Below are 57,671 nucleotides of genomic sequence, written 5' to 3' on the forward strand. Positions count from 1 at the left end.
GCGTCTCGCTCCCTATCTCCTTAATGAGCCCGCACTCCTTCCTGTTTCGGAGTGGGAGCGTCTCGCTCCCTAGCTCCTTAATTAGCCCGCACTCCTTCCTGTTTCGGAGTGGGAGCGTCTCGCTCCCTAGCTCCTTAATTAGCCCGCACTCCTTCCTGTTTCGGAGTGGGAGCGTCTCGCTCCCTAGCTCCTTAATTAGTTTGCGTAGGGTGGGCAGGAGGATAAGCGAAATCATTCAACTTTTATCAACCAACCCTGCCCACCTTCATGCAATATTTTAATGGATTACCCGGACTTGATATTCCCCATTCCCTATTCCCCATTCCCCATTACCCATTACCCATTACCCATTACCCATTCCCCATTCCCCATTCCCCATTCCCCATTCCCCATTCCCTAACTAATGAACCCCATTATCCTCCTGCAAAACCTCTCCCTGTTCCAAAGCCTGAGCTTAGACGAACTAATTTTAATCTCCCAAGAGTTAGTCCAAGAACAGTATTTAGAACATGAAATCATCCTTCCCGCCGGTAAGGTGATGAACGCTTGTTATATTGTCGGGTCGGGAACCGTCATTTCTTCTAAGCGCTCTGGAGACCAGTTAATCCCGATTAAAGAAATTGCTTCCGGTTCCGGTTTTGGCTATCTTGACTTATTTGATGACTCACCCTCCCAACTACAATTTACGGCCAAAACCGACTGTCAACTGTTCAAAATTGATAAAAAACGGTTAATGAGTCTAGGCTACCAGCGCCCCCAGATTTTGATCTCCATTTGCCGCGATTTTAGTCAAACCTTGCAGCAAGTGGTATATCAACAATGGATACAAGATATTCATCGCCAATAGAGATTTCGTTCCATTTAAGCTCAACTTTGGCAACTGAATATGAGCATTCTTGCTTCCATTTCAAAACCTAATAGAGATTTCGATCCATTTAAGCATTAGGCGCTCCGGTCGTGGTGGATGTGCAGCCCGTTTCAAAACCTAATAGAGATTTCGATCCATTTAAGCTGGAGAAGTGGTCTGGCTCCAGTCCCTCCGCTTTAGTTTCAAAACCTAATAGAGATTTCGATCCATTTAAGCAAGGGCAAGGGTGAGACCGTCCGAACCATGGAAGTTGTTTCAAAACCTAATAGAGATTTCGATCCATTTAAGCGGCTGGCTGTAGAACCCTTATTAGTCCTAGCTTTGACCCACACTTTCCGACGCTGACCCAAAAAGAGAGGTAGATCGGATCGCTCAAGTCCTCTAAAATCGCTGAAACCCTTACACCGTAAGGCCCGACGCTGGTTTTATGTCTAGGAGCGCTATAAGTCAATCAGGGCAAAGGTTTTAGGCTATCTCGAAATCACTTCAACTTAACCCCCCCCAGTGTCGGAAATGAGAGTCTTCGTATTTAGTTGTCAAGGTTGATGAATAGATGATCTCTATTAGGAATCGCCGGTCGTTCTCACCGGCAGATTGCGGCTGCCGAAGCTACACCGCCATATCCCCCGAAACCGGGGAACATCCGAAGATGTTATAGTGATTATACCAACAAAACCCTAATTTTAACTCCCCTTCATGATCTGTAAAGTTAGTGAATTTAAGGCCAATTTTACAGCCGATCAAATCGCCACCATCCGGGAATATCAGGAAGGATTGCGGCGGCTGTGGAATTTTGCTCTAGGTGCGCTCATCAACGCCGACGAAAACTGGCACTATGACAAACATTCTAAAACCTACGCCCCCAAATGTACCCTAGACCATCACCGAGTCTACGATCGCCTCTCCAAGACCTGGGTCAACTGCTCTCCATTAGTTGACAGTCGCTCACGCTGGATCATTGCCTCCTGCCAAGCCTATCCCACCGCCACCACTAAAGCCGGTCATGAGAGAATGGGCGATAAGGATCACGTCTTCACCCGTGCCGAGATTAAAGCCTCTGGATGGTTTGGCGGCTATGGCTACTCTTGCCCCATTCAACGCGACCACAACCCCGGACTAATCAGCAATTCAGCCATGAAGGACTCCAAACGAGGCTTAGGCATCCTTGCCAGGGCTAGAGATTTACAAGACCGGTCAATTATTACCCCCGACCTCCTCAAAGATTTAGACCGGCAACTGATCCTCAACGTGCAACAAAAATATCGCATGGGATTACTCGAACAACTAGGGGGCGCTTGGGATAAATATGTAAAAGATCGCTACAGTAAAGAATCCCTACGTCGAGGAAAGCCGAAATTTAAGGGAACGAATACCCCTGTAACCACCATTCGCCACCCCAACCCCAATGCCGGAGCCAAAAAACCCCAATCAGCCGATGCTGTCCGCACTGTAGGAGAAAATCGGCTAAAAATCCCCGGTTTTGGCGATGTTCACCTCCCCGGACTTGACCAGCGCTGGGGAAAGAGTCGGGTAAAAGTGATGCAAATTGTCGAGAAAGCATCTGGTTTTTTTGTCCAACTCACCCGCGAAGAACCGCCCCGACGGGTGCGAAATGTGGAGCCGAGAGGCTATGCAGGGGTTGATTGGGGATGGAAAGAAGAGAACTATTGCTCCGTAACTTGGGTGAATGAAGAGGGAAAAACCCGCAGTCAACAAATCAGTAAACCCCGATTTTATCGAGACTCCCAAGAAAAACTGAAGAAGGCACAGCAACACCTGGATGAGAAACTTTACCGTCGGCTGATTCTGTGGATACATCACCCGGAAACGAATCTATTGGATTATGTCTCGAAAGCAGATGCGGACATCCTTAAAACTTGCCGCACGGTTGAGGATTTGTGCGCTCATATTGGTGTTGACTTAAACGCCAGCACGATTCAGCGCCTACGGTGGAAACAGTGCGGAGACTCCCAAGGGGTGAAAAACTGCAAGCAGAAAATCAAGCGCATCCACGAAAAGACGAAACGCAGACGGCGATCGCATCAATACCGGATTGCTTCCTATTTAACCACCTATTCCTCCGGTATCGCCGTTGAGCATGGCTTACAGAATAAGGTAGGGAAGGCAAAAGCCAAAGCCAAAGAGGACGGGAGTGGATTTGAGAAAAACCAAGCGGCGGCTGTAGCGGGACAAAATAAGAGTAATCTGGATGCGGCGATCGGTCAACAAATCGACTTAATCGACAAGAAAGCCCAAGAATTCGGTAAAAAGATGCAGCGCCTAAAACCTGCGTCTGACTTGCCCTTATCTCGGATTTGTTGCCAATGCCTAGCCTACGATCCAGACATGGACATCAGTAAGCCTGTCTATCAGTGTACCCATTGCGGGTATGAAGGCGATCGGGATATCAACTCTTCCGAACTCATCGCCAAACTCGGACGCGAACCCAACCTCCAAAAAACCATCAAACAAAACATCAAGAAAACCCGCAAAAAATAGGAGAGAAAAAAAGTCCCCCTTCTCCCGTGAGAGAAGGGGGTAGGGGGAAGAGGGCAAACGCCACCTATGATAACTTCATCGCCAACTCAGCCAACTTTTGCCCCAAAGCCTTAACCGAATCCTGTTGCCGTTCATCCTTCAGTTGATCCTCACCATCAAACTGCTCAAAGGCATTCGGAATTGTCTTCTGATCCGGCAAAACAATCACGCCAATATTTTCCAAAATTGCCCGTAAATGAACCAATCCCCTCAAACCTCCTACGCCTCCCGGAGAAATACTCATAATTCCAGCCACCTTACCCCGAAAACAACTGAGCGCTAAAGGCGGTTCATCCGCTTCCGAACGGGACAACCAATCAATCGTATTTTTCAATAATCCCGTAATCGAGCTATTGTATTCCGGAGACGCAATTAACAACCCTTGGTGAGTCTTAAACAGCGCCTTCAAAGCCAAAACCGACTCTGGGAAGCCCTCCTTCTCTTCTAAATCCTGGTCATAAATCGGCATCGGGTAATCCCGTAAATCAATAAACGTGACTTCTGCACCCGCTTCTGTCGCTCCTTGAGCCGCAATTTTAACCAGTTTTTTATGAAAAGATTCCTGGCGAGCGCTACCCGCAAAAGCGAGAATTTTAGTTGAATTAGACATGATTTATTCAGTAAAAAAACGAGTGGTTAACTTTATTGAGGGAGAGGGCATTTTTCCCCGTGGGATAGGAAGATAAGCAGAGGACATTAACAGAAACTAAGCTAAATCAAACAGCAGAAATTCCGCAGAATCTTCAGCTTGTAAATTTAAGGTTTCCGTATGGGCGATCGCCGCCCCATCTCCAGTTTCCAATACTGTACCATTAACTGACAGTTTTCCCCGCACCATTTGTATCCATCCATAACGCTCTGGGGCAAACTCATAAGCTAACGCCACCCCTGGATCTAACACCGAAGCAAACAACTTAGCATCTTGATGAATCACCACCGAACCCTGCTCACCATCCGGGGAAACCAACAACCGTAGTTGATTTTGTTTCGATTCTGGACTAAAATATTGTTGTTGATAACCCGGATTTAACCCCTTTTGATTCGGTAAAATCCAGATTTGCAAAAAATGCCCCCAATCTTCCTGAGAAGGATTATACTCACTATGGGTAACCCCCGTTCCTGCACTCATAATTTGCACATCTCCCGGACGAATTACCGACCCATTGCCCATGCTATCCTGATGTTCTAAAGCGCCATCAATGACATAGGAAATAATTTCCATATCTCGGTGGGGATGGGTTCCAAAACCCGAACCGCCCTGAATTCGGTCTTCATTAATCACCAAAAGATGGCGAAATCCTTGGTAATTGGGATCGTAATAATTGGCAAAAGAAAAGCTATGATTAGACTTTAACCAGCCATGATTGGCTTGACCTCGTTCAGAGGATTTCCGAACCGTAATTTGGGGTGTTTTTGAAGGTGCATAAACCATAATCTAAACGCTCAACTCAACCATTAATCATCAGTTTAGTCCAGCCTAACTGAGTCTGTAAAGACGGCACTTCAAAGTGCCCTAGTACCCAAAAAGTAACAATGCACAGTCCAATTGAGTCCTCAACCCGTCTAACCTGTGCCGTAGAAACCACCATTAAAGTGATTGGGGGACGCTGGAAAGTGTTAATTCTGCGCGAACTCTTCTCTGGAGTCAAGCGCTTTGGAGAACTGCAACGGGCCATTTCTGGAGTCACACAGAAAATGCTCACCCAACAACTGCGAGAAATGGAAGAAGATGGACTAATTCAGCGCGTGGTTTATGCCCAAGTGCCGCCGAAAGTTGAGTATTCTTTAACCCCTACAGGAGAGAGTTTAGAGCCGGTTTTAACGGCTATGCATGATTGGGCAATTGAGTATATGGACATCAAGGATGGATAATTACAGTGCTTTGCGCTGTAATGAAGTGCAGTAGTAAAAGATCCCCCTCTAACCCCCTGCTTAATAAGTGGGGGAATAAGAAAGTCCCCTTTTTTAAGGGGGATTTAGGGGGATCAAAGTGTACCGGATAGCAGAGAAAACAGCTGTAGGTAATGGGTAATGGGAAAACCATAAAATCTTCATAAATTTTCTAAGACTGCCAGAACTGACTTGGGCAATAACTTCTCCTTAAACCAGACAATGGGAATCGGACAATCTGAAATTTTAACTCCAGCTTTTTCTAAATTCAAACGGTCAGAAATAGCCAAAATAACAGCCTTGTCATCAATAAATTTAACCTGATAAAACTTTTTCTGTAAATAGCTCGGTCGCCAATAGCCCACAATCTCTAATAAAACCGATCGCCCATCGGGATGAACAAAGCGAAAATCCGGGATCATTACACTACCGGGAACCGGGATTAAATCCACCTCTCGCTCTAAGATCCAATCGGTTTTCTGTTTTTCCCAGCGCTCGGCAAAAGCCGATTCAATCATACTATCATAGGGTTTTCCGGGGGGATAATGGCTGACTAACTGACATTGGGAATCTAAAGAAAACTTACCTTGTTTAGGCGCACCCGTATAGAAATCACGGGTTTGTAAATTCGCTTCGATGCTCCATTTGGTCACATGCAACAGAGCCGGAATCAACTTAGCCAAAGCCAGTCCATAGCGGGTACTTACCTTCAGTAAACTAGACGGCCCATCAATAGTAATCGTAAACCCATGGTCGGCATCTCCTTCAATGTATGCCATCAATTGAAACAGTTTGAGATAGCGAAATAAAAGCTTATATTCTCCGGGAACATTGCGATGGGCATTAATTTTAATATGGGTGGCGCGATAAAAGATGCCTTGAACTTGGGAGAGATTATAGCGATGGAGCAGCGCTTCCGGTTCAGGGGGGTCAAATTGGGTGAAGATGCGATTTTCGATCAGATCACAATAGAGTCCTTGACGCAATTCATCAATGACTACTTCACGCTTGAGTTCTTGGCTCAAACTGTGGGCCACTTGGGTTAGGGTGTTTTCTGTCCAGTCGTGTCCCGGCCGACCTTGGGCCGCTGCGGCAAAGATGCGCTGTCTGAGTAGGGGGGGGTCAAGGGGGCTGATGATTTCAAAGGTAGAAAAGGAGCTTTTCAAGAGATGAGCGAGTCCGCGCTTGATGCGAAAATCGGGACTTTCGCCTTCAAATTCCTGTAAGCTGCGATCGAGGTCTTTTTGCGGTTGTCCGATATGGTCTTGAAAACAGGCAATTAAATCGGTGGCTATTCCTATCCAATAGCGGTCGAGTTTGAGTCTTTTAGGAATAATAGTTTCGCCGCTATAGCGATAAATCAGTAATTCGCTCGGTAGCATGATCAATTAAAAATTAAAAATTAAAAATTAAAAATTAAACATCTTATTCCCTATTCCCTAGTGAAAGAATCCAATTCACAGCATCGGCTAAGTCGGTGGCGATATAGTCGGGTTGGGTATGGTGTTGATAGTCTCCGGAGAGTACCCGCGAACCATAACCAGTTTGGACTAAAATTCCTTGACATCCGGCATTGTGGGCCATGTCTACATCGGTGGCTTTATCGCCGACAACAAAACTAGAACTGAGGTCTAAGTCATATTCCCAAGCGGCTGCGACTAACATGCCGGTGTTGGGTTTGCGCCAGGTACTCCATCGGGCAAATTCTGGGTCAATACCGCCTTCTGGAGGGCTGAGATAGGGACAGACGAAGAGGGCATCTAAGACGGCTCCAGCTTGGGTTTTTAGGAGGCTACGGAGGCGCTGATGGAGGGCATCTATATGATCTATTCCATAGTACGATCGCGCCGGCCCCGATTGATTGGTCACCAGGCAACAGAAGAGGTTTTGGTCATTTAAGCGGCGCACCGCTTGAGCGACACCGGGAATGAGGTTGAGGTCTTCTACTCGATGGATATAACCGACTTCTTGGTTGAGGACTCCATCGCGGTCTAGAAATACGGCGGGTTTAGTCATGGGAGAGGGGATAGACTTGTTAATTCACTTTACCAAGGTGTACCAATCATGGTAAACGCCGCCCAAATAACATTTGAGAAACCATTTAACCCAACCCTCGGCGATCGCCCCCTGGCGTTTGCAGAAGGTAAAATAGATACAGCACACCAGGAGCCAGATATGACACTCAATGAACTCTTGCCAGCCATTGATCAACTCAACCCCACTGACAAACAAAAACTATTCGAGCTTCTCGATCGCGAACTGCACCCAACCCCCCCTACACCAGCCCCAGAACTCCAACCCGAAAACTTTCAAAACGAGGGCCAGTGGCTTATCGCCGTCTTTGAGCGACACTTCAGTGCGATCGAACCGGGCGAAATTCCCATAGAGCCACGGGAACCCATCCGAGTTGATGAAACCCTGTTTAACGAACCATGAAAATCATTCTCGATACCAACGTCATTTCAGAACTCATTCAGCCCATGGGTTCTAATATGATCCGCGAATGGTTAGTCAGCCAAAACGGTGTATCACTGTACACAACCAGCATTACCCAAGCCGAGATTCTTTACGGTATTCAAATACTCCCAGAAGGACAGCGACGACAAAAATTACTCCATGGAGCATCGATCGTCTTTGAACATTACTTGCTAGAGCGAATTTTAGCATTCGATCAAAAAGCTGCTGAACTTTATTCCCACATAGCAGCTAACCGCAAACAACTCGGCCGCCCCATCTCGCAATTTGATGCACAAATTGCAGCCATTTGCCGAGTTCACCAGGCAACATTAGCAACCCGCAACATCCGCGACTTTGTGGATTGTGGAATTGATTTGGTTAATCCGTGGGAAGCAAAGCGATGAATTTCTCCTCCATTCTTCCCTATTCCCTAGCGCGAAGCGCCTGCCCTCTCCCTTCGGCTTCCCCAGAGCAGGGTCTGCGGGAGCGTCGCTCTGAGCGAAGTCGAAGGGGGGCTGCCAGATGAGGGCAAACGATAGGGAGCTAACTGCCGAGAATTTTCTCCAGTACCATTTGGGGGGTAATATCTGCTATCTTGCCCGTAGGGGAAGAAATACTGATATATTTGTCACTGGCAGGAAGAAGTTTCTGCGGGTCAGTGGGGCCAAAGAGGGCGATGGTAAAGGTTTTTACCGCTACAGACAAGTGCATGGGGGCGCTATCGGTACAGAGCATTAAGTTGGCATTGGCAATCATGGCGGCTAGTTTACCAATGTCTGGGGGTGAGGTGACTTTTAAGTTGGGACAAACTTGTATCAGTTGGCTCACCAGGGCTTCGTCTTCGGGGCCTTTCAGCACGACTAGGGGTAAGTCTGGCTGTTGCTGGTTGAGGGTTTGGACAATGGCTTGCCATTTGGCGACAGGATAGATTTTATCAATGCCTTTGGTTTGGGCTAGTTGGCTCGACCCTCCATGAATTAAAACATAACCACCTTCACCGATACCGAGTTTTTTCTGCTCTTGCTCGGCCCATTCGATGTCTTTTTTGGGGACGTTGAGGGAGAGGTCGGGACAGGGGCCGGTGATGTTGAGACCTTGGAGCAGGTCATAGTACATATGAGCGGCGTATTGCTCGGTTTTGAGGGGAATGGGGTTGGAGAGGAAGAAAGACCCCGGCCCTTGGTAACTGATGCGGGTGGGGATACCGGTGAGCCAGAGAAGCAGACCGACGGCCCAGCGTTGACCGAGGGAGAGGGCGACTTCGTATTCGCGATCGCGTAAAATACCCAATAAATTCCCCCAGTCTGCCGGAGAGTTGCGGTCTTTGAAGTCAAAGGCAAACACATCATTGACGGACTGACTGACGCGATAAGCTCCCTTTGAGCGGGGTTCGACAATGACATCGATTTCAGCTTTGGGATAGGATTGTTTCAGGCGATCGAGTGTCGGGAAAAACAAGATTTGATCGCCAATGCCACCAGGAACAAGGGCTACTACTTTCATGACCTTCTCTAGAATGTATGAACGATTGCATTGTATAGCGCTTTCTGGTGGTATTGGGTAATGAATCATGAATAATGAATAATTAATAACTCCTGTGATGGGGTGGGTTTACAAAGGTTATCGTTAGGTGTCATCCTCCGTTGGTTAACCCGCTCCTACAAACCCATTGTTAATTGTTAATGACCATGACTCGGCAACCCCACGATCAATTCGCCAAAGCTTACCTCAAAGAACTGCTCGAACCCCTAGGAACCGTAGAAGTTAGCCGGGAAATTCCAGGAGAAACCCTACAAATTGACCTCTTTTTCGATCCCTCTCCAGAACCTCCCAGCAACCCTCCACCCTTGGGTTTACTCGGTCAACTTGCCTCTACCCCTTGCCTCTGGGAACCCTTTCGCAACTGTCCCAGTAAACGAGAGATTAGTAATTGTGTACTCAAACTCCTGTACATCCATGGAGAATTCTACCGCAAGGCAAAGCGAGACCCAAAACCCATGGAGACTCAAACCTTACCTACTCTATGGATTTTAACCCCTACCGTATCTGAAAAAGTCTTAGAACTCTGTGGCGCTCACTCAGATGCCCAGAACTGGTGTACGGGAGTTTACCGGTTTGCCGAGCTTTTCCACACCGGAATCATTGCCATTAACCAACTGCCGGAAACTCCAGAAACTCTTTGGTTAAGACTGTTGGGAAAAGGGGGAACCCAGAGAAGAGCCATCCAACAAGTGTTAGACCTACCAGAAGATGATTCCCAACGGCGTAATATCCTAGAGTTAATTGGAGTATGGCGAATTAATGTACAAGCTAAAATAGACCTCAGTCCAGAAGACCAGGAGTTAGTTATGGAATTATCACCCGCTTACTTAAAATGGCGAGAAGATACAATTCAAGAAGGGATTCAACAAGGGGTTCAGCAGGCTAAAGGACTGACCATTGAAACTTTATTAAGGACTCGGTTTGGTTCTTTGGATGAGGAGTTAATGGCGATTATAGACAGTATTATGGAACTCTCTCCAGAAGAGTTTATTCCTATTTGTATGCAAGGGTCTCGCGAGGAGTTGTTAGCCCGGTTTAGTCGAGAGGATTAATCTCCTTGTGTTCCCAGAAGCTGGGTTTCTTCATGAAACCTGGCTTCTCGCTGGTGTATCCTCAATGGTAAAGTATGGGGAGACGGGGGCGGGTTTACAAAATTGGTGGGTGTTTTTTTTATGTATGTATTGATTCCAGCAGCAGGGATGGGGAAGCGGATGGGGAGCGATCGCAATAAACTCTTATTAACGGTATTGGGCGATCCTTTGCTGGCTTGGACGCTACGATCCGCAGCAGCAGCCCAAAGGGTACAATGGATAGGCATTATGGGACAGCCCACAGACTTTCCCTCCTTCGAGGAAATTATCAGTGGCTTAGGCTTGCAAAAACCCGTTCATTTGATTGTGGGGGGTTCGACGCGCCAAGAATCGGTTTACAACGGCTTACAGGCGCTGCCAGAGGGCGCTCAAGAGGTTTTGATCCATGATGGGGCCAGGTGTTTGGCGACTCCGGATCTATTTGACCGATGCGCGATCGCCCTTCAAGAGTGCCAAGGCTTAATTGCGGCTATCCCAGTCAAAGATACGATCAAGGTCGTCAATGGTGAGGGCTGGATCGAAAGTACCCCTAACCGCGCCGATCTTTGGGCAGCCCAAACTCCCCAAGGGTTTGCAGTCGATGCAATTAAAGCCTGTCATGAAAAGGGACGCACCCATGGCTGGGAAGTCACCGATGATGCGGCTTTATTTGAGCAATGCCAATTACCGGTAAAAATTGTTGTGGGAGAAGAAACCAATATTAAGGTAACGACTCCCAGTGATTTGGCGATCGCCGAGCGTATTCTGCAACAGCGATCTGAATCTATCCACTAATCTAACTCGTCCATCAAGGCTTTAACCTGATCGATACCCTCGCGATCGCCGGCCACCTGATACAGTTGTAGGGCACGCTCTAAAACCGAAAGGGCTTCCTGTTTGCGATCGCGCTCTTTCAGAGCTAATGCCAACTTATAGTAGCCTTGGGGATCTTGGGGAGCCAGTTGCACCACTTGACGATAGGTGGCGATCGCCAATAGGATATCATTGCGCTTCATCAGGATATCCCCCATAGCTCGATGGGCATCCACCAAATTGCGATCCAAGGATACCGCCCGTTGATAGGCTCGATAGGCTTCTGGCCAATTTTCAACGCTCTCTTGTATTTTCCCAATCGTCATATAAATCGCCGGATTGCGTGAATCCAATTGAGCCGCCTTTTCGAGAGCTTCACGGCCTAAATCTACATTACCGCGAGCTAACCAGGCACTAGCTAATTTGACCTGAATGCTACCCGAACGAGGATTGAGTTGTTCCGCTTGTCGCAGGTGTTGAATAGCTGGATCGAGTTGCCCTTCTTTGAGGAACATGGCTCCGAGTAACTCATGGGCTTGAAAATTGCGAGGATCTGCCCTAAGTACCTGTTCATAGGTTTGTTTGGCAGCCGCAAAATTATTTTGTCGCCATTGCACTACACCCAAACCCAGATAAGCATCTAAATTATTCCGATCGAGCTGAATAGCTTGTTGATAGGCGATCTGGGCAGAAGCATTATCACCAATCTTGGCTAAACTATGGCCGAGGGCATAGTAAAAGTCTCCATTCTGGCGATCATATATCACTGCCTGACGATAGGCTTGGGCAGATTCCGCAAAATTCCCTTGCATGGCTTGCAAATAGCCAATACCGGAATAGAGACGAGCATTTTGGGGATCTAATCTCAGGGCTTGTTGATAGACTTGAATAGCCCTCGGATAGTCTCTCGCTTCTACAAACTGATTCCCCTGTTCCAAAAGGGCATCAAGTTGGGCATCATTGGGCGATCGCTGGGCAATCCATTCTACCCCTTCAGAAGCTTGAGAGCTGAGGGGCGCAATCCCCTGAAAACCTCCCCAAACCAATAGAGTAGCTAAGAATAAGCTGGATTTATGCATGTTTGGTAATCAACCGATCGTGTGTGAGGGATTTGTAAAGAAACTTTACTCTTTCTTTAGAATTCCAGCAAGGGGGGCTGTCTTCAAGACCCTAACTTAAAGGCTTCCACGAATAAGCTATACACTAAGCCAATTTTCAAGCCATTAATTACATCTCGCCAGAGATTATCTTGGCTCCAAAGCTTAGAGCCATAAATGAGGCGATTGACCCCTTCGATCGCCATTACCAAAATGGCCGCCACCACAATATCCTGTTCTGCCTTTTGACCGGCGATCGTTGACAGGGCTGTACCGAGAAAAAAACCGAATAAAAAACTAATCGTCAGCAAGGACAAACGCCGCCAAGGGTTTCGTAATACCCTCGCGATCTCCTGACTCAAAACATTGAAGAGTTCATTTAGACGAGTATTCTGCGTAACCCTATCCTCCAGATGAGAGCTATGTGCTAAAATTAAGAGTAACCCATTCACTCCATTTTTACCAAACCGTGACTAGATCGGTAGAATTTATGGTTTGAGTTTCAGGCAACCTAAGTTTCCGATCGATCGAAAGGCGGATCGAGGGGTAATAAACCGCTCTGTTGGATCAGTTTTGGCCAAATGAGGATAAAATAGCTCATCCACACAAGTATGGGTAGGGAGAAGAGTAGGGAAAACCACCAGCGATGGAGAATAATCCAACTTAGGGCGATCGCCGTAACTCCAGTTAAAAGGATAGACCAGGGTTGACACCACCAGGGCTTATAGTGCCAAACACTCACCGGTTTTGGGGGAAGGGGTTCAGACATGGGTAAAGGGTGAAAATTGGGTGTAATCAGGATTTAATTGTATCGGAAATATTTCTCAGAGAGAGAGGAAACCATGGCAAGATCGAAATCAACCGCTCATACCCTAGCCATTGATATTGGGGGCAGTGGCATTAAGGCGATGGTGTTGGATCATAAGGGACATCCTCTGGGCGATCGCCTGCGGGTGCAGACTCCCCAACCCCCTACACCAGAGTCCGTTTTGGGGGCGATCGCCGATTTAGCCAAACAAGCAGGAGCCTTCGATCGGGTTTCTGTTGGCTTTCCCGGAGTCGTCCGCCAGGGTATCGTTTATACTGCTATTAATCTTCATCCCGATTGGGTTGAATTCGATCTGGCCTCCACCCTCTCTGAATCCCTAGCTAAACCGGTGCGAGTCGCCAATGATGCCGATATTCAAGGCTTTGGAGCCATTTCAGGTCAAGGCGTAGAACTGGCGATCACCCTGGGAACCGGCTTCGGAACAGCCTTATTTGTCGAGGGTAAACTGGTTCCCAACCTAGAAGGGGGCCATCATCCCTTCCGTAAAAAACAAACCTATGAAGAACAATTAGGACGTGCTGCCCTAGAGAAAGTAGGGACAAAAAAATGGAATAAACGCTTGAAAAAGGCGATCGTCCAACTCCAACATCTGTTTAACACCGATCATCTCTATCTAGGGGGAGGAGAAGCGAAAAAAGTAGACTTTGAATTGCCCAAAAACGTCAGCATTGTTCCTAATATTAATGGGCTTTTAGGTGGCATTGCCCTTTGGAAGTAAATGATTGCTAAAATGTAAAGGGTTAATTCTTAAATCATTTAGCTTGATTAATGTACCTCATAGCAGAGGAAACTGCTGTAACGAAGTGCAGGGTGGGGAGGAAGTCAAAAAATCGCAATTTAGCCTACCTTAAAGAAACTAATCATTTGTTTTAATTGTTCAGCTTGATCCGCTAAGGTTTCTGATATTTTTGAGAGATCTTTTGCCAACTGAGAATTTTGTTGAGTCACTTCATCTAACTTCCCAATCGCTTGATTAATCTGATTCGAGCCTTGTAATTGATCCTGACTAACAACATTGATTTTTTCTACTAACTGATTCGTACTTTCAATACTAGGCAAAAGTTGATCCAATAAACTTTCTGCTTTAGCAATACGGATCATGCTCGAACTAGCTAATTGATTAATTTCTGAAGCTGCATTACGGGTGCGGGTTGCTAACCTTCGGACTTCAGCCGCAACTACACTAAAGCCCTTTTCAGATTCCTGCGATCGGGCAGCTTCAATACTTGAATTTAACGCTAAAATATTCGTTTGCAGCGCAATTTCTTCCACCACACTAATCTTGTCAACAATCAATTTCATGATTTCTACGGCTGCTAACATAGAATCACGGGTTTCTTTAGCACTTTCTGAAGCTTGAGTGGCTAAAGTGAGGGTTTCCGAAGCATGATTTGTATTGTGACGAATATAATTAACCATATGCTTAATAGATCTTGAAGCCTCTTCTGTTGATGCGGCTTGTTCCGTTGCCCCTGAAGTCATATTCATCGCCTTTTCTTTCATAGTTTTACTTCCCATAGCTACAGAACTACTCACCATTTGCACTCTTAAAAGAGTTTCCTTAAAAACTTCTACCATCTGTTCAACAGAAGTCATTAATTGGCCAATCTCATCTTGTCTTTTGACTTTGATACTTGTGCTTAAATTCCCCTGAGATAATTGGTTATTTATCTCGATAGCTTTTGCTAGAGATTGGGTAATAGACTGGGTGATTATAATTCCTAAAAAAATAATAAAAAATGAAAAGATAATCAGTAAAACAAAGGTATTTCTAATGGTCTGCGATCGCGCCCGATCTGCTTCGATCAAAAATTCCTGGGCTTTACTCTCAGCAAAATCAATAATTTCTTGGATATCAAACAATAAACTTTGTACATATTGTGCGCCTTTTTCTTGAGTAATATTCGCGGCAGCTTCCGGCTGACCTGCTTCCATCAATTGGATGACTTGATCCCGAATCGGTTTCCAATTCGTAAACTTTTGTCGAGCCAGATCGATTTGCTCAGGATCGCCTAAAAATTGACGAGTAATTTGATCGAATTCTGCATAAACTTGCTGTTCATACCGATCCACTTGGACACGAGCATTCTCAAGACTCTGTGGATTCTTAGCTAACGCAACATCTTTCATGGAGCGATGCATTTTTACAATCCCTGACTCCACGCGCAACACTGAGGTACTCACAGTGTAAGGATGATTATAAAGTTTATTGGTTAACTGAGCGAGACGGTTGATGCTCACTAGGTTATACAGACTCGTACCGATCGCTAAACCAGTCATTAATCCATAACTTACAATTAGGCGAGTGCTAATTTTCATCAATTTTTAGCTCCCATTAACATTTATGATGAGTAACGATCGGGTTATGCCGGAATAAACTCAGTCACTAGGGTAAGCTGAACCAATCCCAGTTTCCAGGTTTGACCCGATGACGAAATTTTTACCCCAGTTCCTGAAAAGAGCAAACCGAGGTCAGGTCTGAAGGTTTCTATGTCTATTTTAAGCTGCTCTAAAAACCGATCGGTTTGTACAGTTAACTTAGATTCAGTTTCCCTAGAAGATAGCTCAATGATGGCATCATTCATCAAGCAAAAATGACTAGGGGTATAGGGTTGTCCTGTGGCTAAATCAATTTGTAGGTCTTGGTCAATAGATTTGATATTTAACAGAGCAACAAGCCTTAAGGTTCCCGCATCCCATCCCCATTCCGGTTGTAGGACACAAGCAGGAACTTGACCGAGCAATTGCATCAAGTCATAGGATAAGCTGGTTAATTCCCAGAGCAAATAGGACATCCATTGGATTAAGGAAACTTGGGGATCGAGGTATAGAGCATCTTGAATTTGGAATTGCAACGGACAAGGAATGGTTTTGGGATGGGCCGTTTTACTCGATAGGTTCAGAGTATCTAAGACTTGCTCCGTAATCGCGATCGCCTTTAAGGGACTCTCAGCATCAAGCGGATCTAACATTCGCAGGCGATCGAGTGCCGGTAACAGAGCAGTAGAGAGCAACATTTGACGATAGGCACTCATGAATAACGGATCGGTGAATCGAATCTCTATTTCCAGATCCCCCTCCTTCTCCTCTTGCACCCTTTCTTCTGGAATCCACTCCAAACCGAGGGTGACTTGTGCCGTACCAGAGCGCCAATCATTACCCGGTTCGAGGATATCCACCAACACCGGTTCAGTCCAGAATTGTAAATGGGGAGTCTGGGTATTTAGCTCCTCCTGCCAGGATTGGATCAGATCTCTAGCCGGAACAGGATCGGCGACTGATGGAATCAAAATCTGAAACTGGCTATCTGGATTGGGAAGAAGGGGAGGAGGTGCAAAAGTCCCTAAATCGATCGCCCATTGAATCGATGGCGCTTGCACCTCTAGAATGGGAACCGCACGCAAGATCCCCCTCTCTCCAGAACCATCAGCTTCCCATTTTTGTCCTACCACTCCTCCACTCAGTTGCATGAGACCATAGGAACTGGTGACAATCCTCCAGAGCAGTTGCACGCTCAGGTCTTCAATCAGCCAGTTCGAGTCTTGGGGAGATAAGTCAGCCGGATCGGGCGGTTCAATATCACTGAGACGATCTAAGACTTCATAGACTTCTTCGGTAACATAGGGCAGTAGATGGTCTGGAGTCCAAGGTAAATGTTCTGGCCAACCGCCTTGAGGCGATCGCAATTGAGCCATAAGTACCATCAACTGCTCCATCGCCCTTTGAAGGGCTTCCGAACCAGAAGGATATGCCATAGGTCGATGAGCATTCCAAGGCTGAGTTAACCGAATTAAGGTTTCACTCACCGTGTCTCGATCGAAGTTTTCTCTATTTGTGTAGTCCGACTGCCCCATTTTGGTCATTGAAAATTTGGGTCATCCTATTCAAGTCGGACGTAATCCGATCGCTTCCACCGTTGATGGGCTACAAACCCAGGATTCTCTACTCTCTCTTTCTGTTGGGCTTTCTGTTGGGCTTTCCGGATCGCTCTGTTCATCCGCCATGGGGTGAGTTTGCAAATGATTTAAAGTGTCCACAAAATCCCGAATCCCTTGAAATTTGCCATAGACTGAAGCAAAGCGAATATAGGCCACCTCACTCAAGGGACGCAAATAAACCAAAACCTGTTCGCCAATTTCACTACTGCTCACTTCCCGCTCAGATCTTTGCTGCAAATCGGTTTCGATGCGGTCAACCAGTCGCTCCAATGTCGCCAAATCAATGCCTGTTTTTTCACACGATCGCACCACTCCCCTGAGCAGTTTTGAGCGATCGAATGATTCCCGTTGTCCATCCCGCTTCAAGACCGTAATTGCAACCAATTCAATCCGTTCATAGGTGGTAAAGCGGCGCTTGCAATTCAGGCATTCTCGCCGCCGTCTCACGCTTTGCCCGGCTTCGGCAGAGCGCGATTCCAAAACCCTACTATCCGTATGCTGGCAAAATGGACATCGCATAATAATATTGAATCGTTAAGCCTCTTCGCGGGATGGACTGTTCCTAACTTGAGATCAAATCCCTGATGGGAGATGGTTATTTACCAATTTTCGGGGGATCGCGAAAGGCGATCGCGAAGAAAATGGTTCCCAAAGCTAATGCTAGAACTAATATATAAACCGTGCTTTCCATAGTTTAACGTCCCAATTGGGTAATGGATGAATGGCACTTATTTTATCTTACTTTGAAACCAAGAAAAAGTAGGAGTAGACTTACCTACTCCTACTTTTTCGATTATGGACTTGGGTAGAAACCCATCCTCAAGGGATTAGCTCAGTCTCCTAAGCCCCTTCTTTACGGGTGGTTGTATCACCGACTTTCGCAAACAAACCGAATTCGACTTGTTCTTCTAGATCCGAATCAATACCCGCAAATACATCTCGGTATAGAGTCCGAGAACCATGCCAGATATGACCAAAGAAGAAGAGCAGAGCAAATACGGCATGACCATAGGTAAACCAACCTCTGGTGCTGGTGCGGAATACACCATCAGAACCCAGGGTGGCGCGATCGAATTCAAACGGTTCACCCAATTGGGCTTTCCGAGCGATTTGCTTCACTTTAGCGGGGTCAGTAATCACTTGACCATTGAGTTCACCGCCATAAATCGTTGCCGTTACCCCGGTTTGCTCGAAGCTATACCGAGATTCAGCACGACGGAAGGGAATATCAGCGCGAACTACGCCATCTTCATCCGTCAGGACAACCGGGAAGGTTTCAAAGAAGTTGGGCATCCGGCGCACGCTTAAGATCCGACCTTCTTTATCTTTGAAGACGGGGTGACCTAACCAGTTTTGGGCAATGCCATCACCATCATTCATGGGCCCAACCCGGAACAAACCGCCTTTAGCTGGAGAATTTCCGACATAATCGTAGAAAGCCAGTTTTTCAGGAATTTTATTCCAAGCTTCTGAAGGACTATCTCCATTGGCGATGTTGGCTTGAACTCGGCGTTCAATTTCTTGTTGGAAATATCCCCCATCCCACTGATAGCGAGTGGGGCCATAGAGTTCGATGGGGGTAGCGGCGCTACCGTACCACATGGTTCCAGCAACTACGAAGGCAGCAAAGAAAACAGCCGCGATACTGCTAGAGAGTACGGTTTCGATGTTCCCCATCCGCAGGGCGCGATAGAGGCGCTCTGGGGGACGAACCGTGAGATGGAATAATCCAGCAATGATACCAACCACACCAGCAGCGATGTGGTGAGCGGCAATTCCCCCTGGGTTAAAGGGGTCGAATCCCGCCGGCCCCCATTCTGGGGCCACCGGCTGGATACTTCCGGTGAGGCCGTAGGGGTCGGATACCCAAATGCCTGGCCCAAAGAGGCCTGTGACATGGAAAGCTCCGAAGCCAAAGCACAGAAGTCCAGACAGGAACAGGTGAATACCAAACATTTTGGGCAGGTCTAGGGCAGGTTCACCGGTACGAGCATCGGTGAAGAGTTCCAGATCCCAGTAGACCCAGTGCCAACAAGCGGCTAGGAATAATAGACCCGATAGAATGATGTGGGCTGCGGCTACCCCTTCAAAGGACCAGAAGCCAACATTGGATACGGATTCACCTGTAACGCTCCATCCTCCCCAGGAATCGGTGACTCCTAGACGGGCCATGAAGGGCATGACAAACATGCCTTGCCGCCACATGGGATTGAGGATGGGATCGCTAGGATCATAGATAGCTAACTCATACAAGGTCATTGAGCCAGCCCAACCTGCAACCAGGGCAGTGTGCATCAGGTGTACAGCGATTAGACGGCCTGGATCATTCAGGACGACTGTATGTACTCGGTACCAGGGTAGTCCCATTGACTACGCTCCTCCTTTTAGGATTTCTAAATCGACGATCAACTCAAGTGGTTTTGCCTTGTTTTTCGTTTTTTCGGTAGACCCTTGAAGCTAGATCCTGAGTCTACCTTAATATTAAATCAGCGACTCCTATTCAGAGCAGTCAAGACTTCTGGCTAGGAGTGCTGGTTTTTTCATGAGAACGAATATAACGAATTGTAACCAGTGATGGAACCGATTGCAAGCTGAAATCGATTACGCTAGTTTCTTGTTGATTTTGGCCATAACTATACCCAAGAGTGCAACATTTCTTTATAATTCTTAACGAGAAGAAACAAGAGGTGATCATGGCTAATATCCAATTTGTCAATGAGAATAAAGAGGCGATCGCCGCCGATGGAGCTAACTTACGCTTAGAAGCTCTAGAAAAAGGGATCGATATCTACAAGCTGATCGGTAAAATGACCAATTGTGGTGGAGTGGGTCAATGCGCCACTTGTATTGTCGAGATTGTTGAGGGCATGGAAAATCTGTCGCCTAAGACTGACTTTGAACAACGAAAACTGAAGAAAAAGCCGGAAACCTACCGTTTAGCCTGTCAAACCTTAGTCAATGGCCCCGTCAGCGTAAAAACCAAGCCGTAACCTATTCTAACAGGGGGTAAATTTGGGCGATCGCCAAAATGGGACGAAAACTCCATCCTTCCAGGACGGCTTTAAGTTAAACTAAGAAAAACCTAAAGTCGCCATAGGGCATTGGGAGACTCTAAACGAACGTGGATCAAGGCTAAGACTACTTCGGTAGCCCTTAGCTGGGAAGCGTTAAAGAACCCTCGCTTCTTCAGGGCGAGGAAGTATGTCAATCTAGGGAACAATAACTTAACCGACTGTTAGATTAAAAGAGGGCTGTAGTTTATGCAAGTAAATGATTTAGGATTTGTAGCCAGCATCCTATTCGTTCTGGTTCCGGCTGTGTTTTTGTTGATCCTTTATATTCAAACCGCTAGTCGTGAGAATAAAGGCACTTGATTGTCCTGACTTTTTATGATTAGATGAACGGAAAATGCTGAGACCTTTTTGCTCTCAGCATTTTTTATGGACTCTCAAGAATCTCTAATTACTGGAATTTCTCACCAGTAAGACCGGACAGTTGGCCTTAACCCGCACATAGTCAGACAAAGAAGACCCCAATAAGCGATCGAGATCTGGTAATCCTTTAGCAATAGAGGGCCGACGGTCTGGAGAACCCAACACCAATAAATCGGTATTCTTTTCTTCAGCAATCTCGCAAATTTTCTCCCCAGCATTCCCCACAGCATGGAGCAGTTCTGTATTCACTCCATAGGCTTTAGCTTTCTGAGCGGCTGCCGTTAAAATTGGGTCTTGATCGGGACTGGGGATTTTCGATTCTGGATTCACATGCAGCAGAGTTAGAGAACTACCGGAGGATTCTTGCAGGAGTTGGAGGGCAACCCGGAGACTCTCCTGAGCAGTTTCTGAGGCATCCAGAGCAACTAACACCCGATTGATCCGTTTGACATATACATCATCTTTGACCAACAACATGGGACGGGTTGTGGTCTGGAAAACATACTGACTCACGGATTGTTGCAGGATCGATTGCAGACGACCTAGAGCGCGAGAACCCATAATAATGAGGTCAGAGTTTTCTTCTTCAGCCACATCCAGAACGGTTTGTTTGGGGTCTCCTTGTTTGAGGCGAGGGTTAATCCGGTCTTCATCGAGTTTTAGGGAGGCCACAGCTTCAGCTAGGATTTTGCCTCCTTCTTCCAAGCGGCTGGCCATCGCACTTTCGCTAGATTTCTTGGGAACGATATGGAGAACGGTCACCTCAGCTTCCCGTTGAATGGAGGGAATCTCTAGGAGCATGTTCATCATTTGTTCGCATAGGCCGCGGCCGGCAACGGCAACTAAAATTTTCTTGAACATAGGGGTAATTCCACCTGTATTGAGCAAATTTTTCTTATGATTTAAGGATAATCTGAAGTTTGAACGTAGAATCTTAAGAAAAGTGTCAGAAAAACCGATCCCCTCTTCTGGAATTGTACCGGTTAGTCCTAAAGTATCCGATCCTGGCGATCGCCCCTGGTTTGAATATCCTCTTTGTGTCTATCCCCATCATACGGATTATGCAGGGGTGGTTTGGCATGGAACCTATCTGCAATGGATGGAGGAGGCGCGGGTGGAGTATTTCCGCTCTATTGGCCTCGATTTTGCTGAATTGGTGGCCATCGGATGCGATTTACCGGTGGTGGATTTGTCGGTACGCTATCATCAACCCCTTCAATTAGGGATGAGGGCGATTTTGAAAACTCGTTTGGCGGAAATTACGGGGGTTCGCCAGATTCTCCAATCTCAAATTTGCTCGTTAGATGAACGGGAGCGTTATCTAACGGCTCAAGTGACGTTGGTGGCGATCGATCGCCAACGGGGTAAGGTGATGAGAAAGTTGCCACCGATGCTTACGGATGCGCTGATGAAGTTGTCTTAATCTCTGGTGGGAGATGGGGGGATGGGGAGATGGGGGGATAGGGGAACAAATCATATCAAGTCCGGATAAAGGGTGAAGAAGGGGGCCAGATGCCCGCACTCCTCGAATTCTTTGATATGACTGGAGTGGGAGCATCTTGCTCCCTGGATTTTTAATTAATGTACCTCATAGTAGAGGAAACTGCTGTATCTCTATTCTCCTGATTACTCATGGGCGATGCTTTGATAGTAACTGGAGATTATGGCCACGGTGAACCACCAGAGGGTATTGACTTGGGGACGATACCAAACGGTGTCTACTGCACCATGGGCCATCATACCGATCGCGATCGCCAATGCTGCCATGAGCCACCAGCCTTCAGGGGAAGCGATCTGTCGCAGGCGTTGGAGTTGTTTCCATCCTTGATAAAAGGTGACGGTTAAAAACCAGAGAAACACGCTTAAGCCAATGAGACCGGTTTCTACTGCTGTTTCTAGCAATACAGAATAGGAACTGAGGGCAGAATATTTCGGTTCCATAAACAGGGGATAGATTTTATTGAAGGCGCTATTTCCTGGGCCAATGCCGATGATGGGATAGGCTTCAACCATCCGTAGAGCGCCCATCCAAACGTTAATCCGGAAATTATTACTGCTATCACTACGACCGGCAAAAATAGTAGAGACGCGATCGCGCACGGGAGGCACAAATAGCACTGCACCAGCAAACAAAGCGACCAAAAGCCCGAAGGTTAAGGGAAGAGCAAACTTTTGCCAAAAGGGGGATAACTTAGCACTCCACCAATAGACTGCTAACAGACCAAAGGCCATCAACGCGACGACAAAACCAATCCATCCCCCTCGGCTATAGGTCAACACTAAGCAGGCAGAATTGACCGTGAAGGTTAGGATCGCCAACATTTTGGGAAAAAAGCCTTTCCAGATCCAAATCGCTGCCAAACCCCAAATTGCTGCCGGTAAGAGATAGCCAGCTAGGAGGTTAGGATTACCTAAATAGCTATAGACGCGGGTGACATCGGCAGAAGCAGAAGAGGGATCAACCCAAGTGGCGAGCGATCGCGCCCCAAAAAAGTATTGGCGAATGCCATAAACCGCCACTGGCAACGTGGTTAATAAATAAATAGTAATTAAACTAGAGCGAATCCGTTGATTTCGGGCTAGTCGCGCAGTGAAGGCAAAAAAGAGCAGATACAAACTCAGTTTAATTAACCCCTTGAGGGCCGCCATTTTGACCGGAGATAGAGCGGTGGCTACCAAAGAAATGACAGCAAACAGGAACACCAATCCATGAATGGGAGTAGTCAGGGGTTGGCGCTCCTGCTTGGGATCGTCGGAGAGGGTGAGTAAGATCCAGAACCCGCCACAGGCTGCTAATAGCACGCCAATTAAACTGGTGGAGACAAAGGGACTAAAGCCTAGAACCAAGGCCACTAGGGTAGCACCGATCCAGTCTGCATAGGCCATGAGGGCGCTACCGGAGCGCCAATTTCTCAGCGATCCGACAATTCGATGCAGTAGAGATCCTTCTAGCCAAGGATCGAGGGCAAAGTTAGATAAAAGTAGAGTTTCCCACATGGTGATATTTAGGGAATAGGGAATAGCGCTCTAAAACTGAAGATAGGGCAATTGGGCGGCGGTGGCGCGAATGGAGTCTACCCCTTGCAGGAGTTGGCCGCAACTGTCCCATGTGCCAGAGGTAAACATCTGTTGCGCTCCCGATCCCAGATGGATTTCGTTGGTGTTGCCATCCCACTGTACGGTTAGGGTATTGAGATCTAGGGTAAGCTCGATTTGGGGATTAGCGGCGATCGCCCTTTGCAGGGTTTTGATCGTCTCCCTTGAAGCGGTGACACAAGGCAGTCCAATCGCAATCCCATTCCCGAAGAAAATTTCGGCAAAGCTTTCGCCAATAATGGCTTGGATTCCCCAACGGGCGATCGCCTGGGGCGCATGTTCGCGACTGGAACCACAGCCAAAATTACCATTGACCACTAAGATCCGTGCTGCTTGATACTGAGGTTGATCGAAGGGATGTTCTCCCTGCATTTGGGCGCGGTCATCCTGAAAAACCACCTCTCCCAACCCGTCAAAGGTGATACAACGGAGAAAACGAGCAGGGATAATGCGATCGGTGTCAATATCATCACCGATCAGGGGAATTCCAGGGCCAGAAATTTGTTGAATTTGACTCATAGTCAGGGTTTAACGGGCACTGCTATAGTATGTTACAACTTTTCGCGCTGTTGGAGTCATGAGTAATGAGTTATGATGCTTCAACTATCACCCAATCTAGTTTATATTCATGAGTCTGCCTAAATCTGAGAACCGAGAACGATTAGAGCGCCTAATTTTTGACGATCAGATCCCTGAAGATTGGGCGAGGGATGTGTGGGATATGAGTCCCACGTTAGGCGAGACGGCTGCTAAGTTAGTAGACGGGTTTGCAGCCGTGATTGAATGCTGCTCAGAAGAGAAACTCGATAATTTGGTGCGATCGCTCTATCGTAGTCAACTAGAAGAATAATTACAATTGCCCTAGCCAACTATGTCACCTCAACAACTCGGATTAATTATCGGCGGTTTAATTCCCGCCCTATTGTATGGTTTTGCCGGTATATTCGCCAAAGTCAGCAGCACTGCAGGAATGCCTGTAGGCGCTCATTTGATGTGCATTGGCGTAATGGTGAGCCTAGTTGGAGCCATTATGCAGCAAGTTTTACCTGCTCCTTTCCCTTCAACCGGGGCAATGATTTCATCCTCCATGCTTGGCTTACTCTGGGGTTTAGGAACGGGGTTTGTAGCGCTGGGGTTAATTAAATACCAAGCTCCCCTGTCTAAACTGGTTCCCCTTTACAACATGAATACCTTAATTACGGTGGTGTTGGCTTTAATTATCTTCCTGGAATGGAAAACGGTTGATCCTCTTAAACTGAGTGTGGGCGCAATTTTAGTAATTGTTGGCGGTTTGCTCGTTTCTAAAGCCTGAATTAATGAACAATGAACAATGAACAATTAACAACGAACTATTTCCCCATTCCCTATTCCCTATTCCCCATTCCCTATTCCCCATTCCCCATTCCCCCACTCCCCCACTCCCCCATCTCCCCATCCCCCCATTCCCAACCATGACTGAACTAAAAAACGCGACGGTATTACTGACTGGTGCATCTGGAGGTTTTGGCCAGGAGTTTATCAAACAACTGGTTGAGGCTGGAAGTCGGTTAATTTTAACAGATATTGATCAAAAGGCGATCGCCAAAATCCTGGAAACTCTGAACATTTCGTTAACCGATCAGATTATCGCCATCTTAGAAGCCAATCTCACGTCTAGCGCAGGATGCGAGCATCTCTATCAACAGGTTCAAGCCCTAAATCAACCCATTGATATTCTGATTAACAATGCTGGGATTGCCCTATTTGGTCGCATTGATGAAGTCCCGACTGAAAAATGGGAACAATTGATGGAGCTAAATTTGCTCACTCCCATGCGGTTAACGACCCGATTTTTGCCAGAAATGATTGCCCGAAAAAAGGGCCATATTGTTAATATTTCCTCGGTTGCGGGTTGGTCAGCACCGGGAGGGTTAACCCATTATGCGACCAGTAAATTTGGGTTGCGTGGCTTTAGTGAGGGACTGCGAGATGAGCTAAAACCCTATAATATCAAGGTTACAGCCGTATATCCCTATTTTAGCCGGACTCCGATTTTGCGATCGCCCCGCTATGGTACTCTAGCCCAAACCGTCCCCGGTTTTCCCGAAAGTCAAGCCACTAACCCAGAAATGGTAATCGCCAATGTGCTGCAAGGCATTATCAAGAATCGAGCCGCAGTTTTCCCCGATCCAACCGCAAAAGCCATTCATATTATTAAACGCTATTCTCCACCCTTATTAGACTGGCTAACTCAGCAATTAACACGGAACATTTCCCAAAGTTCAGCTCATGGTGAATAAGGTATAATGAATCGAATTATACTTAGAACGACCAGAAGATGCGATCGCCCCTACCCCTACTCACCGTTGAAGAATATTTGCACGTCGAAGAAGATAGCCCCATCCGCCATGAATACCTAGGAGGCCATATCTTTGCCATGGCAGGTGCGAGTCAAGAACACAACCTAATTGCTGGTAATCTTCTCGCCTTGTTGCGTCCCCATCTGCGCGGCAGTTCCTGTCGGGTCTTTATGTCCGATATGAAAGTTCAAATTCAAGACAATATTTTTTACTATCCTGATGTGCTGGTAACCTGCAACCCGGAAGATAATCAGCGCTACTTCAAAACACAGCCCAATCTGATTATTGAAGTCCTTTCCCAAAGTACAGAAAGCCTTGACCGGCGGGAAAAACTAATGCACTATCAAAAACTAGAAAGCCTAAAAGAATATGTTCTCGTCTCCCAAGATAAAGTCCAAGTCCAAGTTTATCGCCAAGAGACTCCCGGTAATTGGACAGTACAAATCTTAGATACAGATAGCGAATTAAGCTTAGAATCCCTAGGGCTGACCCTCACCATGGCCCAAATTTACGAAGATGTCTTCAACCTGGATTAAATCCCTTAAGATACAATCAAAAATAACTAAAACTAGCCGAAGATGGGGAACCCAAAATGTCAGTAGAACTCACTACCCAGACTAGCCCCGAAACTGAAACCACTATGGAGCCGGAGTGGAACCCCCCGACTCCACCGACTGACCTGATTTTTGATGATGGAGAACCATTGGAGAGCAACCGCCATCGCATTGCCATGAACGTCCTAATCCGGTCATTGCAGCAAGCTTGGAGCGAACGTAATGACTTCTACACGGGCGGCAATATGTTTGTTTACTACAGTGACCAAGAAGTTTTCAACAAAGATTTTCGCGGCCCGGATTTCTTTGCTGTTCTTGATGTGGATGGCACGAAAGAACGACAGGGTTGGGTGGTCTGGCAAGAAGAAGGTCGCTATCCTGATGTCATTGTGGAATTAATGTCACCGAGTACCTCGAAAGTAGACACGGGAAAAAAGAAAAACATTTATGGACGGATTTTCCGCACTCCAGATTATTTTGTCTATGACCCGTTTAAACCAAAGTCCTTGCAAGGATGGCATTTAGACATTTCTAAGGGCTATCAGTCCTTAGTGGCTGATGACCGAGGTTGGTTGTGGTGCGAGAGTTTGGGCTTTTGGCTGGGAACTTGGTCAGGAACTATTGACCGAGAGGAAGCGGTTTGGCTGCGCTTTTATGATACTGAAGGCAATTTGGTACTGTTACCAGAAGAAGCTGAACGGCAAAAGGCTGAAGCAGTTCAACAACGGTTTGATGAGGCTCAACAACGGTTTGATGAGGCTCAACAACAGCTTGATGAGGCTCAACAACAGCTTGATGAGGCTCAACAGCGAGCGGAAACTGAGCGCCAGCGAGCGGAAACGGAGCGCCAGCGAGCGGAACGTATGGCAGAACAGTTGCGAGCGATGGGGCTAGATCCAGATCAGCTTTAAATGAGTCAATGAGCTTGAAAAAATCCGGTTGGTGGACTTGCGCCATCCGGATTTTTGGGCTGATGAGTGAAGAATAAAACTAAGTATGTAGCCAGGAATTAGGGGGCGTGAGAGGATAGGGCAACCCTAAACCGGGCAGGATAAAGCGCTTTTTAAGATTACTGGTTATCCATGACCCATAAACAGATTAAAAGCGCCTATGATATTCTCCAATGATAGTGTGTTGTGTGTGGAGTGTTCTTGAATATGGTTCAATCTTTATCTAAACCCCAAACTCCGATCGCCAGTAGTCCAGAAATTGCGCCGCTCAATCCCCTCTGGAATCCCCTGAATTTACCGCCCTCTCGCCTGTTTGGTACGGATGGCATTCGGGGAAAAGTCGGGGACTTGCTCAATGCTCCCTTTGCGCTTCAGTTGGGATTTTGGGCTGGACAAGTCTTGCGTCCTCCAGGAATGAGTTCGGGGATTGTGATTTTAGGCCAAGATTCGCGCAATTCTAGTGATATGTTGGCGATGTCCCTGTCGGCTGGATTGACGGCGGCGGGGTTGGAGGTGTGGAATATTGGCTTGTGTCCGACTCCTTGTGTGGCTTACCTGACGGCAGAGACAGAGGCGATCGCCGGTATCATGATCTCAGCCAGCCATAATCCCCCCGAAGACAACGGGATTAAGTTTTTTGGCTCCGATGGTACAAAATTGTCTCAAACCGTTCAGGGGCAAATAGAAGCGGCGCTCAGAGGACAAACCCACCCCCATATCATCCCCCCCCATTGGGGCCAACACCACCATCGCCCAGAATTGCTCAAACAGTATGCCACTGCTTTACATCAACCCTTGGTCAACACCCTGGATTTGCGGGGAATGCGGATTGTTTTAGATTTAGCTTGGGGGGCTGCGGTTCCCGTTGCGCCAGGAGTATTTAAGGATTTGGGCGCAGAAGTGATCTGTTTACACAACCGAGCAGACGGCGATCGCATTAATGTTAACTGTGGCTCAACCCATCTCGCTGCCCTGCAAATTGCCGTTCAAGAACACCACGCCGATCTTGGATTTGCCTTTGATGGCGATGCTGACCGGGTAATTGCCGTAGATTCTCAAGGAAGACCCGTAGACGGGGATTATATTTTATATCTTTGGGGATGCACTCTCCACCATGCCCAAAAATTGCCCAACCAAACCATCATCTCTACCGTCATGGCTAATCTCGGCTTTGAACATGCCTGGGCAAAACTGGGGGGGCAACTGGTGCGGACTCCCGTCGGCGATCAGCATGTTCATGCGGAAATGGTTAAAAGTGGGGCTATGCTTGGGGGCGAACAGTCGGGTCATATTCTTTGCCACCATTACAGCTTAACCGGTGATGGTCTGCAAACCGCCCTGCACCTATCCGCCATTGTCCGTCAGTCGGGCACTAGCCTGGCTGACTTGGTGAACCAAAGCTTCCAACCCTATCCCCAACTGCTGAAAAATGTGCGAGTGGAAGACCGCCATACTCGTTTGAATTGGCACACTTGCCAACCCCTACAAGAGGCGATCGCCCATGCTACTGAAGCCCTCGGAAATCAAGGCAGAATCCTGGTTAGAGCCTCCGGAACTGAACCCGTCGTCCGAGTCATGGTAGAAGCCATTCAAGACAATTTGGCGATGCATTGGACAGAACACTTAGTGCAAGCGGTGCAGCGTCATTTAGTCTAGAAAACGTCCTAGGGGGAACCTCTCCCCCAATGCAGCGCAAAGTGCTGTATCAAGTCCAGTTCAGTTAAAAACCCTAATTCAAAATCTAGGGAGCGAGACGCTCCCACTCCAGTAATATCAAGGACTGGGAGGAGTGCGGGCATCTTGCCCGCTTCCTAACCCATTCACTGGACTTGATATGATTCTCCCCTGTTGGGCTAAAATCCCGTATTTAGGGGCAAATACCATAGTCAGAATAAAGAAGATCGTCAACAGCACCACGATCGCCCCCCCTGTGGAGATATCGAGATGATAGCTGAGATAGGTTCCCAGGATGCAGGATAGCACACTACTGGTAATGGAGAGGGCCATCATGCGATCGAAGCGATCGGTGAGTAAATAGGCTGTTGATCCCGGAGTCACAAGCATGGCAATCACCAGAATAATCCCCGCCGTTTGCAAAGCGGTAACAATGGTTAACGCCAAAACCGACAACAACGTATAATACATCAATTGAATATTTAACCCGATCGCCTTCGCATGGTTGGGATCGAAACAGAACAACAACAAATCCTTGCGTCGCAACCCAATCACCAATAGGGTAATTATGCCCGCAATTAAAGTTTGGATAATATCACTATCAGAAATCCCCAACACATTGCCAAACAGAATATGAAACAAATCCACATTACTGGGAATTTTGGTAATCAACACCAAACCAAAGGCAAAAAAACCGGTAAAAATCACCCCAATTACGGCATCTTCTTTTAACCGCGTTTTCGATTGTACATATCCTATCGCTACCGTTGCCCCAAATCCAAACAAGAACGCTCCTATGGCAAAGGGAATATTGAAAGCATAGGCAACCACTACCCCAGGAACCACCGCATGGGAAACCGCATCCCCCATCAGTGACCAGCCTTTGAGGGTAATATAACAGGAGAGAACAGCACAGACTAAACCGACAAAGGCACTCACCCATAATGCTCGGACTAAAAACCCATATTCTAGGGGTTCAATCAGCCAATTCCAAATGGGTAGAGTGGTGATTAGATCCGTAGGGTGGGCAATGCCCACCCTACCAATTAGGTTAATTAAAGGATTCAAGAATCAGCCTCCAAATTGGGGGACAGGGAGCGTAAACTATTGACGGGTAAACCCCCAAACGTCATGGCTAGGTTTTCTTGGGTAAAGGTTTCTGCTGTGGTTCCAGATGCGAGAATGGTTTGATTGATTAAAATGGTGCGATCGCAAAATGTAGAAATCGAAGCCAAATCATGGGTAGACACCAGAATCGTGTGTCCCTCATCCCGCAACTGGAGCAGCAAATCGATGATCCGCTTCTGGGTTTTCACATCTACCCCCGTAAAGGGTTCATCTAATAAAATTACTTTACCTTCTTGAGCCAGCGATCGCGCCAAAAATGCCCGTTTCTTTTGTCCCCCCGAAAGCTCCCCAATTTGCCGATTCCGAAATTCAATCATTCCCACCCGCTCCAAACTTTCCATCACCAACCGCCGATCTTTCGCCCTGGGAATGCGGAACAGATTCATATAGCCATAGCGCCCCATCATCACCACATCAAAAACGCTGACCGGAAAATTCCAATCCACCTCATCCGACTGGGGTACATACGCCATTAACTGCCGCTTTTGAGCCATTTCTATACCCATACCACCCACCCGAATTTGTCCTTCCTTCGGCGGCAAAAAGCCCATAATCGATTTAAATAAAGTTGATTTTCCACCCCCATTGGGCCCCACTAATGCCGTAATCGTTCCCGGTTTAACACGACAAGTCGCATTATAAATGGCCAGCCGAGCATTACTATAAGTCACACTCAAATTATTAACGGTTATATCAAGCGATTCAGTAAAAGATGGCATGGTTTTCTCCAATTTATTGATTTGATTTATGGAATTTTTCGATCCCCCTAAATCCCCCTTAAAAAGGGGGACTTTCTTCATTTCCCCCCTTAAAAAGGGGGACTTTCTTCATTTCCCCCCTTAAAAAGGGTGGGCTAGGGGGGATCTTCTCCAGCAAAAACCTCTATAACAATCCCTCCGTAATCAGTTGCACATCATATTCCAACAACTCTAAAAATGTCGGCACAGGGCCATCTGCACTAGACAGAGAATCAACATAAAGATTGCCACCAAATTTCGCTCCCGTGGTTTGCGCTACTTGTTTTTGTCCCTTATCATTCACCGTCGTTTCACAAAAAATAACGGGGATTTGCTTACTTTTGACTCGATCGATTACCCCTTTCACTTGTTTAGGCGTAAACTGTTGCTCCGAATTGATCGGCCAAATATAAATTTCATTCATCCCATAATCCCGTGCCAGATAAGAAAAGGCTCCTTCACAAGTCACTAAATAACGCTTATTTTCCGGAACTTTTGCGATCGCTTCGAGCAATTTTTGGTCAATGGCTTTGAGTTTTTCGCTATAGGCTGCTGCATTGGCATTATAAGTATCTGCATTTTCTGGATCGAGATTCACAAACGCTTGGCGGATATTTTCCACATAAATCAGGGCATTTTGGGGAGACATCCAAGCATGGGGATTCGGTTTGTCGGTGTAGGGGCCTTCCGCAATGGGGATGGGTTCAATGCCTTCAGTTAAGAGGACAGAGGGCACGTTATTGAGGTTGCCTAAAAATTGCTCGAACCAGCGCTCTAAATTCATGCCATTGTAAAGAATTAGGTCAGCATCCTGGGCTTTAGTCAGGTCACTGGGGGTGGGTTCATAACCGTGGATTTCTGCACCAATGCGGGTAATAGACTCGACGGTTAGTTTGTCTCCGGCGATGTTTTGGGCAATGTCGGCAAGAACGGTAAAGGTAGTGAGGACTTTCTTTTTATTTTGTGCTTCTCCAGGGAGAGTGGTTGGGTTGTCAGGGGTTGGGTTGAGGGAGGTATTGCTGTCTGCACCCGCACAGCTTGTTAAGCCTAGGGTGAGGATGAGGCCAGCGGCCATGAGAGTTTGTGGATAGGAGAAAGGCATGGAGAAATCAGTCCGGTTGATTTCATAATTGTTTCATCTTTCATATTTATATCATAATTTGCTGTGTGTTTAAAAAATTTGCCCTCTCCCTAAATCCCTCTCCCTTGGGAGAGGGACTTACCGCAATTTTCGCTGCTATGGGGTACATCTAGATCCCCCTGAATCCCCCTTACAGCAGTTTTCGCTGTTATGTGGGACATCTTGATCCCCCTAAATCCCCCTTAAAAAGGGGGACTTTCCTATTCCCCCCTTTTTAAGGGGGGCAAGGGGGGATCTTTTTTGCTGTACCTCATTACCCCGCAAAACGCTGTAAAACCCCCTTCTCCTGTGGGAGAAGGGGGCAGGGGGATAAGGGCAACAGGGCTACTCTATTACCCAAATTAACCTTTGAGCTTGCGGCGCAAGAGGCCACCCCCAATACCACCAACAAGGGTTAAACCGGTGACACCAGCGAGGATATAGCGATTGGCAATCCGGTTAGGGTTGTGGGTATGGTAGGGTTGGCCGTCAAGATAGCTCACTTTTTCAGGTTCAATTCCTTGGTCATTAACAGGAACGATGAGATTATCCCAATGACCGCCTTCCCCAATTTCTACAGACCACTCACCGGGAATGGAGGAATCGGGTTGAAAGACAAATTGACCGTTTGCATCGGTTTTGGTTTCTAGCCAGGGTTTGGTGGGGTCATTGGGAGCATAAACGACCACGGGCGCACCTTCAAAGGCTTCACCGGTGCTAAACATGGATTGGATTTCCAGGCGATCGGACATGGCTTGATAATCGGTTTCTACGGCATGGGCGAGGGCAACTTTGGGCAAGCTGACGACGCTCAGTAGCAGAGCAGATAGGGTAAGGAAGGATTTCATGACTCTCCTGTTAATTCTGGCAGTTTTAGTCAATATTAAAACCAAATCCTGCAATTGGGCAGGTTCTCCGGAGACTTTCCCTACTCGCTGTAAAGCAAGTCCGGTTAAAGGGGTTTGAGCTGGCTAAAAGCGATCGCACTCAAGAAAAATGCTAGTTGTACGATGACTATACTGGGGCCGGAGGGTAGGTTAAAGAGGGCAGAGAGGACAATGCCACAGAACGCACCGATCGCCCCAATCAGCCCAGATGCGATCGCATAGCTGATGAAGTTGTGGCTCAGTAAGCGAGCGGAACAGGCGGGAATAACGATAAACGCGCTCACTAATAAAACTCCTATCGCCTTGATGGCAACTCCGACGACTAAGGAGAGCAGCACCACAAAGGCGGTGCGGTGAGTCTCGACTGATACGCCACGGGCGATCGCCATTGGTTCATGGAGCGTGACCATCATCTGGGTTCGCAAGGTTAAGCCAATAAAACCAATACAAACCAATAATAAGACCGTGCTAACCATTAGATCGAAAGGTTGCAGGGCTAAAATATCGCCAAAGAGTAAGTTATTAATGCCCCCTTTATACTCACCAATCAGGCTGAGGGTAATAATAGCAATCGCCAAAGAGGAGGAATACACAATATTGAGAACCGCATCTGTCCAGAGTTGGGTACGCTCTAGAAAAGCGTTGACCACCAGGGCAAAAATTACGGCAAAGGGCAGGATAACCCATGAAGGATTTAATCCCAATAATAATCCTAAACTTAATCCCAAGAGGGCTGAGTGTCCCAGGGCATCACTAAAAAATGAGAGTTGCCGCAAAATGGTAAAACTGCCCAACAATCCCCCCATGATGCCCATTAATATGCCTCCCATCAGTGCCCGTTGCATAAAGGCAAATTGGAAGAGTTCTATCGCCCGTGAAATTTCAGTTTGCATGAATTAACGATGAATAGAGCAGGATTTTATCGTAAACATTGCCAAGTTTGAGAGGCGATCGCCCAATCTTCTTCTGTATGAATCACATAAACGCGCACCGCAGAATCTGCTGTAGCAATATCAGTATCCATCCCAGAAGCCGCATTTTTCTCTGGGTCTAAGTGTAAACCCAAAAACTCAAAGCCTTCACAGGCTCTTTGGCGCACTGCTACTGAATTTTCGCCTACTCCAGCCGTAAACACCAGCACATCTAAACCGCCTAAACTGGCTAACATTTCACCCATGGCACTTCGGAGACGATGGATATAGAGATCGAAGGCCAATTTTGCCCGTTCATTTTTTTCATTCACTGCTTGTAGAATGGTTCTCAGATCCGCAGACAGTCCGGAAACCCCCTTAAAGCCTGATTCCTTATTCAGCATCCGGTCGAGACTATCCACATCAAAGCCATGGGAGCGCATCAAATAGAAGATAATCGCTGGATCGATCGAACCGCTCCGGGTTCCCATCATCAGGCCCTCTAGAGGCGTAAATCCCATGGTGGTATTGATGCTAATGCCATCTTTAACCGCCGCTAAGGAACAGCCATTACCCAAATGACAGGTAATCATCTTCAGGGACTCTAAAGGTTTTCCCATTAACTCGGCAGTGCGTAGGGCACAATAGCGGTGACTGGTTCCATGGAACCCATAACGCCTGACCCCTTGGTTAAACCATTCGTAGGGAATGGGATAGATGGCTGCTTCTAGGGGCATCTGGCTATGAAAAGCGGTGTCAAATACTGCTACTTGGGGGACATCCGGTAAGACCGTTTCAACCGCTTGTATTCCCTGCAAATTGGCTGGATTGTGGGAGGGTGCAAGGGGGATTAATTTCTCGATGGTGGTCTTGACTTCTGGGGTAATGGGAGTGGCTTCGGAGTATTGAGTTCCCCCATGTACCACCCGATGGCCGACCGCGTTAATCTCGGAGAGACTACTTAGAACTTGGGTATCTCCGCTTACTAGGGTTTGCAGGAGTTGAGCGATCGCCGCTTCTTTGGCATCACTGGCTAGGTGCATTTCCTCCTTGATACCCTTGGCTTTGACTTTCATCACCCCATAGTCGTTGGATACTGTCCAGTCGATGGTGGCTTCCCAGAGGGGATGGGGGGGATGGGCTGGGAGACTATCGCCAGTAATGTCGTATAAACAGCTTTTTTGGGAACTTGAACCCGCGTTTAAGACTAGGATTTTCATCAGCTTGGGTGATTCAGGGGACAAATGGTTTGGGTTTGGATAGCGGTAATGGTGACCGTATTGATGATATCGGTAACGGTACAGCCGCGACTGAGGTCATTAACGGGTTTCCGCAAGCCTTGCAGAACGGGGCCAATGGCGATCGCCCCGGTTTCCCGTTGGACGGCTTTATAGGTGTTGTTGCCCGTATTTAAATCGGGGAAGACTAATACGGTTGCTTGTCCCGCGACTTCCGAATCGGGCATTTTCTGAGCGCCCACTTCTGGATCGACGGCCGCATCATATTGAATGGGGCCTTCTATTTTCAAATCGGGGCGTTTTTCTTGGGCTAAATGGGTGGCTTTTCGCACTTTTTCCACTTCTTCCCCTTTACCCGATTCTCCCGAAGAATAGGAGAGGAGGGCAACTCTGGGTTCAATGCCAAATCGTTTGGCCGTATCGGCAGAAGAGAGGGCGATTTCTGCTAATTGTTCGGCGGTGGGATTGGGATTAACGGCACAATCTCCATAGACTAATACCCGGTCTTCTAAACACATTAAGAAGACGGAGGAGACGATGGAACAATCGGGTTGAGTTTTGATGATTTGTAGGGCGGGGCGGATGGTATGTTGGGTGGTGTGGACGGCTCCAGAAACCATGCCATCGGCATCTCCACTGTAAACCATGAGTGTGCCAAAGTAGGACACATCCATGGTTAGGTCTTTGGCCATATCGAGGCTGAGGTTTTTATGCTTGCGGCATTCATAGAGGGTTTCGGCGTAGCGATCGAAGTTTTCACTAATGGCCGGGTTGATAATTTGGACTTGGTTTAAATCCAGGCGAATATTATGTTTTTTCAGGGTTTGTTCAATGCTGGAAAGACTGCCTAAGAGGGTGATTTCGACTAATTCTTGGGATAAGAGGGATGCTGTAGCATTGAGGATGCGGGGATCGTTACCTTCGGGAAGGACAATATGGCGTTTTTGGGCTTTGGCTTGTTGAACCAAGTTGTAGGTAAACATTTTCGGGGTCATTCCCTTGGTTTTTACCCCTTGAATGCGTGCTTCTAGTTGTTGTAAGTTGACGTAGTTATCGAAGGTTTCAATGCCTAGATTAATTTTTTTGCGATCGCCGCAGGTGAGGGGAACATGCAAGTCATGAATGGCGGAAGCGGTGGTATAGGTGTCGGTTTCTACGGACAAAATTGGCGGGGGATCGGGCAATCCGTCCAGAAGTTTGGCGATCGCTCGGTGGGGTTTGATGCCACAGGAGAGGACTAAACCGGCTAAATTGGGGTAATTGATGGACTGATCTGCCTGCACAATCCCCATAATTACATCGGCGCGATCGCCCGGAGTCACCGCTAAATTGCCCTCTTTCAAGCGCTCGATCGCATGTTGCACTTGCATCGCTGCTACCACATAATTGGTGGCTAAAGTATTCAGCCGTTTGTGTCCATATAAGACTTGGGCATTGAGTTGTTCGACTACATCTCGCATTCGGGGACTACTGAGGCGATGATCGTAGGGAATCACCGAAACTAAGCTCTCCGGCAGATCCAAAGCTTCGACTAACCTTGCTTTGAGGCTATCCACTCGATCGGGTTGGGCTAAATTGAGAACGACCCCTACTACATCACACTCTTTTTCTCGATACACATCTAGGGGCAATTGTACGGAATTAATCGCTTCTTCTGGAGTGCGATCGCTCGCTTTGCCCACAATTAACACCGGACAGCCTAAATTTTTGACAATTTCCACATTCAGATCGAACTCAAAAGCCGCCTCTTGACCCTTAAAATCCGACCCTTCACAGACTACAAAATCAACTTTTTTCTCTAATTCTTTATAGCGCTCAATAATCCGATCGAGCAGATCGTCTAAATGGTGGTGACTGAGTAGATCGGTCGCTTCTTGGAGATATAACCCAAAGGAATCCTCTGGGGACTGCTTGAGATGAAAATGAGTCAGAATGAGGTTGATATCATCATCAATATCCCCAAATTCAGGCTTGCGAATGATCGGGCGAAAAAAGCCAATATTACTGGTTTTTCGGGATAGACACTCGATCGCGCCCAGAGAAATCAGTGCTTTTCCACTGGCAACTTCTGTGGTGCTAATATATAAAGAATTGGCCATGATTGGTGAACCTTAAGCATTGACAAACATTGAAGCTGAGTTTAGGTTAGATTGACAGAACTCTTCCCGTCCCGATCGCCTCCAGCACCCTAACTCGCCCAGTAGACCCTAAACGACTGTTCTGGCGATCGCCTGTTGTCTCTGACACCCGTAGGCGCTTTTTCCCCCTTAATTAGCATTCCTCTTTTCCATCCCTAAGAAAATATAAAATTTTGCTCAATCATGGATGTTCAGAATTGACCCGATGATTACTCACACCTCTATTCAACTCTAGCAAACTTTTCGCCGATTTAATATTAATATGATATTAAATTCCTTTTAAGATGTTCATTCAGCCCATCAATCAAAAGAAAAGGTTAAGAAATATGCCTTTTGTTATTTTGACAATCCTACCCTTGAGAGAGTTTAATAGGCCAGGAGTAAAGGGCGATCGCCTCTCACTCAACCCAGAAAAGTAAAATCAATCAATCGCTTTGCAGTTTTTGTATCTAGGGAGTCAATATGGTCACCGTACCCGAAAAACTCAATATCAATGAAACGCCCCTATCTCCCGATGAACTCGACAAAATCCATGCCTACTGGCGAGCCTGTAACTATCTAGCCGTCGGCATGATTTATCTCAGGGATAACCCCTTACTCAAAGAATCCCTGAGATCCGAACAGATCAAATATCGGCTTCTGGGTCACTGGGGAGCCTCTCCAGCCCTGAGTTTCAGCTATATTCACCTCAATCGGCTGATCAACAAATACGACCTCAACGCCATTTACCTAGCCGGGCCCGGCCATGGCGCTCCTGGAGTCCTCGGCCCCGTTTACCTCGAAGGAACCTACTCCGAAGTCTATCCCGACAAAAGCGAAGACGAAGAAGGGATGCAAAAATTCTTCAAGCAATTCTCCTTCCCCGGTCATATCGGTAGCCACTGCACCCCAGAAACCCCCGGCTCCATCCATGAAGGGGGAGAACTCGGTTATAGTGTCTCCCACGCCTATGGAACCGTTTACGATAACCCCGATCTGATCGCTGCGGTGGTCGTTGGCGATGGAGAAGCCGAAACCGGCCCCCTAGCCACTGCTTGGCACTCCAACAAATTCCTTAACCCCATTCGGGATGGGGCCGTACTGCCCATTCTCAACCTAAATGGCTACAAAATTGCCAACCCGACACTCCTCTCCCGTATCAGTGCAGAGGAACTTGAGAGCCTATTTATCGGCTATGGCTATACCCCCTATGTGGTAGAAGGGGATGACCCGGCCATCATGCACCAAAAGATGGCGGGAACGATGGAAGCTTGCATTAATCAAATTCGGGCCATCCAACAAGAAGCACGCAGCACCGGAGAAGCCAAACGCCCGCGCTGGCCAATGATTATTCTGCGGACTCCCAAGGGCTGGACAGGGCCAAAAACCGTCGATGGTCACAAAGTGGAAGGCTTTTGGCGAGCGCACCAAGTGCCCATGGGGGGAATGCACAGCAACCCCGACCATGTGCGCTTGTTGGAAGAGTGGATGAAGAGCTATAAGCCGGAAGAACTCTTTGATCAGAAGGGTACACTCATACCCGAATTAAAAGCACTGGCTCCCAAAGGTAATCGCCGCATGAGCGCTAACCCCAACGCCAATGGCGGTATTCTCCGCAAAGACCTGAAAATGCCCGACTTCCGCAACTTCGCCGTCGAAATTCCCAAACCCGGCACGGTGGAAGTCGAAAACACCAAATATTTAGGTTACCTCCTGCGGGAAATCATGCGCGAAAACCCCACCAGTTTCCGTCTCTTTGGCCCCGACGAAACGGCCTCTAACCGCCTCCATCCGGTCTATGAAGTGAGCAAAAAAGCCTGGATGGCCGACTTTCTTCCTGAAGACCTCGATGGTAGCGAACTCTCCCCCGACGGTCGAGTCATGGAAATCCTCAGCGAACATACCTTGCAAGGGTGGCTCGAAGGCTATCTTTTAACCGGTCGTCATGGCCTATTCCATACCTACGAAGCCTTCGCCCATGTGGTAGACTCCATGTTTAACCAACATGCCAAATGGTTAGATATCTGTAAAAATGAAGTCTCTTGGCGGGCCCCTGTCTCCTCCCTCAACATCCTGCTGTCGTCCCTGGTTTGGCGACAAGACCACAATGGCTTTAGTCACCAAGACCCCGGCTATGTAGACCTGGTAACCAACAAAAGTCCGGATGTCGTCCGGGTTTACTTCCCCCCTGATGCCAACTGCTTACTGTCGGTTTCTGACCACTGTTTACGCAGCACCGACTATGTAAATGTGATCGTTTCAGACAAACAAATGCACCTGCAATATCTGAATATGCAGGATGCGATTAAACATTGCACGAAAGGGATTGGAATTTGGGAATGGGCCAGTAATGATGACTGTGGCAAAGACCCGGATATGCCGGATGTGATTATGGCTTGCTGTGGCGATATTCCGACGATGGAATCCTTGGCAGCAACGGCGATTTTGCGCGATGAATTCCCCGATCTCAAAGTCCGGTTTGTTAATGTGGTGGATTTGTTTAAACTGATGTCAGAGGGAGAACATCCCCATGGTTTGAGCGATCGCGATTTTAATAGTCTGTTCACGGTCGATAAACCCATCATCTTCAACTTCCATGGTTATCCTTGGTTAATCCATAAACTCGTTTATCGTCGCGCTAATCAAGAGCGGATTCATGTGCGCGGCTATAAGGAAAAAGGCAACATCAATACTCCCCTAGAATTAGCGATTAACAACCAAGTCGATCGCTTTAACTTGGTGATTGATGTGATTGACCGCGTGCCTAAACTCGGCTCTGCTGCTGCCTATGTCAAGGAACGGATGAAAAATGCCATTATCGAAAACCTGCAATATGCCCGCGAACAAGGCATAGATAAGGAAGAGATTGTTAACTGGAAATGGCCCTATTAATTGCCTAACTCAGTAGGGGTGATATCAAGTTCGCTTATTCATGTCCGCGAAGCGGAAATACTCTAATTAAAAATCCAGGGAGCAAGATGCTCCCACTCCAGTCATATCAAAGAATTCGAGGAGTTCGGGCCTCTTGCCCGCTTCTTAACAACTGAAGCGGACTTGATATGATATCAAGGTCGCTTATTCATGTCCGCGAAGCGGAAATACCCTCATTAAAAATCCAGGGAGCAAGATGCTCCCACTCCAGTCAGATCAAAGAATTCGAGGAGTGCAGGCATCTTGCCCGCTTCTTAACAAATTTTCATGTCCGCTTGCGGAAACCGGACTTGATATGAGCCGTCTGAAATTCTCCTCTAGGGAGTGATGGAAGTCAGAGCGGGTCTTCTCAAGGGATGGGTATGATATGGTCAGTCCCTAGGGCAATCCATTATGTCCACTAAACAACCTCTTCCTCTTCCCTTCAAAGACCGTTCTACCTTATCTTTGCGATTTCTATTGGTAGTTCCCTTCGTCCTGGAATTGGCTTTAGTGGTGGGATTAATTGGTTATTTGTCCTTTCGCAATGGTCAAAAATCGGTCAATCAACTCGCGACTCGTCTGAGTGGGGAAGTTACCCATCGCATTCAAGAACATCTGAAGCGCTTTGCCGATACGCCCCATTTATTCTTGAAGATGAATGAAGCGGCGATCGCCTCCCAACGCTTTGATCCCGACAACTTCGATCAAGTCATACCCTACTTTTGGCAACAAGTGCAAATTCATCCCTGGGTGCGATCGCTCTATTACGGCAACACCCAAGGCGACTTTATCATGGTCAACCGCGATCCCACTCCCCGCGTTTATCGTCGCGATCTCAATAGCGCCCCAAACCGTAATATCTATCACTTAGATGCACAAGGCAATCCCACCAATCAACTCATCCGCAGTGCCGAATACGATCCCCGTACCCGGCCCTGGTATCAAGCCGCAGTCCAAGCCAAAACAGCCACTTGGTCACCTATTTACCTCTTTTCTGCTTCTGAAGATTTGGGCATTACCCCGGTTTTACCCCTCTATGATGACCAAGGAACCCTCAAAGGAGTTTTGGGTGTAGATTATACGCTCACCCAAATTAGTCACTTTTTAGCCAGTTTAGAGATTAGCGACACCGGTGAAGCCTTTATTATGGAGCGATCGGGTAAACTGGTAGCCAGTTCTACGCCTGAATTACCCTTTATTGAGACTCCAGACGGTCGTCAACGGATTAAAGCCTCTGAAAGTCAAAATCCCTTAATTGTGCAAGCAGCCCAGCAAATTGCCGCCTTAGCCTCCCTAGAAGAACATCAAGAGCTGATGATGAAATGGGAAGGAGAGCGCTATTTTCTAGAGATGACCACCGTCAGCCATAATCTGCAACCCTCAGAAGAGTCCTTAAAAGGACTCGATTGGGTGGTGGTGGTGATTATTCCTGAAGCCGATTTTATGGCTCAAATTAATGCCAATACTCGCAGCACGATCGCCCTTTGTGCGGTTGCTTTAATCGGTGCATTAGGATTGGGTTTAGTCATCTGTCGTTCCATTTGTCGCCCCATTTTCCAACTGAGTCAAGGCGTAAAGGCGATCGCCAAGGGAGAAACAGTGCCCAAAATCTACGGAGGACGGATTGAGGAATTAGACCAACTTGCCCAAGGTTTTAATCAGATGGTTCATCAACTCAACATCTCCTTCCAAGCTTGGGAAGAAATGAACCAAAACTTAGAGCTTCAAGTCCAAGAGCGCACCAAGGCTTTAGAACAAGCTCAGGAGCATTTTCAAACCGCGTTTCGCTTAAGTCCTCATCCCCTCTTTATTAGTGCGATCGCCGATGGCTGTTTACTCGAAGTCAATGATAGCTTTTGTGAAATCCTCGGCTATTCCCTAGAAAACCTGCTTCACCATCGAGAAACCGAACGCCAATTTTGGGTCAATCCTCAAGAGCATCAGCGCTTAGTCCAAGTCATAGAAACCCAGGGAACCCTACACCATCAGCAAGTCGAACTGAAAACCGCATCTGGGGAAATTAAAACCCTTTTATTATCGGGGGCAAAAATCCAATGGGATGGACATCCTTGTGTTCTCTATGCTGCCTATGATATCAGCGATCGCCATAGAGCCATCTTAGCCTTGCGGGAACAACAGCAATATTTAAGGCTCATTTTAGATAATATTCCCCAACAAGTTTTTTGGAAAGATACCGATTGCGTCTTTTTAGGCTGCAATCGCAACTGGTCAGAAGCCGCCGGATTAGAAAGCCCAGAAACTGTAATTGGCAAAACCGACTATGACTTATTACCCGTTCATCTGGCCGACGAATTTCGCGCCAAAGACCGGGAAATTATGGCCAGTGATACCCCGCAACACCACATGATCGCCAAAAAAGTCAAACCGGGACAAGATGGCGAACCCATTTGGCTCGATATTAGTAAAATTCCCATCCATGATGCCAACGATCGAGTCATTGGCTTATTAGGCGTAATTGAAGATATTACCTTACGCAAAAACGCCGAAGATTCTCTGCGTTTAGAGCAAGCCAAATCCGAACAATTACTCTTGAATATTTTCCCCCAGACGATCGCCGACCAACTCAAACAGAATGACTTCAGCCATCAGCAAGTAGGAGTCCTTATTGCTGAACATTACCCATCTGTAACTATCTTATTTGCCGATTTAGTCGGATTTACCCCCCTATCGAGCAATCTACGGGCCCATGAATTAGTTGAACTCCTCAATCGCATCTTTTCCCAATTTGACCATCTTTGCGAAAAATATCAATTAGAGAAAATAAAAACCATTGGCGATGCTTATATGGTCGCTGGAGGACTCCCCGTAGAGCGTCCAGATCATGCCCAGGCGATCGCCGATATGGCTCTGGAAATGCAAAGCCTTATCCGTCAGTTTGAAACCCCCTTTCATCAACCCTTCCAAATTCGGATTGGCATTAATACCGGCCCCGTTGTTGCTGGAGTCATCGGCACAAGGAAATTCATTTACGATCTCTGGGGAGATGCCGTAAATGTGGCTTCCCGGATGGAGTCCCAAGGAGAACCCGGACAAATTCAGGTGACCCATCAAACTTATGAATTGTTAAGAAATAACTATCATTTTCACGAACGAGGTAAAATAGAAGTTAAGGGCAAAGGAGAAATGTTTACTTATTGGCTGTTAGGCCAATAAACTCAGATCCCCATACTTTTTTTTGAACCGTTGTTAAAATCTCTCTTTAATTTTTTCCGTTTATTAGTTTTTTATAAACCTTTATGGCTGTTTTACATCCTCAAAATAGCTGGGATCTCAATGCCAAGATTCCTTTGAAATTGTTGCTAATTATCCCGTTTGTTCTTCAGATTGTCATGATAGTCGGTTTAACGGGATGGTTTTCTGTACGCTATGGCAAAAAAGCAGTCAATGAAGTAGCCAGCCACTTACGCTATGAAGTCAGTCAACGAATCGATCAAAAACTCTCTGAATATCTGACTATTCCCCATCAAGTCAATCAAGCAACTCTAGATGTCGTGGAATTAGGATATTTACAGATCGACAATTTTCCCCAACTCCAAAAGCATTTTCTCAAACAAATCCAACGGTTCGATCCCATTGATTCCGTATTTTTTGGTAGCGAACAAAATGAATTTATAGGGATTTCCCGTGGGACAGACCAGGAAAAACAACTTATGATCGCGGGAAAAGCCACGGGTGGTAGTATTCAATTTTACTTACTTGACCAAAATATTCCGGTTCAATTGCTCGGCGAAACCCCCAATTTTCCCATCCGCGATCGCCCCTGGTATCAAGCCGCCCTGCAAACAGAAGGAGAAGTATGGGGGCCGATCTTTACCTATCATGCCTATCCTCGCATGGCTATCCCCGCCAGTGTTGCGATTCGCGATGATGCAGGCAACTTGATTGGAGTCTTAGGTAATAACTTTTTTCTGACCCAAATCAGTGAGTTTCTCGCCACCCTCAAAATCGGAGAATCCGGGCAAACCTTCATTCTAGAGCGCTCCGGAGCATTAGTGGCCAGTTCCACCTTACCCCAACCCTTTGCGATCGAAAATGGAATCGCCCAACGCATTCAGGGCCGCCAATGCAAAGATCCCATCATTCAAGCCACCACCAATCATTTATTAAATACTCTAGGCTCATTAGAGCAAATCCAACAAGCCCAACAACTCGACTTTTATATCCAGAAAGACCATCAATTTGTGCAAGTTATGCCCTATCAAGATGACTATGGTCTCGATTGGCTGATTGTGGTCGTCGTTCCTGAATCCGACTTTACAGCCCAAATAGAAGCCAATACGCACAACACCATAGTATTATGTGCCATTTCCCTGATGGTAGCGATCGCCATAGGGATACTCACCGCCGATTGGATTACCCGCCCCATTTTAACCCTAGCAGCAGTCAGCGAAGCCATTGCCCAAGGAAAACTTGATACCCTTGCCTCCCCTAAAGGATACCCCATTAAAATAACCAGCATTCGAGAAATAGAGCAGCTCTCCAACTCCTTCAAGCAAATGGCTCGACAGCTTCAAGACTCCTTCAACACTCTAGAACAGCGAGTTCAAGAGCGCACCCTCGAACTCGAAGAAGCCAAACAAACAGCCGAACAAGCCAATCAAGCCAAAAGTCAATTCCTGGCCAACATGAGTCATGAACTCAGAACCCCCCTCAATGCCATTATTGGGTTTACTCAACTCATGTTGCGCCAGTGTCGTCAAAACCCTCAACAAAGCGAGCATCTCAATATCATTCATCGTGCCAGCGAATACCTACTCGGACTGATTAACGAAGTCCTAGAAATGTCCAAAATAGAAGCCGGTCATCAGCAACTGAATGCCAACGACTTTGACCTCAAACATCTGGTCGAAACCGTACAAGAATTATTTGCCCTCAGAGCCAGACTCAAAGCCATTGCCCTAGAAATCGACCTCGATCCCAGTCTGCCCTCTTACATCCGCACTGATGAAGGCAAACTGCGCCAAGTCCTCATCAACCTTCTGAGTAATGCAATTAAATTTACCTGTGAAGGTTCGGTTATCCTACGGGTAAAACCCGGCAATAGCCCCCATCAACTCCACTTTGAAGTCGAAGATACAGGTATCGGCATTGAGCCAGAAGAACTCTCTAGCCTATTTATCCCCTTTGTCCAAACCCAGTCCGGGCGCAGCTCCCAACAGGGAACTGGATTGGGTCTGACGGTTACCCATCAGTTTGTTGGATTGATGGGAGGGCAGATAACCGCTATCAGTCGCGGATATCAATTTACTCCAGCGTTTACCCAAGCCAACAACCCACTCCAACCGGTTCCTATGGCTAACTCGCCCATCGGAACCCGATTTGAGTTTGAGATTACGGTCGAATTAGTAGAAAATCTTAGTATTGAGCGTAGCGATCCCTCTCAGAGGGTCATCGGCTTAGTTCCGGGTCAACCGACCTATCGAATTTTAGTGGTTGACGATCGCTGGAGTAATCGGCAACTCTTATTACAATTACTCGGCCCCTTGGGATTTGAGGTGCAAGAGGCTGAAAATGGTCAAGAGGCCATTGATGTCTGGGAAAATTGGCAACCCCACTTAATTTGGATGGATATGCGAATGCCTGTCATGGATGGTTATGGGGCAACTGAGTATATTAAAAAACATATTCATGGCCAAGCTACTGTCATCATTGCCCTAACGGCCAGCGTATTTGAGGAAGAAAAAGCCTTAGTTCTCTCTTCTGGATGCGATGATTTTGTGCGGAAACCCTTCCGAGAGTCAGTGATTTTAGAGAAAATGAAGCATTATCTTGGGGTGGATTATGTGTATGAGACCTTGGAAGAAGTCCCCGACGTTTTTAGAGAGTCAGCAGAAATTCATCCTTTCCAATTGTCCATGATGCCCGATACATGGCTGGAGCAATTGCAGTATTTTGCCGCAGGAGCCGATGGCGAGCAAATTTTGCAACTCCTTGAGCATCTGTCAGCAGAACAGATACAGTTGCGTGAAACCCTAGCCAGTTGTGTTAATCAGTTTAAGTTTGAAGAGCTGGTAGAAATTTCTCAAGAAGCATTGCGACTCAATAATCAAGTATCGAGAACTTAGGTAGGGGAAAATGAAGCGGGGGAAAAGACAAGGACATATAGGGTTACAGGTGCTGGGGTGGTCTTCCAGTCTGCTCCTGATTTTAGGGTTGGCTGTTGCACTGCAATGCTTACCGGTTAAGTCATCTTCTGGTAAAGAGCGCCCATTGAGTCCATTGGAAACCGGTTTTGAGTGTCATCTTTGCTTAGTTCTAAGTAGTCTAGTCACAATCGTCACTGGAAGTCTGATCGCGGGCTATGGTTATCTCCGACTCCAGCGACAGAAGATCAAGGTTCAAAAAAATCTCTTAGAGTTATTAATACTACATACTCCAGGGGCGATCGCCATTTTCGATCGTCAGATGCACTATCTCCAGGTCTCCCAGCAATGGCTGGAGATGTATAACTTACAAGAAACAGACATCATCGGCAAGTCCCACTACGAAGTCTTTCCAGACATTCCCCAACACTGGAAAGACATTCATCAATATTGTTTAACCGGGCAAATCCAAGAGTGTGAAGAAGACCCCTTTTATCGGGCTGATGGCTCTCTCGATTGGGTTAGTTGGAAAATTCACCCTTGGTATACTTATTCTGGAGCAGTTGGCGGTATTATTCTCTTTACACAAGTGCTAACCCCCTACAAAAAAACCACAGAGCAACTGCGGGAAGTCGAAGCTCGATGGGAAACCCTAATTAACAGTACCTCCGATGGCATGATGATTGTTGACCAAGAGGGAAAAGTCTTATTTGCCAATCCATCAGCCGAGAGCATTCTCCACAAACCCCTGTCTGAATTAATCGATTATCCCTTGGGATTGCCCATGGTGGTTGGACAAACGGCAGAAATCGAAATTACCCATGGGGGAGAAGTATTAGGAGTGAGTGAAATTAGTGTCGCTCCGGTGCAATGGGATGGAGTAGAAGCCTTAGTGGTATCTTTGCGGGACATTAGTGAACGGCGACAGGCTCAGTTAAATTTATGGGAGCGGGACGAGCGATTACAAGCTATTTTTGACCAAGCTGCCGTGGGAATTGCCTTCGGTCTTCCTTCAGGACAATTGGTACAGGTGAATCAACGGTATTGTCAATTATCAGGATACACCGAAGCTGAGTTGCTTACCATGACCTTTCGTCAATTGACTCATCCAGAGGACTTGGCAATTGAGGAAGCTTATGTTCAAGACCTCTTAAGCGGTAATAGTCAGACCTATAACCTCGAAAAGCGCTATCTCCGCAAAGATGGACAAGTGCAATGGGTGTATTTAGCGGTTTCAATTATACGAGATTGGATGGGAGAACCTACTCAGTTTATTGGCATTATTTCTGATATTCAGGAGCGCAAGCAAATGGAAGTGGCGCTGCAACAGGCAAATCAGGAGAGGGAAAAGGAAATTCAACGGCAGCTAAAGCAGCAAGCCGAGACTGAGCGGGCAGTAGATACAGTCGTGGATAAAACCAGGGCATTTCTAGATGTGGATACGATTTTTAGCACCGTGACTTATGAGGCCAGACAGTTATTGAAGTGCGATCGCACCGTTGTCTATCGGTTTAATTCTGATTGGAGCGGCCAATTTGTAGCCGAGTCATTAGGGCAAGATCAGCGCTCATTCGTGAAACTTCCTTATGCTTATCAAGAGTTTACTGAACACCTAAGCGATTGTTTTTTAAAGATACAGATAAAGCAAAACAATATATCAGAAATTTATGTAGCCAATGATATTTTTTCTCGTGGGTTTCCATCCTGTTATTTACGATTTTTTCAGCGCCATCAAATTCGATCTTATTTAATTGCACCCATTTTACAAGGCGATCGATTTTGGGGCTTGTTAGCCGCTTATCAGACTGCTTATCCTCGCTCTTGGAAGCCCTGGGAAATCAAGGCAATGATCCGCTTAGGCAAACAACTAGGAATTGCCATCAAGCAAGCAGAATCTGTTCATGAGATTGAGCAAAAATCCCAACAGATTATTCAAGCCTTACATGCTAAAGCTCAGATGCAACAAGCTAAAGAAGCGGCGGATGCAGCAAATCAGGCGAAAAGTGAGTTTTTAGCTAACATGAGTCATGAACTACGCACTCCCTTAAATGCTATTTTGGGCTTTACTCAATTGCTCTCGCGATCGGCTGTAGCTAGTGAACAAAAAGAATTTTTGAGCATTATTAAAAACTCAGGCAGTCATTTGTTATCTTTGATCAATGATATTTTGGATTTATCTAAGATAGAATCCGGTAAACTATCGATTAATAGGAAGGATTTTGATTTATATGAAATGCTTTTAAGACTCAGGAAAATGTTTAGCATAAAAGCCTATCAGAAAGGATTAATAATGGAAGTTCATTGGGCAGAAAATGTACCGAAATGGATTGATGGAGATGAAGGAAGATTAAGTCAAGTTTTAATCAATCTCTTAAATAATGCTATTAAATTCACTTCCGAGGGTCAAGTTAAATTGAAGGTGAGTAAAAATTCAAATAACCAGCGATTATGTTTTGAAGTTGAAGACACGGGGCCAGGAATTCCCGCCAAAGAAAGATACAGAATTTTTGAGCCATTTGTACAAACCAGTTTAGGTCGTCGGTCAGGAGAAGGAACCGGTTTAGGATTGTCCATTAGCCAGAAATTCGTGCAATTAATGGGCGGGAAAATTTATGTGAGTTGTCCCAGTTCTGGGGGCGCTCGTTTTTGGTTTGATTTACCTTTTGAGGAGGTTGAGCCAACGGAAGTTGCGCCTTCACCCGATCCTTTACCCGTCATCGGTTTGGTTCCGGGTCAACCGACCTATCGTATTCTGATCGCTGAAGATGTATGGGAAATGCGACAATTATTAGTGAAGTTACTCAGTTCTGTTGGCTTTGAGGTACGCGAAGCGTGCAATGGACAGGAAGCAGTTGAGGTATGCGAGTCTTGGAAACCCCATTTAATTTGGATAGATATGAAAATATCGGCGATCGATGGATGTAGTGTCATACAGATGATTCGTCAATCTTTGGGGAATCACGAGATCATCATTATTGGGTTAATGAGCCATCCCGTTACTGATGAAGGGGGCGATCGCTCTTTTGAGTGTGATGATTGGATTGTGAAGCCATTCCAAGAGAGCGCTATTTTTGAGACAATAGCAAAGTATCTCGGAGTTCGTTATCTTTATGGGCCCATAGACAGTGTAAGCACCCTTACCAATGTTCACCCCAGTTTACCGGAGAATCTATTGGAGGAGAGTAATCTTAAGGGAATTCCTGAAGATTGGGCGATCGAACTTTATCATTGTGCTGCGGGAGCTGATGCAGACGGGGTTTATCAACTCTTAGCTCAATTGCCAGAAGAGTATGGAGCAGTGAAGAAGGCGATCGCGAGTTTAGTCGATCGGTTTTGTTTTGATCGAATTATGAAAATAGCTCAGTGTAATTTTAACCATGAATAGCCTTGGTCAAACTTCCTCTAAGGGGAATTTATTAATTGTCGATGATACTCTCAATAATTTACGTCTGTTATCCAATAGCTTGATCGAAGAAGGCTATAAAGTACGAGGGGTGACTAATGGTCAAATGGCTATTACTGCGGCTAAAACTATTCCTCCAGATTTAATTTTATTAGATATAAAAATGCCGGACATGGATGGCTATCAAGTCTGTCAACATCTCAAGTCCGATCCTCTCACTAAGGATATTCCAGTTATTTTCTTAAGCGCTTTAGATGATGTCATTGATAAAGTCAAAGCCTTTGAAGTAGGGGGAATTGATTATATCACTAAACCCTTTCATCTTGAAGAAGTGATTGCCCGCATAGAAAATCAACTAGCCCTGACGAAAGCTAAGGCAGAAATCACTAAACTCAATAGTGAGCTAGAACAGCGCGTGCAAGTGCGAACAGAGCAACTGCAAGAAATGAATCAAAAATTAATTAGTGCTAATAAAAAATTAGAGTGTGAAATCTCAGAGCGACAGAAAATTCAGCAAAAGTTGCTCCATATGGCATCCCATGATGCGCTCACTGGCTTACCGAACCGAGTCTGGTTTATGGATTGTCTGATTCAAGCTTTGGAGCGGTTTAAATTAGATCAAACTTATAAGTTTGCTATTTTATTTATGGATTGCGATCGCTTTAAGATGGTTAATGACTCTTTAGGTCATTTAGTCGGCGATCATGTACTGATTTCCGTTGCCCGTCGCTTACAATCTTGTTTGCGCTCTAGTGAGGTTTTAGCTCGGTTTGGCGGTGATGAATTTGCTATTATGATGGATAACATTGAAGATGTTAAAATTGCTATTAATCTGGCACAAAAAATTCAAAATTCTTTGACTTGGCCATTTCATTGGAATCAACAAGAAATTTTCTTAAATGCCAGCATTGGGATTGTTTTTAGTACCCCTGACTATCAAGAACCGGAGCAACTTCTCCGGGATGCAGATATTGCTATGTATCGCGCTAAAGGTAGCCATAAAAGCTATCAAGTATTTGATGCTTTTATGCGTCAAAATACTCAAAAGAGATTTCAGATCGAAACGGATTTAAGATTGGCGATCGAGAATCAAGAATTTGTGCTTTACTATCAGCCGATTATTTCTATAAAAACTGGCTATATTTCTGGGTTTGAAGCATTGATTCGTTGGCAACATCCCCAACAGGGATTTATTTCACCTGCTGCTTTTATTCCCATTGCTGAAGAAACGGGTTTAATTGTCCCTATTGGGTTATGGGTATTACAAGAAGCTTGTACTCAGTTTCAGTATTGGCGCAAACAAGGCTGGATTAATTCAGAGGTTAAAATGAGTGTCAATTTGTCAGTCAAGCAATTTAATCAATCGACGTTAATCGATCAAATCGATCGCATTTTATTGAGGACAACATTTGATAGCAAAAATTTGAAGCTTGAGATTACTGAAAGTGCGATTATGGATAATCCAGAATTAGCCAATAATGCCCTTGACAAGCTTAAGCAACGCTCGATTCAGCTCAGTATTGATGATTTTGGTACGGGCTATTCTTCTTTAAGTTATTTACACCGTTTTCCAATCGATACCCTAAAAATCGATCGTTCATTTATCAGTCGAATGGGAGAGCAAGGAGAAAATGCAGAAATTGTAGAAGCGATTATTACCTTAGCTCATCATTTAAATATTACGGTGACGGGTGAAGGTGTAGAAACGGCTTCTCAACTGGCTCAACTCTCTAAAATGGGGTGTGAAGAAGTACAAGGCTATTTTATGTCTAAGCCCTTAGATGGGGAAGCTATGGGAGAGTTATTAGCTAAAGTTCCCCATTGGCCAGTTTGATCGCCCTAATGATCGTACTCTTTGATATGGTTAAATTCCTGTTTTTGTCCAGAGAACTGATCGTAAAGGGCACGATGCTGTAAGAGTCCGTATTCGTCGGTGCGAGTTTCGTATTGTTTGACCCAATCAACTAAAACCTGAAGCATGGTTTGCTGGTCTTCGGGAGAGGCAAATTTTTCGGGTTCCCAAGGTCGTTGATAACAGTGTTGAATACAGGTTTCGATGCCTGGATTGAGAAAGCGGAGTTCGGTACAGTAGGGTAGGGCGGCTTCGATGAGATCGCCATAGCAGCCTTCAATGACCCATTCTGGATGGTTTTGAATAAAGGAGAGCAAAAGGGCGATGCTTTCTTCTAGGGGTTTGCGTTCTGGCCCTGGATTCCAGGCTATTTCATCTAAGGAGAGACGGGGAATGGGCCGATCGCCGATTAAGCGACGGGACATGGTGCTTTTTCCTGCCCCCGCATTACCGAGAAGGATGATTTTCATTCTTCTACTTGCCAAAGTTCTTTGGTAAAGTCCTCATCTAAGATGCGATGGGGACGTAGAATTAAGACCAGTTGTCCTAAGATGGGACGATCGGGTTCGGTTTCCGACCATTGTAGCTCTAGTTGACCGTCTATTTCCACAAGAAAATAGCGATCGCTATCCCATTCTCGTTGATGGCGATCGACTAACATTAAAAGGGTTTCTGAACGCTCTGAGATGGATTGGGGCAATTGGTCACTGTTGCCTAATAGGGCAACGGGATCGCCCATTCCCCGAATCATTGCCCATCCGGGAACCGCAACAAAGGCGGATGCGCCCTCGCTACGAACGACTCCAAAGGGGTCGAGGGGTTCAATAAAGGGTACGGCCTTCCAGTCATCCAGGGTAAGGGGAAGTTGACCGACAACGGGAATGACGCGGGGAGATTCATCGGCTGATTCTAGGCGATAAACGGGTAATCTGGGGGCTGTTTTTTGGGCAATGACGGTAAAATCGGTGAGGAGATGTTCTAGGTTTTGGCGAGCTGAGGCACTGTGGGCGTAACGTAGACCTTTGGCAATTAGACGCGATCGCTCTTGAATATCTTTGTGTTCGCGGGCACTTTTCCAACATTGATAGGCCATAATATCACCGGGATGTTGGGAAAATCCTTGAGCCGGGGAACTGCGGGAGAAGTCTTTGATTGCTTTGGCTAGTTCATGGGCTTGATCGGCATCCAGGTTACGGTCTAGGCTAAATTCAGCAGCAGCGACCCGTTGGGGTTGGGTGAGAATACGGAATTCGTAGAGGATATCTGAGCCTTTCTGATAAAAGTGCGATCGCACGGTTTCGTTGATTTCAGCTTTGGTTAAGCTGGTATAGACTTGGGCGGCAACCATGACCTGATTTTGTTGTACGGGTTCAAATCCGGTTTCTTCAAAAATGCGATCGGGTTTATATCCCGCCTTTTGTAGTTGGCTACAGGCCTGTCCCCACTCTACCCATGTGCCTTGTTTGCGGCGCAGTTGTAGGAGCAGGGCATCTGCATCAATGGGTTCTGCATGGGGAGCTGAATAGGGGGAATAACTCATAGCCGTGACTGTTCACTCAAAGATCTTGTCATTACTTTATCGCTTTCTGGGGGGCGATCGGCTCAAGTTGAAGAATTTTTTTGGATTGAGGGCTTGACAAAGTATCGGCGATCGAGGCATATTGATAAATGGACTTCAGGGGCTATAGCTCAGTTGGTAGAGCACCTCAATGGCATTGAGGGGGTCACCGGTTCGAGTCCGGTTAGCTCCATCCCCATCCTATAAGGATTTCGAGGATTGCCCCTGTCCCCTTGGTTTTGGCTTGTCCCAGATTTGTACTAATATCGGCACAAAACTGGGCTTGATCTGGGTAGATTGTCCCCAGATTTAGGCGATCGCCTTTGTCCCAGTTTTGTACAATGTGGACACAATCATTTGTCGGTTACATCCTTGATTTCTGCTGTCTCCTCCGGATGGCGGCCGTAAGGCATGTTTTTCTCTTTATTCTTGATAGAAGAGTTTTTCTCTACCGGGGACACTAGCCCGCTTTCCACCACCTTCCGAAACTTACGGAAATCCTTCAGCCCTTATGGGCTTTCCAATTCCCAGTGATAGAGTCCACTTGAAATCCCAGGGCAGTCCCCCCAGCATAGTCGTACGTTACCTCTTTCCCATAGATGTGGCTGTAACCAGTGCTTGACCCAGCTCCTATCCACCGATCTTCAATGCTTGTCAAAACATACCCCGGTAGTTCCCGGTAAGGATTCAACTTCTGACATAGACAGCTCTCCACTCCCTGAGAGCATTTTTTCTTTTATTGCTTCAATGTCAGGGGGAAATTCCTTTTTGGCTCCATCTCCCGTCGGTAAAGCGCCGGCGCTTTCTATGTCTTTCTCTGCTTCTCCTGGATTTGTCCAGGGGAGGGGGATTTTGGGGCGGGGGACGTTAGACCCGGTTAGGTCGTTGAATTGGTCAATTGGGCGGGCGAGATCTTCTATTATGTCTGGAGGAGAACTCCAGTAGTCATTATAGACCCGGCTCGATTTATCAACGAGACACCGAAAATTGGGATACAATCAAACAAGTCGCCATAGGGCATTGGGAGACTTTAAACGGACGTGGAGACGCAAGTAAGACTACTATCGCCTGCGGCGACGCTGGGCGAACGGTAGCATCAGTCGGTGAAGCGTCGAGAATCACCGCTCCTTTAGGACGGTGAGTATGTCAACCTAGCCGGTAGTGTTTTAGCCAGCAAACAGGATGGATATTCCAGAGGTTCTCGCCCTAGATTTTGATGGGGTATTGTGTGATGGATTGGTTGAGTATTTTCAAACGGCTTGGCAAACCTATACTCAGGTTTGGAAGGTTTCTGACTCTGCCCCACTGCCAGGAATGGCAGAAGGATTCTATCGCCTACGGCCGGTGATTGAAACGGGTTGGGAAATGCCGGTATTAATTCGGGCAATGGTGGAGGGAATTTCAGAGGAGGAAATTTTAAGCAGTTGGCGCGGAATATGCCAGCAAATTATGGCTAGAGATGGACTGAAGGCTGGGGAAATTATGGATGGGGTTGATGGTAGACGCGATCGCCAAATCCAAAGGAACCGCTCAGAGTGGTTGTCTCTGCATCGATTTTATCCGGGTATTGCGCCCCAACTGCGATCGCTGCTGGCAAACCCAGATCTGGAACTGGTGATTATTACCACCAAAGAAGCTCGGTTTGTCCAGGAATTGCTACAAATGGAAACTATCGACTTTCCTGGCGATCGCATCATCGGCAAAAGCAGCAAATGTCCCAAAACCGAAACTCTGCTCACCTTCAACCCCGCAGAAAAACGGATTTGGTTCGTCGAAGATCGGTGGAAAACCCTGCTCTCTGTGGCTCAACATCCCCAATTAACCACCGTGAAACTCTTCTTGGCTACCTGGGGTTACAATACACCTGCCGAAAAACAAGCCGCCAGCATCCATCCTCGCATTCAGTCCCTATCCTTAGAAACCTTTAGCCAACCCTTAAACCAGTGGCTATTAGCGGAGAGTTAGAAACCCAGTTTATAAATTTAATCAGGGGCTTGGGTCTAGCTCTTTCTCAAGGCTTTCTACTATTTCTAGTTTAAGCTAAAAGTAGGAGATTATAAGGAAACCTATTGATGACTACAGAGCGCTGGGATGATGAGCGGTTAGACCGTTTAGGAGATCGGATCGAGAGACTGATCGATATGGCTGAAAGGCACGATCGCCTGATTGAAGTTTTAGCTAATGCCTCCACAGAAGCTAAGGCAGATCTCGATCGACACGATCGCCTGATTGAAAGTAATGCTCGTGTGATTGAAGCTTTAGCTAATGCCTCCACACAAACTAGGACGGATGTCGATCGACACGATCGCCTAATTGAAAGTAATGCTCGTATCATTCAAGCTCTAGCTAATGCCGCAGCAGAGGCAGGAGAGGAGCGGCAGCAACTCTTTCAAAGAATGGATCAACGACAAGAAGAGATTCGGGGACTGCAAACGGAGAATCGCCGCATCCTGGATATCCTGCTCAATCAACAGAATCAGGAAGTTGATTCTACCGATGAGTGATATCGCCCATTTTTGATTTTTAATTGATGTCATGCTCGACTTTAATAAACTCGCCCGTCAGATGGAAGGCATCAGCCAGCATCTGCAAGACGAAGCCACCGCTACTCAGAAACGCCTCAACCGGGCTAGAGAAACCTTAGCTCAAGCGGGCGATCGCCTTGATGAGTTAATCTCGTCCTATGAGCAATGGTCGAGTCACTTTAGCTTTAATGCTGCCTTTCCCATCGAACCCTTAGATACAGTCGTTGATATTCAGAGCGCCGAGCCAGTCCATACCGTGATCTCTACCGACGGCTCTCAGATGGCTCCCTCCCACCATGAAATTGCCTATTGCTATCTGATTAATACGGGACGAGTCGTTTTACACTATGGCCAAAATCTTGCCCCTCTTCTCGATAGTCTCCCTGAAGCCTTTTATCGCCCAGAAGATCTTTATGTCTCTCGCCAATGGGGAATTCGCACGGATGAATGGATGGCTTATCGGCGCACGGTATCGGAGGCGGTGGTATTGGCGGAATTGGGGGTAAGTGTCGCTTCTGAAGAGGGGGGAAAATTGCCCAAACTGGCGATGGTGGATGGTTCTCTGATTTATTGGCATTTAGATCCCCTACCGGTTGAGGCTCGCGATCGCATTTTGCCCCCCATTTTAGAGGCTTGGGAAACCCTCCAACAGCATCGTATTCCCCTGGTGGGGTATCTGAGTTCTTCCCGCAGTGGTGAGGCGCTGAATTTTCTCCGTCTTGCCCATTGTCCTTATCCTGAACCCAATTGTGGGAGTCATTGCGGTGGACAAACGGATAAGGCTCCTTGTCAAGTTTTACAGCCTCTGCGGGATAGTTCGGTTTGGGGAAGTTTGCTGCAACCGTCACAGCGTAGTGGATTGTGGCGCTCTTCGGCACGAATTTTAGAGCAGTATCGAGAACAAGTCGTGTATTTTTGTTATCTCCATGTGGGGGCAGAGATTGCCCGTGTGGAGGTTCCCGAATGGGTGGTTAAAGACGCTCAGTTGTTGGAGCAAGCCTTAAGTGTGACTCTCTCTCAAGTGGCTAAAGGCTATGGTTATCCGGTAGCCTTGGCGGAAGCTCATAATCAAGCCGTGGTGCGAGGAGGCGATCGCCATCGTTTTTTTGTTTTGTTGGAGCAACAGATGATTAAGTCCGGTTTGAAAAATATTGGGACATCCTATAAAGAAGCGCGTAAGCGGGGTTCGATCGCCTAAATTAGGATCAAAACTCTGGCTCTTCGCTTAAGGTTTCAATCATCAGATCCATTTGCGATCGCTTTTGAGCAAGAAATCGTTCACATTCTTTGAGATATTCTACCGCCAGAGTAAATTGATCGAAGACTTCAGCTAAGTCCAGATCTCCGGTTTCCATTTGACTGATAATGGCTTCGACTTGGGCAACCGTTTCTTCATAGTTCCACTCCGGTTGTGCTGTAGAGTTACGTTTGGAAGATTTAGGCATAATAAACCTGAAGGGTTGAGGAGAGGGTGAATAGGGGGACAGGGAACCGGGAGAGAGTAGGTTGTTAAAGGTGAAAAGGTTGCTCTATTGGGGCCGTCACGCCTATAAATAGCTTAGGATGCTTAATGCCTTTGAATAGGTAATAGGGAATACACTCCTAAGTTCCTAAGCTAGATCCCTGACCCAGGGTTTCTATAATTTTGACTTTGACTTTACCTTCACCCAACTCAATCGATAACTCCTGTTCTGATTTTAGGGAACTGACAGAGCGGATAATTTCCCCATTTTCGCTACGGACGAGAGCATATCCCCGTTTTAAGACATTATGAGGATCGAGGGTGGCTAGTTTTTGGCGCAAATAGTCACATTTTTGGGTTTGTTGTTGCAAGGTTTGTAGAGTCAGTTGAATCAGTTGACGGCGCTTCCAGTCTAGGGTTTGCTCTTCTCGTGCAATTTGGCGATCGGGTTGTAGACGACGCAGACGATTTTGCAGGAGGTTCAGTTGATGTTGATGTTGGTTGAAGGAGTTTTGAGTGACATCGATCAGGGTTAGAGTGCGCTCTTGATGTTCGTTCTCTAGGGTAGAGAGTTCGGGGACGGCACGATCTGCCGCAGCAGTTGGGGTATGAACATGGAGATCGGCG

The 57,671-nt window shown here is 46.7% G+C and carries 53 protein-coding genes and 1 tRNA gene (1 of these 54 running past the window's edge); 26 read left to right on the top strand and 28 right to left on the bottom strand.

Annotated features, from left to right (window positions below; all coding sequences use genetic code 11):
* Window positions 1-235, bottom strand: a 235-nt coding sequence (locus tag PMG71_RS07300; RefSeq protein WP_283752999.1) for a hypothetical protein, incomplete at its 3' end; no start/stop codon positions are given.
* Between the two features lie 168 nt (window positions 236-403).
* On the opposite strand from PMG71_RS07300, the gene PMG71_RS24105 reads away from it, so the two are divergent.
* Complete coding sequence (locus PMG71_RS24105; RefSeq protein ID WP_430541001.1) at window positions 404-847, top strand: Crp/Fnr family transcriptional regulator; 444 nt, start codon at window positions 404-406, stop codon at window positions 845-847.
* Window positions 848-1,564: 717 nt separating this feature from the next.
* The gene (locus tag PMG71_RS07305; protein WP_283753000.1) at window positions 1,565-3,367 is read left to right on the top strand and encodes a zinc ribbon domain-containing protein; all 1,803 of its coding nucleotides are present in this window, start codon (window positions 1,565-1,567) and stop codon (window positions 3,365-3,367) included.
* Between the two features lie 64 nt (window positions 3,368-3,431).
* On the opposite strand, the gene PMG71_RS07310 is transcribed toward PMG71_RS07305, so the two are convergent.
* Both PMG71_RS07310 and PMG71_RS07315 read right to left on the bottom strand, forming a co-directional pair.
* Complete coding sequence (locus PMG71_RS07310; RefSeq protein ID WP_283753001.1) at window positions 3,432-4,016, bottom strand: NADPH-dependent FMN reductase; 585 nt, start codon at window positions 4,014-4,016, stop codon at window positions 3,432-3,434.
* 96 nt (window positions 4,017-4,112) lie between these two features.
* On the bottom strand, window positions 4,113-4,838 hold the full coding sequence (locus PMG71_RS07315) for a pirin family protein (RefSeq protein ID WP_283753002.1): 726 nt from the start codon (window positions 4,836-4,838) through the stop codon (window positions 4,113-4,115).
* Window positions 4,839-4,939: 101 nt separating this feature from the next.
* On the opposite strand from PMG71_RS07315, the gene PMG71_RS07320 reads away from it, so the two are divergent.
* Window positions 4,940-5,278, top strand: coding sequence for a winged helix-turn-helix transcriptional regulator (locus tag PMG71_RS07320; RefSeq protein WP_283753003.1), 339 nt, complete (start codon window positions 4,940-4,942; stop codon window positions 5,276-5,278).
* 179 nt (window positions 5,279-5,457) lie between these two features.
* On the opposite strand, the gene PMG71_RS07325 is transcribed toward PMG71_RS07320, so the two are convergent.
* Together PMG71_RS07325 and PMG71_RS07330 are read right to left on the bottom strand one after the other, a co-directional pair.
* A complete protein-coding gene (locus PMG71_RS07325) occupies window positions 5,458-6,678 on the bottom strand; it encodes a DUF790 family protein (protein WP_283753004.1) in 1,221 nt (406 codons plus the stop codon).
* Between the two features lie 43 nt (window positions 6,679-6,721).
* Entirely contained in the window at window positions 6,722-7,312 is a 591-nt protein-coding gene (locus PMG71_RS07330; protein WP_283753005.1) for a D-glycero-alpha-D-manno-heptose-1,7-bisphosphate 7-phosphatase, read from the bottom strand.
* A 48-nt stretch (window positions 7,313-7,360) separates the two neighbouring features.
* On the opposite strand from PMG71_RS07330, the gene PMG71_RS07335 reads away from it, so the two are divergent.
* Together PMG71_RS07335 and PMG71_RS07340 are read left to right on the top strand one after the other, a co-directional pair.
* A complete protein-coding gene (locus PMG71_RS07335; protein WP_283753006.1) occupies window positions 7,361-7,732 on the top strand; it encodes a hypothetical protein in 372 nt (123 codons plus the stop codon).
* Window positions 7,729-8,157: a type II toxin-antitoxin system VapC family toxin gene (locus PMG71_RS07340; protein WP_283753007.1), complete on the top strand. Its 429-nt coding sequence runs from the start codon at window positions 7,729-7,731 to the stop codon at window positions 8,155-8,157. Before PMG71_RS07335 ends, PMG71_RS07340 begins: the two co-directional genes overlap by 4 nt.
* Before the next feature lie 139 nt (window positions 8,158-8,296).
* Here PMG71_RS07340 and PMG71_RS07345 read toward each other — a convergent pair whose 3' ends face one another.
* The gene (locus PMG71_RS07345; protein WP_283753008.1) at window positions 8,297-9,256 is read right to left on the bottom strand and encodes a glycosyltransferase family 9 protein; all 960 of its coding nucleotides are present in this window, start codon (window positions 9,254-9,256) and stop codon (window positions 8,297-8,299) included.
* A 185-nt stretch (window positions 9,257-9,441) separates the two neighbouring features.
* Here PMG71_RS07345 and PMG71_RS07350 point away from each other — a divergent pair, with 185 nt between their 5' ends.
* Window positions 9,442-10,347, top strand: coding sequence for an RpnC/YadD family protein (locus PMG71_RS07350; protein ID WP_283753009.1), 906 nt, complete (start codon window positions 9,442-9,444; stop codon window positions 10,345-10,347).
* Between the two features lie 120 nt (window positions 10,348-10,467).
* Entirely contained in the window at window positions 10,468-11,160 is a 693-nt protein-coding gene (ispD, locus tag PMG71_RS07355) for a 2-C-methyl-D-erythritol 4-phosphate cytidylyltransferase (protein WP_283753010.1), read from the top strand.
* Here ispD and PMG71_RS07360 read toward each other — a convergent pair.
* The 3 genes from PMG71_RS07360 to PMG71_RS07370 form a co-directional block, all read right to left on the bottom strand.
* Window positions 11,157-12,257 (bottom strand): tetratricopeptide repeat protein, encoded by a 1,101-nt coding sequence (locus PMG71_RS07360; protein WP_283753011.1) that lies wholly within the window; start codon window positions 12,255-12,257, stop codon window positions 11,157-11,159. The two genes, ispD and PMG71_RS07360, sit on opposite strands and share 4 nt — an antisense overlap.
* A gap of 83 nt (window positions 12,258-12,340) precedes the next feature.
* Window positions 12,341-12,727 (bottom strand): DUF565 domain-containing protein, encoded by a 387-nt coding sequence (locus tag PMG71_RS07365; RefSeq protein WP_283753012.1) that lies wholly within the window; start codon window positions 12,725-12,727, stop codon window positions 12,341-12,343.
* Between the two features lie 59 nt (window positions 12,728-12,786).
* Window positions 12,787-13,044, bottom strand: a complete 258-nt coding sequence (locus PMG71_RS07370; protein ID WP_283753013.1) for a DUF6737 family protein — start codon at window positions 13,042-13,044, stop codon at window positions 12,787-12,789.
* A 73-nt stretch (window positions 13,045-13,117) separates the two neighbouring features.
* On the opposite strand from PMG71_RS07370, the gene PMG71_RS07375 reads away from it, so the two are divergent.
* Entirely contained in the window at window positions 13,118-13,822 is a 705-nt protein-coding gene (locus tag PMG71_RS07375; RefSeq protein WP_283753014.1) for an ROK family protein, read from the top strand.
* Window positions 13,823-13,941: 119 nt separating this feature from the next.
* Here the strand turns inward: PMG71_RS07375 and PMG71_RS07380 are convergent, their stop codons facing one another.
* The 5 genes from PMG71_RS07380 to psbB all read right to left on the bottom strand — a co-directional run bounded on the left by PMG71_RS07380 (window position 13,942) and on the right by psbB (window position 19,409).
* Window positions 13,942-15,423 carry a methyl-accepting chemotaxis protein gene (locus PMG71_RS07380; protein ID WP_283753015.1) on the bottom strand — a complete coding sequence of 494 codons (1,482 nt, stop codon included), beginning with the start codon at window positions 15,421-15,423 and terminating at the stop codon, window positions 13,942-13,944.
* Between the two features lie 44 nt (window positions 15,424-15,467).
* On the bottom strand, window positions 15,468-16,859 hold the full coding sequence (locus tag PMG71_RS07385; RefSeq protein ID WP_283753016.1) for a hypothetical protein: 1,392 nt from the start codon (window positions 16,857-16,859) through the stop codon (window positions 15,468-15,470).
* 129 nt (window positions 16,860-16,988) lie between these two features.
* Window positions 16,989-17,561 carry a transcriptional regulator NrdR gene (nrdR, locus tag PMG71_RS07390; protein WP_283753017.1) on the bottom strand — a complete coding sequence of 191 codons (573 nt, stop codon included), beginning with the start codon at window positions 17,559-17,561 and terminating at the stop codon, window positions 16,989-16,991.
* Between the two features lie 76 nt (window positions 17,562-17,637).
* Window positions 17,638-17,733: a photosystem II reaction center protein T gene (locus PMG71_RS07395; RefSeq protein ID WP_271936322.1), complete on the bottom strand. Its 96-nt coding sequence runs from the start codon at window positions 17,731-17,733 to the stop codon at window positions 17,638-17,640.
* A 149-nt stretch (window positions 17,734-17,882) separates the two neighbouring features.
* Complete coding sequence (psbB, locus tag PMG71_RS07400) at window positions 17,883-19,409, bottom strand: photosystem II chlorophyll-binding protein CP47 (protein WP_283753018.1); 1,527 nt, start codon at window positions 19,407-19,409, stop codon at window positions 17,883-17,885.
* A gap of 326 nt (window positions 19,410-19,735) precedes the next feature.
* Between psbB and PMG71_RS07405 the strand changes: the two genes are divergently transcribed.
* Both PMG71_RS07405 and psbM read left to right on the top strand, forming a co-directional pair.
* A complete protein-coding gene (locus PMG71_RS07405; RefSeq protein WP_283753019.1) occupies window positions 19,736-20,032 on the top strand; it encodes a 2Fe-2S iron-sulfur cluster-binding protein in 297 nt (98 codons plus the stop codon).
* A gap of 270 nt (window positions 20,033-20,302) precedes the next feature.
* Window positions 20,303-20,416 carry a photosystem II reaction center protein PsbM gene (gene psbM / locus PMG71_RS07410; protein ID WP_283753020.1) on the top strand — a complete coding sequence of 38 codons (114 nt, stop codon included), beginning with the start codon at window positions 20,303-20,305 and terminating at the stop codon, window positions 20,414-20,416.
* Window positions 20,417-20,500: 84 nt separating this feature from the next.
* Here psbM and PMG71_RS07415 read toward each other — a convergent pair whose 3' ends face one another.
* Complete coding sequence (locus PMG71_RS07415) at window positions 20,501-21,337, bottom strand: universal stress protein (RefSeq protein WP_283753021.1); 837 nt, start codon at window positions 21,335-21,337, stop codon at window positions 20,501-20,503.
* Window positions 21,338-21,434: 97 nt separating this feature from the next.
* On the opposite strand from PMG71_RS07415, the gene PMG71_RS07420 reads away from it, so the two are divergent.
* Window positions 21,435-21,899 carry an acyl-CoA thioesterase gene (locus PMG71_RS07420; RefSeq protein ID WP_347179221.1) on the top strand — a complete coding sequence of 155 codons (465 nt, stop codon included), beginning with the start codon at window positions 21,435-21,437 and terminating at the stop codon, window positions 21,897-21,899.
* 203 nt (window positions 21,900-22,102) lie between these two features.
* Here PMG71_RS07420 and PMG71_RS07425 read toward each other — a convergent pair whose 3' ends face one another.
* Window positions 22,103-23,473 (bottom strand): IctB family putative bicarbonate transporter, encoded by a 1,371-nt coding sequence (locus PMG71_RS07425; RefSeq protein WP_283753023.1) that lies wholly within the window; start codon window positions 23,471-23,473, stop codon window positions 22,103-22,105.
* A gap of 30 nt (window positions 23,474-23,503) precedes the next feature.
* Window positions 23,504-24,091 (bottom strand): 3-isopropylmalate dehydratase small subunit, encoded by a 588-nt coding sequence (leuD, locus tag PMG71_RS07430; protein WP_283753024.1) that lies wholly within the window; start codon window positions 24,089-24,091, stop codon window positions 23,504-23,506.
* A gap of 109 nt (window positions 24,092-24,200) precedes the next feature.
* On the opposite strand from leuD, the gene PMG71_RS07435 reads away from it, so the two are divergent.
* The 6 genes from PMG71_RS07435 (at window position 24,201) to glmM (ending at window position 29,071) form a co-directional block, all read left to right on the top strand.
* Entirely contained in the window at window positions 24,201-24,422 is a 222-nt protein-coding gene (locus tag PMG71_RS07435) for a hypothetical protein (protein WP_283753025.1), read from the top strand.
* A gap of 21 nt (window positions 24,423-24,443) precedes the next feature.
* Window positions 24,444-24,884, top strand: coding sequence for a hypothetical protein (locus tag PMG71_RS07440; RefSeq protein ID WP_283753026.1), 441 nt, complete (start codon window positions 24,444-24,446; stop codon window positions 24,882-24,884).
* Between the two features lie 139 nt (window positions 24,885-25,023).
* Window positions 25,024-25,851: an SDR family NAD(P)-dependent oxidoreductase gene (locus tag PMG71_RS07445; RefSeq protein WP_283753027.1), complete on the top strand. Its 828-nt coding sequence runs from the start codon at window positions 25,024-25,026 to the stop codon at window positions 25,849-25,851.
* Between the two features lie 38 nt (window positions 25,852-25,889).
* Entirely contained in the window at window positions 25,890-26,447 is a 558-nt protein-coding gene (locus PMG71_RS07450) for a Uma2 family endonuclease (RefSeq protein ID WP_283753028.1), read from the top strand.
* A 56-nt stretch (window positions 26,448-26,503) separates the two neighbouring features.
* A complete protein-coding gene (locus tag PMG71_RS07455) occupies window positions 26,504-27,376 on the top strand; it encodes a Uma2 family endonuclease (protein ID WP_283753029.1) in 873 nt (290 codons plus the stop codon).
* Window positions 27,377-27,622: 246 nt separating this feature from the next.
* Window positions 27,623-29,071 (top strand): phosphoglucosamine mutase, encoded by a 1,449-nt coding sequence (gene glmM, locus PMG71_RS07460; protein WP_283753030.1) that lies wholly within the window; start codon window positions 27,623-27,625, stop codon window positions 29,069-29,071.
* Between the two features lie 117 nt (window positions 29,072-29,188).
* Here the strand turns inward: glmM and PMG71_RS07465 are convergent, their stop codons facing one another.
* The 7 genes from PMG71_RS07465 to pta all read right to left on the bottom strand — a co-directional run bounded on the left by PMG71_RS07465 (window position 29,189) and on the right by pta (window position 37,209).
* Window positions 29,189-30,100 (bottom strand): metal ABC transporter permease, encoded by a 912-nt coding sequence (locus tag PMG71_RS07465; RefSeq protein ID WP_347179222.1) that lies wholly within the window; start codon window positions 30,098-30,100, stop codon window positions 29,189-29,191.
* Window positions 30,101-30,153: 53 nt separating this feature from the next.
* Window positions 30,154-30,936 carry a metal ABC transporter ATP-binding protein gene (locus tag PMG71_RS07470; RefSeq protein ID WP_283753032.1) on the bottom strand — a complete coding sequence of 261 codons (783 nt, stop codon included), beginning with the start codon at window positions 30,934-30,936 and terminating at the stop codon, window positions 30,154-30,156.
* Window positions 30,937-31,099: 163 nt separating this feature from the next.
* Window positions 31,100-32,029: a metal ABC transporter substrate-binding protein gene (locus tag PMG71_RS07475; protein ID WP_283753033.1), complete on the bottom strand. Its 930-nt coding sequence runs from the start codon at window positions 32,027-32,029 to the stop codon at window positions 31,100-31,102.
* A gap of 407 nt (window positions 32,030-32,436) precedes the next feature.
* A complete protein-coding gene (locus PMG71_RS07480) occupies window positions 32,437-32,922 on the bottom strand; it encodes a hypothetical protein (RefSeq protein WP_283753034.1) in 486 nt (161 codons plus the stop codon).
* Window positions 32,923-33,026: 104 nt separating this feature from the next.
* The gene (locus PMG71_RS07485; protein WP_283753035.1) at window positions 33,027-33,854 is read right to left on the bottom strand and encodes a metal ABC transporter permease; all 828 of its coding nucleotides are present in this window, start codon (window positions 33,852-33,854) and stop codon (window positions 33,027-33,029) included.
* A gap of 26 nt (window positions 33,855-33,880) precedes the next feature.
* On the bottom strand, window positions 33,881-35,092 hold the full coding sequence (locus PMG71_RS07490; protein WP_283753036.1) for an acetate kinase: 1,212 nt from the start codon (window positions 35,090-35,092) through the stop codon (window positions 33,881-33,883).
* Window positions 35,092-37,209, bottom strand: coding sequence for a phosphate acetyltransferase (pta, locus tag PMG71_RS07495; RefSeq protein WP_283753037.1), 2,118 nt, complete (start codon window positions 37,207-37,209; stop codon window positions 35,092-35,094). Before pta ends, PMG71_RS07490 begins: the two co-directional genes overlap by 1 nt.
* A gap of 501 nt (window positions 37,210-37,710) precedes the next feature.
* On the opposite strand from pta, the gene PMG71_RS07500 reads away from it, so the two are divergent.
* The 5 genes from PMG71_RS07500 (at window position 37,711) to PMG71_RS07520 (ending at window position 51,481) form a co-directional block, all read left to right on the top strand.
* Window positions 37,711-40,119 (top strand): phosphoketolase family protein, encoded by a 2,409-nt coding sequence (locus PMG71_RS07500; protein ID WP_283753038.1) that lies wholly within the window; start codon window positions 37,711-37,713, stop codon window positions 40,117-40,119.
* Between the two features lie 432 nt (window positions 40,120-40,551).
* Entirely contained in the window at window positions 40,552-43,314 is a 2,763-nt protein-coding gene (locus PMG71_RS07505) for an adenylate/guanylate cyclase domain-containing protein (protein WP_283753039.1), read from the top strand.
* 83 nt (window positions 43,315-43,397) lie between these two features.
* Complete coding sequence (locus PMG71_RS07510) at window positions 43,398-46,226, top strand: ATP-binding protein (RefSeq protein WP_283753040.1); 2,829 nt, start codon at window positions 43,398-43,400, stop codon at window positions 46,224-46,226.
* Between the two features lie 10 nt (window positions 46,227-46,236).
* Entirely contained in the window at window positions 46,237-49,629 is a 3,393-nt protein-coding gene (locus tag PMG71_RS07515; RefSeq protein WP_283753041.1) for a PAS domain S-box protein, read from the top strand.
* The gene (locus PMG71_RS07520; protein ID WP_283753042.1) at window positions 49,622-51,481 is read left to right on the top strand and encodes a two-component system response regulator; all 1,860 of its coding nucleotides are present in this window, start codon (window positions 49,622-49,624) and stop codon (window positions 51,479-51,481) included. Before PMG71_RS07515 ends, PMG71_RS07520 begins: the two co-directional genes overlap by 8 nt.
* 5 nt (window positions 51,482-51,486) lie before the next feature.
* Here the strand turns inward: PMG71_RS07520 and PMG71_RS07525 are convergent, their stop codons facing one another.
* On the bottom strand, window positions 51,487-51,969 hold the full coding sequence (locus tag PMG71_RS07525) for a P-loop NTPase family protein (RefSeq protein ID WP_283753043.1): 483 nt from the start codon (window positions 51,967-51,969) through the stop codon (window positions 51,487-51,489).
* Entirely contained in the window at window positions 51,966-53,039 is a 1,074-nt protein-coding gene (locus PMG71_RS07530) for a RuBisCO accumulation factor 1 (RefSeq protein ID WP_283753044.1), read from the bottom strand. Before PMG71_RS07530 ends, PMG71_RS07525 begins: the two co-directional genes overlap by 4 nt.
* A 138-nt stretch (window positions 53,040-53,177) precedes the next feature.
* Here PMG71_RS07530 and PMG71_RS07535 point away from each other — a divergent pair.
* The 4 genes from PMG71_RS07535 (at window position 53,178) to PMG71_RS07550 (ending at window position 56,780) form a co-directional block, all read left to right on the top strand.
* Window positions 53,178-53,250 (top strand) — tRNA-Ala (locus PMG71_RS07535).
* Window positions 53,251-54,239: 989 nt separating this feature from the next.
* Window positions 54,240-55,022: an HAD family hydrolase gene (locus tag PMG71_RS07540; RefSeq protein WP_283753045.1), complete on the top strand. Its 783-nt coding sequence runs from the start codon at window positions 54,240-54,242 to the stop codon at window positions 55,020-55,022.
* Window positions 55,023-55,129: 107 nt separating this feature from the next.
* Window positions 55,130-55,561, top strand: a complete 432-nt coding sequence (locus PMG71_RS07545; RefSeq protein ID WP_283753046.1) for a hypothetical protein — start codon at window positions 55,130-55,132, stop codon at window positions 55,559-55,561.
* A 31-nt stretch (window positions 55,562-55,592) separates the two neighbouring features.
* Window positions 55,593-56,780, top strand: a complete 1,188-nt coding sequence (locus tag PMG71_RS07550; RefSeq protein WP_283753047.1) for a DNA double-strand break repair nuclease NurA — start codon at window positions 55,593-55,595, stop codon at window positions 56,778-56,780.
* Between the two features lie 7 nt (window positions 56,781-56,787).
* Here the strand turns inward: PMG71_RS07550 and xseB are convergent, their stop codons facing one another.
* Together xseB and xseA are read right to left on the bottom strand one after the other, a co-directional pair.
* Window positions 56,788-57,027 carry an exodeoxyribonuclease VII small subunit gene (xseB, locus tag PMG71_RS07555; protein WP_283753048.1) on the bottom strand — a complete coding sequence of 80 codons (240 nt, stop codon included), beginning with the start codon at window positions 57,025-57,027 and terminating at the stop codon, window positions 56,788-56,790.
* 157 nt (window positions 57,028-57,184) lie between these two features.
* Window positions 57,185-57,671 carry the final stretch of an exodeoxyribonuclease VII large subunit gene (gene xseA, locus PMG71_RS07560; RefSeq protein ID WP_283753049.1) on the bottom strand. 767 nt of this gene lie beyond the right edge of the window, so 487 of the gene's 1,254 nt are visible here — the last part of the coding sequence; the start codon falls outside the window, past its right edge; it ends in the stop codon at window positions 57,185-57,187.

Origin of the sequence: Roseofilum acuticapitatum BLCC-M154 (assembly GCF_030068475.1) — a bacterium.
In the GTDB taxonomy this organism is placed as follows: Bacteria; Cyanobacteriota; Cyanobacteriia; order Cyanobacteriales; family Desertifilaceae; genus Roseofilum; species Roseofilum acuticapitatum.

What these genes read in the sequence shown, in the direction of transcription:
- glmM (WP_283753030.1), top strand. Translation starts at nt 27,623, where the DNA reads ATGGTTCAATCTTTATCTAAACCCCAAACTCCGATCGCCAGTAGTCCA.
- PMG71_RS07435 (WP_283753025.1), top strand. Translation starts at nt 24,201, where the DNA reads ATGAGTCTGCCTAAATCTGAGAACCGAGAACGATTAGAGCGCCTAATT.
- PMG71_RS07315 (WP_283753002.1), bottom strand. Translation starts at nt 4,838, where the DNA reads ATGGTTTATGCACCTTCAAAAACACCCCAAATTACGGTTCGGAAATCC.
- PMG71_RS07490 (WP_283753036.1), bottom strand. Translation starts at nt 35,092, where the DNA reads ATGAAAATCCTAGTCTTAAACGCGGGTTCAAGTTCCCAAAAAAGCTGT.
- PMG71_RS07510 (WP_283753040.1), top strand. Translation starts at nt 43,398, where the DNA reads ATGGCTGTTTTACATCCTCAAAATAGCTGGGATCTCAATGCCAAGATT.
- PMG71_RS07515 (WP_283753041.1), top strand. Translation starts at nt 46,237, where the DNA reads ATGAAGCGGGGGAAAAGACAAGGACATATAGGGTTACAGGTGCTGGGG.
- PMG71_RS07335 (WP_283753006.1), top strand. Translation starts at nt 7,361, where the DNA reads ATGGTAAACGCCGCCCAAATAACATTTGAGAAACCATTTAACCCAACC.
- PMG71_RS07425 (WP_283753023.1), bottom strand. Translation starts at nt 23,473, where the DNA reads ATGTGGGAAACTCTACTTTTATCTAACTTTGCCCTCGATCCTTGGCTA.
- PMG71_RS07485 (WP_283753035.1), bottom strand. Translation starts at nt 33,854, where the DNA reads ATGCAAACTGAAATTTCACGGGCGATAGAACTCTTCCAATTTGCCTTT.
- PMG71_RS07525 (WP_283753043.1), bottom strand. Translation starts at nt 51,969, where the DNA reads ATGAAAATCATCCTTCTCGGTAATGCGGGGGCAGGAAAAAGCACCATG.
- pta (WP_283753037.1), bottom strand. Translation starts at nt 37,209, where the DNA reads ATGGCCAATTCTTTATATATTAGCACCACAGAAGTTGCCAGTGGAAAA.
- PMG71_RS07305 (WP_283753000.1), top strand. Translation starts at nt 1,565, where the DNA reads ATGATCTGTAAAGTTAGTGAATTTAAGGCCAATTTTACAGCCGATCAA.
- PMG71_RS24105 (WP_430541001.1), top strand. Translation starts at nt 404, where the DNA reads ATGAACCCCATTATCCTCCTGCAAAACCTCTCCCTGTTCCAAAGCCTG.
- PMG71_RS07345 (WP_283753008.1), bottom strand. Translation starts at nt 9,256, where the DNA reads ATGAAAGTAGTAGCCCTTGTTCCTGGTGGCATTGGCGATCAAATCTTG.
- PMG71_RS07500 (WP_283753038.1), top strand. Translation starts at nt 37,711, where the DNA reads ATGGTCACCGTACCCGAAAAACTCAATATCAATGAAACGCCCCTATCT.
- PMG71_RS07385 (WP_283753016.1), bottom strand. Translation starts at nt 16,859, where the DNA reads ATGGCATATCCTTCTGGTTCGGAAGCCCTTCAAAGGGCGATGGAGCAG.
- PMG71_RS07320 (WP_283753003.1), top strand. Translation starts at nt 4,940, where the DNA reads ATGCACAGTCCAATTGAGTCCTCAACCCGTCTAACCTGTGCCGTAGAA.
- nrdR (WP_283753017.1), bottom strand. Translation starts at nt 17,561, where the DNA reads ATGCGATGTCCATTTTGCCAGCATACGGATAGTAGGGTTTTGGAATCG.
- PMG71_RS07370 (WP_283753013.1), bottom strand. Translation starts at nt 13,044, where the DNA reads ATGTCTGAACCCCTTCCCCCAAAACCGGTGAGTGTTTGGCACTATAAG.
- PMG71_RS07330 (WP_283753005.1), bottom strand. Translation starts at nt 7,312, where the DNA reads ATGACTAAACCCGCCGTATTTCTAGACCGCGATGGAGTCCTCAACCAA.
- leuD (WP_283753024.1), bottom strand. Translation starts at nt 24,091, where the DNA reads ATGAGTCAAATTCAACAAATTTCTGGCCCTGGAATTCCCCTGATCGGT.
- PMG71_RS07350 (WP_283753009.1), top strand. Translation starts at nt 9,442, where the DNA reads ATGACTCGGCAACCCCACGATCAATTCGCCAAAGCTTACCTCAAAGAA.
- PMG71_RS07480 (WP_283753034.1), bottom strand. Translation starts at nt 32,922, where the DNA reads ATGAAATCCTTCCTTACCCTATCTGCTCTGCTACTGAGCGTCGTCAGC.
- PMG71_RS07360 (WP_283753011.1), bottom strand. Translation starts at nt 12,257, where the DNA reads ATGCATAAATCCAGCTTATTCTTAGCTACTCTATTGGTTTGGGGAGGT.
- PMG71_RS07380 (WP_283753015.1), bottom strand. Translation starts at nt 15,423, where the DNA reads ATGAAAATTAGCACTCGCCTAATTGTAAGTTATGGATTAATGACTGGT.
- PMG71_RS07325 (WP_283753004.1), bottom strand. Translation starts at nt 6,678, where the DNA reads ATGCTACCGAGCGAATTACTGATTTATCGCTATAGCGGCGAAACTATT.
- psbB (WP_283753018.1), bottom strand. Translation starts at nt 19,409, where the DNA reads ATGGGACTACCCTGGTACCGAGTACATACAGTCGTCCTGAATGATCCA.
- PMG71_RS07455 (WP_283753029.1), top strand. Translation starts at nt 26,504, where the DNA reads ATGTCAGTAGAACTCACTACCCAGACTAGCCCCGAAACTGAAACCACT.
- PMG71_RS07415 (WP_283753021.1), bottom strand. Translation starts at nt 21,337, where the DNA reads ATGTTCAAGAAAATTTTAGTTGCCGTTGCCGGCCGCGGCCTATGCGAA.
- PMG71_RS07310 (WP_283753001.1), bottom strand. Translation starts at nt 4,016, where the DNA reads ATGTCTAATTCAACTAAAATTCTCGCTTTTGCGGGTAGCGCTCGCCAG.
- PMG71_RS07545 (WP_283753046.1), top strand. Translation starts at nt 55,130, where the DNA reads ATGACTACAGAGCGCTGGGATGATGAGCGGTTAGACCGTTTAGGAGAT.
- PMG71_RS07470 (WP_283753032.1), bottom strand. Translation starts at nt 30,936, where the DNA reads ATGCCATCTTTTACTGAATCGCTTGATATAACCGTTAATAATTTGAGT.
- psbM (WP_283753020.1), top strand. Translation starts at nt 20,303, where the DNA reads ATGCAAGTAAATGATTTAGGATTTGTAGCCAGCATCCTATTCGTTCTG.
- PMG71_RS07445 (WP_283753027.1), top strand. Translation starts at nt 25,024, where the DNA reads ATGACTGAACTAAAAAACGCGACGGTATTACTGACTGGTGCATCTGGA.
- PMG71_RS07540 (WP_283753045.1), top strand. Translation starts at nt 54,240, where the DNA reads ATGGATATTCCAGAGGTTCTCGCCCTAGATTTTGATGGGGTATTGTGT.
- PMG71_RS07450 (WP_283753028.1), top strand. Translation starts at nt 25,890, where the DNA reads ATGCGATCGCCCCTACCCCTACTCACCGTTGAAGAATATTTGCACGTC.
- PMG71_RS07530 (WP_283753044.1), bottom strand. Translation starts at nt 53,039, where the DNA reads ATGAGTTATTCCCCCTATTCAGCTCCCCATGCAGAACCCATTGATGCA.
- PMG71_RS07505 (WP_283753039.1), top strand. Translation starts at nt 40,552, where the DNA reads ATGTCCACTAAACAACCTCTTCCTCTTCCCTTCAAAGACCGTTCTACC.
- PMG71_RS07405 (WP_283753019.1), top strand. Translation starts at nt 19,736, where the DNA reads ATGGCTAATATCCAATTTGTCAATGAGAATAAAGAGGCGATCGCCGCC.
- PMG71_RS07395 (WP_271936322.1), bottom strand. Translation starts at nt 17,733, where the DNA reads ATGGAAAGCACGGTTTATATATTAGTTCTAGCATTAGCTTTGGGAACC.
- PMG71_RS07550 (WP_283753047.1), top strand. Translation starts at nt 55,593, where the DNA reads ATGCTCGACTTTAATAAACTCGCCCGTCAGATGGAAGGCATCAGCCAG.
- PMG71_RS07340 (WP_283753007.1), top strand. Translation starts at nt 7,729, where the DNA reads ATGAAAATCATTCTCGATACCAACGTCATTTCAGAACTCATTCAGCCC.
- ispD (WP_283753010.1), top strand. Translation starts at nt 10,468, where the DNA reads ATGTATGTATTGATTCCAGCAGCAGGGATGGGGAAGCGGATGGGGAGC.
- xseB (WP_283753048.1), bottom strand. Translation starts at nt 57,027, where the DNA reads ATGCCTAAATCTTCCAAACGTAACTCTACAGCACAACCGGAGTGGAAC.
- PMG71_RS07375 (WP_283753014.1), top strand. Translation starts at nt 13,118, where the DNA reads ATGGCAAGATCGAAATCAACCGCTCATACCCTAGCCATTGATATTGGG.
- PMG71_RS07520 (WP_283753042.1), top strand. Translation starts at nt 49,622, where the DNA reads ATGAATAGCCTTGGTCAAACTTCCTCTAAGGGGAATTTATTAATTGTC.
- PMG71_RS07440 (WP_283753026.1), top strand. Translation starts at nt 24,444, where the DNA reads ATGTCACCTCAACAACTCGGATTAATTATCGGCGGTTTAATTCCCGCC.
- PMG71_RS07475 (WP_283753033.1), bottom strand. Translation starts at nt 32,029, where the DNA reads ATGGCCGCTGGCCTCATCCTCACCCTAGGCTTAACAAGCTGTGCGGGT.